Below are 57,671 nucleotides of genomic sequence, written 5' to 3'. Positions count from 1 at the left end.
CATTTCGCTTAACAGTAATTTGTTACCGCGTAACTTAATGTGGTCAAAATGGATATAGCCCCATCATTTGTGATTACTCGTGATGGGGCTTATATAAATTTGAGTGAGCGTCGAAAGGTTGATCTATCAACAAACGGTTATGGTTTACTTAATCAAACGAACGATCAGGGAGCCTGGTGCTCGAATAGATTCAACATTGTGGCTAAGTACTGTGCCGCTTGTTGGGGCGGTGTAGCGTTTAATCTCAGCGCCAAAGCTGTCGTATTGAATCGCAAGAAGTTGGCCTTGCTCGACAAAATTCATCAAACTGACATGAGGCAGTACAAAGCCGCCGTGTGTCGCTTTCACACTGACGATTTCGTTTCCTTCCAAGCATGACCTAATAGGGCCCATATCACCTTCAACAATGTTATGCTTTTTCAGCACATTAAAAATGCCTGTTACAGTTCGACTGATGAGTTCTTGCTCGGTGTATCGCCCCATACCTACTTCAACAGTAATGCTTGGGACACCATGGTTATTCCAAACCGTTTCAAGGACGCCAGCATCTCCAGGATCATTTAAAATCGCATCAGGATTAATGAGGCGAGCCATTTCTAATGATTGCTCGATTCGGTAATCTGCAAACACGTAAAGTGGATAGGCCGCACCACTGGTTTGAGTGTGAAGGTCAATGGCTAAATCAGCATTTGGCTTGAGCAAATCATTCCACAATGCATATAAATAACGTTGGGCCTCATTGCCGTTTTGGTCACCAGGAAAAAAGCGGTTTAAGTTTGCAGGAGACGCGTCAGGGTCTGCGGAATAGAAATCGCGGCTGTGGTTTAGCATACCTGGCATGTTAATGGTTGGAACAATAGTGACAGTACCAGCGACTTCAGTGCCGATGAGCTCTCGAGCAGTTTTCTGCGCTGCTAACACACCATTGTACTCATCACCATGAACCCCTGCGGTAATCATGATCTTCTTGCCAGGTTTTTCACCTTTGAACACTAGCACAGGTAGGTGTTGCCACTGAGAGAGAGCATTCGTTGCGATGCGAAACCAAAACTTATGCTCGCCCGAATTTAGGTCTGCTACATTGAGAGATTGAATCACTTGATGACCCTGAATCATGTCATCGAGAAATTGTGTTGCCATTAAAGTTACCACTCCAAAACCATAAGCTAATCTAAAACCTTAGCGTCGTCATACGATGAATATTAATAAGGCGAGAACATGTCTCGCCTTAATTACCAATTGGTTTCGTTTTACGCAAAACCCATAATATGAGCTGCGATAACGACGATACTTGATAGGGTAAAGAGTAATAGAATAAATCGCCAGCAGAATTTTGCCCAGTCACCCCAGTCGATACGGCAGACACCAAGCGTTGCCATCAGAGATGCCGAAGTAGGGACGATAACGTTAGTAAAGCCATCGCCAAGTTGGAATGACAAAACTGCCACTTGGCGTGTAACGCCTGCAATGTCTGCCAGAGGGGCCAGTAGAGGCATCGTTAGTGCCGCTTGTCCAGAGCCCGAAGTGACGAAGAAGTTGAAGATAGATTGGAATACATACATTAACCATGCCGCAGCCACGTCAGGAAGCCCGCTAATCACGCCGCCAGCACTGTTTAGAATTGAATTCAGTACACTCGCTTCATCAGTTGTACCACCACCAAGGATCAACAATACACCTTTTGCACAACCCACTAATAGGGCAGGTGCAAGCATAATAGCTGCACCTTCTTTAAATGCATCAGCTGCGCAGTTTAGCGTCATACCGTTCAGGCGGAAAATCGTACCGATGATCGCGACAACAAAGCCCATAGTGAAAAATTGAGAAGCGATTTCTGGGATGTACCATGCGTTAGCGACTACGCCCCAAACGACCCACACCGTGGTCGCAATAACCGTAAGGATAACGAGTGTGTCACCTAGGTTCCAACGAGAATCTTGATTGCCAAGCTCTTGCTGACGGAAATACTGGTCTGTGCGGTGGCTGTAAGAAAGTTTAGGATTTGACTTCACACGAGCGGCGTAGATCATTGTGAAAGCGATACCGATTAACGTAAAGCCAGCCCATAACCCCATGCGCACTGTCATGCCGGATAAAACAGGTACACCCGCAATGCCTTGCGCAATAGCGACGGAGAAAGGGTTCATCCAAGAAGTAGCAAAGCCAATTTGAGTCGCAACATAGGTAACCATTACCGTAGTGATACCATCATAACCAAGGCGAACCATAAGCGGCGCGATAATAATCGCAAACGCTACGGCTTCTTCACCCATACCAAATACCGCACCGCCTAGCGAGAACAGCAAAAATAGCACTGGAATGAATAGCGCTTCGTTACCTTTGGTCTTATCGATAAGGCGCAGGATACCGTTATCGATTGTGCCTGTGCGCATTACAACGCCGAAAGCACCGCCGATAACCAACATGAACATAATCACGCCGATTGCGCTGCCCCATTTAGAGCCAGAAACTAGCCCTTCGAAAGGGAAGTTCATCAGACCAATGCCACCACCAGAAGCAAACAGGCCAACCTTGTTGTAAACCAATTCACCGTTTTCGTCGGTTGCATAAGAGAAAGAAGAAGGATCGATAACTGTGCGAGTTTTTTCTGCACCGTCGACCATGTAGGTCACCTGTTGGCTATCAAAATGACCAGCAGGAATTAAGTAGGTAAGAATCGCAGCAAGAATACCAACAATGAAGATCAAAATGAGGGTATCTGGCATCTGCCACGACTTAGGGGTAGCAACCGAGTCTGCTGGTTGCGCATGTGTGTGAGACATAACTTACTTCACGTCAAATTCAATAAAGCATGAAATATCGATAAAATAGAATAAAAAGTCAATATTAATGCTTATGTTGAACTATAAATTCATCAAATATTTGAAGTGAAGTTAATTTGATTGTTTTGTGGTCAAATGTTGGGTTAATGTTTCAATATGCGTTGAGTTTGGATGATTCACGAGCTTTCATAGTCATCTACAGGTGATCTAATTACTTGATTTCTGTCTGTTCTGCATAAAAAGCAGCGACATCACGAAGGTCTTCATCATTTAACATTTTTAACTGTGCTGCCATCATTTCTGCAAGCGGCCCTTTACGCTCACCGGCTTGATAAGATTTCATTGCATTGTAAAGGTACTGAGAATTTTGACCAGCAAGGCTTGGATAGGTGTTGTTCGTTGCGATGCCTTTAACACCGTGACAATAGACACAGCTAGGTGATTTGATTTTACCTTTATCAGCATCACCAAACGGCTCGGCATGGATAGCGGAAGAGAAAATAAAAGAGATTAGAAGTACAAACCTGAGCATGGAGGTTATCTATTCGCTAAAAATCATGGCGATACAATAAAGCTTCCCCTTAGGGGAAGCTCAATGATCAAAATCAAATTAAAGTAGAGATTTTATACTTGATAAGAAAGTGTCGATGTCTTTCGCTGAAATATCTTTATGAGTTACAAAACGAATTGGATTTCCAGGGGTTATCGTGATGTTTTGTTCCTTTAGTTTCGCAGCGATACTTACTATGTCCACTTGAGGATCAAGCTTCGCGAACACGATGTTCGTTTGAACAAATTCAGGGTTGACTGAAAAACCAGGCAGTTCTGCTAAACCTTCCGCTAAGGTTTTTGCGTTGATGTGGTCTTGTTTTAGCTGTTCCACTTGTTCGGTAAGGGCAAGTTTGCCTGCTGCGGCAAGAATACCCGCTTGACGCATACCACCGCCGACCATCTTTCTTAAGCGACGTGCTTTTGCGATGTAGTCTTTGCTACCAAGTAGTAGCGAGCCAACAGGGGCAGCCAGACCTTTCGACAGACAGATCGTCATTGAATCAAAGTACTGACCGATCTCTTTTACCGGAACATCAAGTGCAACGGCTGCGTTAAAAACGCGAGCGCCATCTAGATGCATCTGCAAGTTATGTTTATTCACGAAGTCACGTGCTTCTGCTAAGTAAGACAGAGGTAGTACTTTACCATTAATTGTGTTTTCTAAGCTGAGAAGCTTAGTGCGAGCAAAGTGACAATCATCTGGTTTAATCGCAGCAGCCAGTTTATCAAATGGTAGCGTGCCATCTGGGTTATTTTCGACTGGTTGAGGTTGAATTGATCCCAAAACCGCCGCGCCACCAGCTTCGTATTTGTAGTTATGTGCTTGTTGCCCACATAGATATTCATCTCCCCGCTCGCAATGCGCCATTAAACCGAGCAGATTGGCTTGAGTGCCTGAAGTGGTAAACAAAGCTGCTTCGAAACCAGCAAGCTGCGCAGCAAATTTTTCAAGCTCATTGACCGTAGGGTCATCACCATAAACATCATCCCCAACGGGGGCCTTAAACATGGCTTCTCGCATGGCTTGGGTGGGCTGTGTAACGGTATCTGATCGAAAATCCATGAATGTCTCCTTGGTCAAAGTCCTAAATATATCCGCAAAGGCGCGCTTTGCTTAAGCAAGCGATCGTTTTGGCATCGGTGATCGTGCCATCGACTATCTTTTCTTCGAGTTGCTTGATTGACAAGGTGACGACCTCAATCACTTCGTCTTCATCGCACTCGTAACGGTTTGTTTTGTTGAGCTTTTCGGCAACAAATAGATACTGTATCTCATCACAAAATCCGGCAAGAGGGGTGACTTGGCCGAGAGACGTGAATTTCTCTGCACTAAACCCAGTTTCTTCCTCTAACTCTCTTTTGGCGCAGCAGAGTGGCTCTTCGTTGCCTTCTCTGGTACCAGCAGGAAGTTCCAATAGCCATTTATTAAGTGAAGGCCGAAATTGGTGGACAAGGACAATGTGACCCTCCGCTGTAATAGGGAGAATCACCGCAGCACCCGGATGATGGATTGTGGTGTGCGTAATTGCCTGTCCTGTAGGAAGCACAACGTCTTCTTCAATCAGAGAAATTTGCTTCCATTTATGAATTATCTTGCTCATGCAGTTATAAACCCTAGCTGTTACCGCATTTTTGACGTTTTTCGACATTAACCACAAATGGTGGGAAACAAAAGCAAAAAATACTGCAACACGACGAAAGCGTTTGCACTTTAAGTGAGCAATGTCTCATAAATGGAAACTTTGATTGCTTCGTCAAGAAGGGGAAAAGCATCTGCTATAAGGGGAATTCGACAAAATACATTTGTAACAAAGTTATAACAAGTGTATAAAAATGTTAACGCAATACCACTTCAGCAGCCGGAGAACGTATGACACAAACCTTATTTACCTCAAATGCCGAAAAAGCGCTTCTCTCAGAACGCATCAATAAATTGGCGAAAGCGTTAACGGATGGCGTTTATGAGCGTGAACATACGATCAAGCTCTGCCTTCTTGCTGCACTTGCTGGTGAAAGTGTTTTTCTTTTAGGTCCCCCTGGTATTGCAAAAAGCTTAATTGCCAAACGACTCATCCAAGCGTTCGATAACAGCAGTTACTTCGAATACCTGATGACGCGCTTCTCAACCCCTGAAGAGGTGTTTGGGCCACTGAGTATCCAAGAGCTAAAAGACAACGGCCGTTATGTTCGCTTAACTAAAGGGTATTTGCCAACTGCACAAGTCGTATTTTTGGATGAAATCTGGAAGGCGGGCCCTGCAATTCTTAATACATTGCTGACAGTGGTTAATGAGAAAACATTCAAAAATGGCAGCGATATCGAGCGTGTGCCAATGCGCTTGTTGGTATCGGCTTCCAATGAATTACCCGATGAAGATAGTGGATTGGATGCGCTCTACGACCGCATGTTGGTGCGTGTGTTTGTGAATCGAATTCAGAATAAACAAAACTTTAAGTCGATGTTGACTGTGGGCACATCGCAAGAGGCACAAGTACCAGAAGGCCTAGCGATAACTGATGAAGAATATCATCAATGGCAACAACAGCTCGACAAATTGACGTTAACCGACAATGCATTCGAAAAGCTTTTCCAGCTTAAAACGATGTTAGAAAGCAAAGTTGAAGCTCAGTTTGGTGATGTGGCCAATACCGATATGTATGTCTCTGACCGCCGCTGGAAGAAAGCCGTGAAGTTGTTAAAAGCGAGCGCGTTTTTTAATGGTCGCGATGAAATAAATCCGCTTGACCTTTTACTGCTGCAAGATTGTTTATGGAACAGTCCTGAATCGCGAGATGTGGTACGTGAAGTGGTTCAAGAGTTCGCCTTAAAACATGCATTTGATCAACAAGACGCGGAGCAGGAAATCGAGTACTGCCGTGAGTCTTTGGTTGATGTCCAACATGAACTAGAAGATGCCTACCGCATGACGTTAACGTCTGAAGCGGCCACGGGTATTTTGCGTAAAGAAACCATGCGCTTTGATACCTCTAAAGCCAAGATGTACAAAGTTGGCGCAGCCGTTAACTTAGTTAAATTGGTTGTCTTGCAAAGCAACATGTCGGTTTCAGAATCAGAAAAAGGTGATAGCCGCTGGGTTTATGTACCCAAAGATGAGTTAGATCGAGTCATTAAAGAGGGAAGCGGTGATGTGTATGGTTACGTCAATCAAAACACCAACATGTGCCGTTTACGATTTGATGTTGACGCGGCGAATAACCTAGTTATCCGTGATATCGCGAACCGAGGCATTTTGGTTAGCCTAGTGACTCAAGAAGGCTTGGATGTAGAGCTTTACCAAAAGTGGTTAACGCAGAGCGAAAAAGCCGTAAATCAGCTTAGTGAGGCAGAACACCATATGCGCAAGGTGAAAGCGAACTTTCATGATGCGCTTCCGCATAGCTTTGTTGATCCTGAACTACCCCGCCTTATGGAGTCGAGTCTACAACAGGTCAGTCAGAGACTTGAATCAATCCAAGCAGAAAGTGAAAAAGTTATCCAACGCTTTAAAAACTTAAATCAGTTTTTCTCATAAGGAGACGACATGCTAGGTGCAGACGGACTTAACCTCGCGCTGATGGTGGCCGACTCCGGCATCATCGATAGCGCAGTTAATGATTTGATGGCTCGTTCACAAGTCATGATGATGGCAGAAAACCGAGGTGTTAAATCTTCGGTCAAAGGTCACTTGTTAAAGTGGCGAGGCAGCGTCAAAAAACGGATCACCAAGGTATGTGAGACAGAGCGTTTCCAACAAGAGCTGTCTTTATATCAAGAGGTTATTCATTGGGATGAAGAGGCGTTTTTTGAAAACATCGAAGATGTGATTAAAAAGCTGGAATGGCACTCTGCGTTTTACATGCAAGCTCGCCGAATGATGGAAAAGAACAAAGGGATGAATAACCCTATGTTCCCTCATTACTTTTGTGATCAATGGTACAAAAGCCTCACCGATGCTATAAAACAAGCGCAAGTAAGCGAGCTTGAAGCCAATAAAGAAAAGGTGCTGAATGACCTGTATCAACGTATGGAAACCATGCGTAATATGGATAAAGTCACGGAGTCGGGTGACGCTGAAAGTGTAGGGCGCCTGTGGGATATGGCATCTGCCAAGTTGAGTAAAACAGACTTAACGGTGATGAAACGCCATGCTGAGTTTCTGAAGAAGCACCAAGGCTTGCAAGAAATTGCGGAGCAACTCGGTCGTATGGCGGGGCAAGTAAATGATCCTGAACTAAATCGTGCGCCCACTGAAGAACTTCAATTGGTCGAAGAGAAAAGTGATGAGGCGACGGATGATATTGTCGGTATTCACGAAAGCGATGATCTAAATAAGCTACTTCCCAACGAAACGATGTTTTTGGCGTATCCTGAACTTGAAGTTGTGTTCTATAAACACTTAGTTGATAAACGGCTCATGAACTATCGTACACAAGGCAAATCGCGCACGTTACGTAAAGTTAAAGCTCACCGACCTGACCATAAAGCGGTAGATATCGAAAAAGGCCCCTTCATTGTTTGTGTGGACGCGTCCGGTTCCATGAGTGGCTTTCCTGAGCAATGCGCCAAAGCCATGGCTTATGCTCTGATGCAAATCGCACTAGCGGAGCAACGTGATTGCTATGTCATTATTTTTTCTACGGAACACATTACCTACGAACTAACCAAACAAGATGGTCTGCGCGAGGCGGCGGACTTTCTAACTTATAGCTTCCATGGTGGTACAGACTTAGAGCCAACTTTGATTAAATCTATCGACTTGATGAGCGGTGATAAATATAAAAACGCAGACATGGTAGTCATTTCCGACTTTATCGCGCCAAAACAACAAGACGAGTTACTGGCCAAAGTGGATGCGCTCAAAGCGAAGAAAAACCGTTTTCACGCGATTAGCTTATCGAAATACGGAAATCCTGCATTAATGTCGATGTTTGATCACACTTGGTCTTATCACCCTAATGTTGTGGGAAGATTGCTAAAAAGGGTCAGCAACTATTAAACGCCTTAATGTTTCATGGGACAAAACGAACTGAAAGCGAGATTTATATTGCTTCGTTTTAAGCCAATAAGATCGAACTTTGGTCGAATTGACTTAAAAGAAATCAAACGAACAGAAAATGAAATGTTTTTGTTTGACTATCTTCTCTCAATCCGTAAAGTAGCCACCAACGCAACGGGGTAGAGCCCTGAAGCGTAATAAAAAGGCGCCTTGGCAGAGTGGCTATGCAGCGGATTGCAAATCCGTGGACCTCGGTTCGACTCCGGGAGGCGCCTCCATTATTCTTTTGAGAGCGAATGGCTTTCGAGAATAAATGCGACACTAGCTCAGTTGGTAGAGCGCAACCTTGCCAAGGTTGAGGTCACGAGTTCGAACCTCGTGTGTCGCTCCAAATTATTCAGATATGGCCATGGCGGTATCTCGATGCCAAGTGCATCAACTTAAAACCAGCGAAAGCTGGTTTTTTTGTATCTGAAGACTGATAAATTCACACCATCTCTTTTTCATTACCTGTGAGCTTAGCAACCCCATCTCTGTCACGAGTTTCTGATATTAAGTGTGACCCGATGTTTCGCACCTCAGCCAATTTCAGTTTACAATACGGGCTTCCAAAGGATTTGACGAAGACGCATGAGAAATACCGACGATTACATCATTTTTTATCACTTGATCGAGCAAGGTTCATTCAGTGCTGCCGCGAGACATATGTCACTGACCAAATCGGTCGTCAGTAAACGGATTGCCAAGCTTGAACAAGAGCTTGGTGTACAGCTTCTCTACCGAACAACGCGAACGCTAACGTTGACTGAAGCAGGACGAGCGTTTTTTACTCATGCAAAAGCGGTTTATCAAGCGGTGGCAACGGCGGAAGAATCCATTGTGGGTTTAGGTAAAAACTTATCTGGAAACATTAAAATTTCGGTGCCTACTATCTCTGGTGAATTAATTCTTCCTCAAGTGATTAATGAATTTAATCAGAAATACCCAGACATCAATATCGATATGGATCTAGATAATCGTTTCGTCGATATCGTGAATGAACGTTTTGATTTGGCAATTAGAACGGGTGTGTTGCCAGATTCTAGTCTGATTGCAAGAAAGCTGGTGGATGCAAATTGGATCATTTGCGCGTCACCCCAATACCTAGCTAAACATGGCATACCTAAACAACCTCAAGCCTTGGCTAAACACAATTGTTTAGTCTATTCCTACCAAGAAACCGGAGCGCATGAGTGGGCGTTTAAAGATGGAGACGAGGTATATCAAATCACCGTCGACGGTAACCTCTGTACTAACAATTCTTCTGTATTGAGAAATGTGGCGCTGTTAGGGCAGGGAATCATCTATGTGCCGCGTGTATTGGTTTATGAAGACTTAAAGCAAGGCAGTCTGATTCAGTTATTTAAAGACGAAACAGCCAAATGTTTGGGTATTTATGCGGTGTACCCTTACACTCGTCAGCAACCAGAAAAAATTAAGATCTTTATCGATCATCTATACACAAGCTTTCAAAGTCAAAACCATCGATTTTAAGCCAATAACTCAACACCGATCGTTATGTTGGTGTTGAGCTTATGTTTCCATCTTCATTTCTAAGAGTCCTCTTAAATTTAGGAGCTTACGCTTCTCCTCGTTTTCTTCACTAATATTGATAACAAGATACCCCGCACAACTGTTAACAAATGGTTTTGCTATTGTTTCTTTTAAGAAACGGTCTGTTTCTTACGTTAAATTTCTCAAATGTGAAAGATAAGTGACAGAAAAATAAAGAATTATTTTGTTTGTTGTTTATTGATTACGTATTGTTCGTCCGCCTGACATAGACGCAGAGAAATGGACTGCTTATAGTGGCTCAAACGCCATGCCTGCCGCTAAGCGGTGTTGTGAGCGAAGTACAATAACTAGAGATACGGATATGAAACAAAAGCAGCTGATTGAAGAATTTAAAACCATCGTGGGGGAAGAAAATGTTCTAACCGACGAGGTTAAAACGAAATATTACCGCTCGGGGTTTCGTTCGGGTAGTGGTAATGCGCTTGCTATCGTGTTTCCTAACACTCTTCTAGAACAATGGAAGATTATTAAACAGTGTGTTGAAGCAAACTGCATCATTATCATGCAGGCGGCTAAAACAGGTTTAACAGAGGGCTCAGCTCCGAGTGGTAATGATTATGATCGCGATGTGGTTGTGATCAATATTACCAAAATCAAGAAGATTCACTTATTAGATGGTGGTAAGCAGGCGGTTTGCTTGCCTGGTGCGAGCTTACACTCTTTGGAGAAAGAGTTGAAGGCAGTGAACCGAGCACCGCATTCTATCATCGGCTCTTCATCGCTAGGTGCCACTGTGGTCGGTGGTATCGCCAATAACTCAGGCGGTGCGCTAGTTAAGCGTGGTCCTGCTTATACGGAACTGGCGCTCTACGCGCAGGTCGATAAGCAAGGCCAGTTACATTTGGTGAACCACCTTGGTATTGAAGGGTTAGGTGAAACGCCAGAAGAAATTCTAACAAACCTGCAAGAAGGGAACTTTGACCCAGCGAAGATCATTCATGATGAGCGAATGGCATCAGACAAAGAATACGATGAACGTGTTCGAGACGTGACTTCTGACATTCCTTCTCGCTTTAATGCCGATGAACGCCGATTATTTGAAGCCAGTGGCTGCGCTGGTAAGTTGGGGGTTTTTGCCGTTCGGGTTGACAGCTACCCAGTACCCGAAAAAGAGCAGGTTTTTTACCTTGGCACCAATGACCCTGCGAAACTAACGAAGTTGCGAAAAGACTTCTTATCTACGTTTGATAACTTGCCTGAGATGGGAGAATACTTGCATCGAGATATCTTCAACATGGCAGAGAAGTACGGCAAGGATGTGTTCTTATCCATCGACTTGTTAGGCACAGATAAGCTGCCAAAAATGTTCGCACTTAAAGCTAAGGTAGAAAACTTCTTAGAGCGCATCCCGTTTGTCAGTAAATATCTGCCAGACACCATTTTGTACTACGCGAGCAAGTTGTTCCCACAACATTTACCAGAGCGAATGCTGGATTTCCGTGACAAGTATGAGCATCACCTGGTATTGAAAATGAGTGATGGTGGTATTGCTGAAGCACAAAAATACCTCAAAGAAGTTTGGGCTGTTGAAGACGACTGTGATTTCTTCGAGTGTACGCCGGAAGAAGGTAAAAAAGCTTATTTACATCGCTTTGCAGCCGCTGGTGCAGCAATTCGGTACGAGACGATTCATCGAAAAGACGTAGAAGACATCGTTGCACTTGATATCGCATTGCGACGCAATGATGAAGAGTGGCTAGAAACTTTGCCTGAAGAGGTGAGTAAGAACCTTGTTCAAGCGCTCTATTATGGTCACTTTATGTGTTACGTCTTCCATCAAGATTACATTTTCAAAAAAGGGACTGACACGAAGTTGATGAAAAAGCTGATGCTAGAGCACCTCAATAGCCGTGGTGCCAAATACCCAGCAGAACATAATGTGGGTCACTTGTATGAAGCCGAAAACTCGTTGCAGAAGTTTTACCACGAATTAGACCCAACCAATACCTTTAACCCTGGTATTGGTAAAATGGACAAATATAAGCGCAATTGTAACTGCTGTGCGTAATGTGCTGTCTCACTATGATTAATAATCGTTGTTCATCGTTCAAATGATGAGCATAAGATAAGCCCTGATGACACTTGTGACATCAGGGCTTTGTGTTTTGGGTCTTTTATTGATGACTGGTATCGGCGTTGAAACAGCGACTAAAGAGCACGTACCGCGGCGGCGGCGATGATGCCTGCTGCAATTGCTGGTAGAGGCTTTTTCACGATGAACATGACAACAGCAGTAGAAAACAGTGCTGCTCTAGCACCATTATCACCCTCTACTGCTAGCGGAGCTAAAAGGGCAACCAGTACGGAGCCTGACATCGCAGTAATGAAACGTTGAACCCGTTCGCTAATTGGAATGAATGACATAACATACACTCCGCCCCAGCGGGTTATGAGCGTGACTAACGCCATAGCGATGATGATAAGCAGTGTGCCACCTATGGTTGTTTCGATGTTCATGCTTTCTTCTCCTTCCAACAAGCACCCAATACTCCGCCAGTAATGGCGCCAACCACTACGTGGCTATTCTCTGGCAAATACCAATACGCCAACATAGAAGAGGCTGCTGCTATGGCCCAAATCGCAAAGATTCTTAAGTCTTTCGGCCCGGCCACCACCATAGACAGCAGGAAGCATCCCATAACCATATCGAGCCCGAGGCCCACCGGATCTTTGATTGCGCTACCAAAATAAATGCCGATCCAGGTGCCCACAATCCAAAAAGACCACATCGCTAAGCCGCCACCAACAAGCAAGCCAAAGCCTGGTTCTTTTCTACCAAATGCATTGAGTGCCATTGCCCAGTTAGCGTCTGATGCTACCAGCATTACACCGTAACGTTTTGTTGGTGGGAGTTGTCGTAACCATGGATAAAGTGTGGCTCCCATCAAGAGGTGACGAGCATTAATCGCAAATACAGTAATAAGTACTGGAATGAAAGGGACTTCCGCTCCCCACATTTCTAACGTGGCAAATTGTGAAGCACCGGCGAAGACCAGTGTGCTCATCAACATAGTGGGAAATACATCTAGTCCAGTCTGTACCGCAGCAACACCGAAAGCGAGGCCAAATATGACCACGAACATAGAGAGGGGTAAAAGTTGGGTGAAGCCGTTCCAGACGTCAAGCCGATTAAATTCGTGCAACTCAGTGGAGGAGCGTTGAAGATGTTGAGTATTTTCTGTCATAGAGATACCTAGCTAGCAGGCAAAGGGGCAGTGCCATACGAGTGTGTTTGTTATTCTTTTGTAAACTTCATGTTTAACATCAATTGGAGGGGCTTTCAAACTCTAAGTGCTATATAAAATTGAGCCATCCAAGCGGCTTTAAGAAACAGAGTGTAGAGAGTCGCGCTTGGTAGTGCTAAAGGAGAATAAAACAACAGAAATAGTAAGCTCTGTTTAATTGATAACATCACGAGCTAGTACAGATTAGTAAATAAGAAAGAAAGCGAACACGAGGCTCGCTTTTTCGCTCTGTTACGAATAACTGAATAGGTTTATTTTACGTAGACACGAGGGTTCGCGCTTCCCCAAACCGTGTATAGTTCAGGGAAGATGACTTCTGCGTGTTTTTCCATCTCAGCAGCTGAAATCGTTTTGCCTTGTTGGGAGCCAAACAAAACAACTTCAGAACCAGGCTCAACATCTTTGATACCTGTAACATCTACCATTGTGGTGTTCATTGAAGCAACGCCCGCAACTTTTGCACGTTGGCCATTGATCAGAACTTCTGCCGTATTCCCCATTTTTCGTGGATAACCATCAGAGTAACCAACAGGAATGTTCGCCATTAAGCTTTCTTTGCTTGTTGTGTAGCTGCTGTCGTAACCGACTGTGCTATTTTTTGGCAGGTGGTGAACGGATGCCACGCGTGTTTTGAAAGACACGATAGAAGGGTACTCAGGGTTAGTTGGTAAGTCTCCGTATAAAACGCCACCAGGACGAACCATATCAAGCTGCGCCTCAGGAACATTAAGCGCGGTGTAAGAGTTTGCTACGTGCAGTAAAATGTTGTCGCGTTTTAGATTCGCTTCTTTAATCAGCCATGCAGAACTGTCTTTGAATGAAGCTAACTTTTGGCGCACGTCGTCTGCATTGTAGTTAGGGAAATGAGTCATGATACCAACAATATTAACGCCAGCTTGTTGAGCGATTTCTAGCGCTTCTTTCTTGCCCGCTTCTGTCGTCATATCAACACCATTACGTCCCATACCACCGTCGTTCAGAGCAAGGTGAACTTTGATTTCTTTACCAGCTTTCTCGGCTAGTTTAGACAGTGCTTTAGCTTGCTCTGCTGTGCCTATCAACTCTTCGACATTTAGGTCGATTACGGCTTCAATCTCGCCAATATCCGCTGAGCGTACACGCATAAGTTGGCCTTTAAAGCCACTGTCGCGAACAGTTTGTGCTTCGGCGTTACTTGCAACGGCAACGCAAGGAATTTGTTGCTCGATAATAGTCGGCATCAGGCCTGCGATACCATTGCCGTATGCGTCGGCTTTCATCACGGCGCAGATTTTCGTTTTGCCATCCATGTGCGATTTAAACTGCTCAATATTATCGCGGAACTGACCTAAGTTTATTTCTAGCCAAGCGTTAGCACCTTGAACTTGCTCTGCTTTTGCTGCTGTATTGCTAATTTGAAGAGGAGCGGCAGTGGCTTGCATTACAGGAACCGCGACTGCAGCAGCGATAGTCAGTGATAGTAAGGTTTTATTTAAGCGCATAAAGTCTCCGTACGCGTTTTTTGTATTGGTTATGTTATTGAGTACTTGGGGAAAGTACCTGACGAAGTAAAACGCTCCAAGTGGTGCTTTGGAGCGTTTATTAAGATAGTGATTTAATATATACCTAAATATACCTCAGTGATGACATTCAATTTAAGCAAATCGGGATTGATTTGATATCTACTAAGGTATCCACTGAGTTTAACTCAGTTTAAAGCGGCTCATTACATCTTTAAGAGAAATGGATAGCTGGCTTAGTTCGCGGCACGCCTGTGCGGTTTGCTCCGAACCTTGCGAGACCTCTTGAGATGCCAAATGTATGTTTTCAATGCTGCGGTTAAGCTCTTCCGCAACAGAGTCTTGCTGGTTACAAGCCGTGGCGATTTGGGTACCCATGTCTGAGATGTCCGAAATCGAATGCTCAATGTCGCTCATCAGCTGTTTTGATTGAATGCCTTGTTCAGCACATTCTGAAATACTGGTTCTAGAAAGTTCAGTGGCTGATTTTGCGTCTTTTGCAAGTGATTGTAGCTGCTCAATGATCGAAGTGATTTCACTCGTTGAATCTTGCGTACGGCCGGCAAGAGTTCGAACTTCGTCTGCAACGACGGCAAAGCCACGACCAGACTCACCAGCACGCGCCGCTTCAATGGCTGCATTAAGTGCAAGTAGGTTGGTTTGATCGGCGATGTCGCGGATAACATCCACGATCACGTTAATTTTATTCGATTGCTGTTCAAGCTCAGCTACGGTATCGCCTGCAGCGCCAATTACGTTTGAAACTTCTTGAATCGCGTCAACCATACCTTGGGTTTCACGAACACCGTGTTGTGTGCGGCGGTTTGCTTCGTTAGCTTGGTTCGCTGAGTCTTCAGTGTTACGAGCAACATCGGCTACGGCCGCTTTCATTTCTGTCATTGCTGTTGCGATGTGCGTAATTTGCAGCTGTTGATCTTTCATACCAGACGCAGAAATATCGGAGATTTGGTTCATCTCTTCGACAGCGCTGCTTAACTGAGTAACTGCAGCAATCACGTTATCGATAACTTGGCGTAAGTCATCTTGCATCTTAGTGGTCGCGTCTGCCAGTTCACCAAGCTCATCATTGCCGATTGCTTTACGGTCAATGTCACTTGATAGATCACCTGTTGCGATGGCATTTGCTTGCTCAACAACAAGTTTAAGTGGGCCACAAATTAGGCGAGTCAGCACGTATGTCATGCCTACCATGATCAGTAGAATAATCACGTTACTTGCAATTGAAGAATTACTCAATCCATTTACAGAGGACAGGATGTGAGTTTTGTTGCTGTCCATAGCTTCTTTAAGGAGACGGATTAGTTCGCCTAACTCTGAGTCAACCGCTTCGAAAGCAGACAAAGAGTTCGCCAAAATAGGGTGGGCCTTGCTTTTGTCGTTAGCTAGCATCGCTTCATTGTACTGGTCCATAGTAACCAAGTACTTTTTCCATTGACGCATAAGACGCTGGTAAGTTTGCTGCTCTTCGCCAGGCCAGATAGTTTCACCGTAAGCGTTGAGCTCTCTAGTGATCTTTTCGCGTTCTCTAATATTGTTAGAAATTTTAGTTTTGACTTGGTCTGCGTCTTCATAAGTGTACGCAGCAAATTGAGCTCGGCGCCAGCGAGACAAATGATCTCGAATCGAATCGACCCTTTCCATTGCAGGAAGCGTATCATCGGTATAGTTTAAAAGCTCAGATTTGATGCTTTTGAGCTCTGTAGATAAAAACACGCCAAATGCAATGTTGACGATGGCAATGAGTAAAAACGATAGCGATATCTTTTTCGCTATAGAAAGATTCTTGATAGACATTAGTGATATACCTTGTTTTTCTTATGTTGTGTCGCCAAAGTAAACCACATCCTTATATGTGATATATGTCCATTAAATTACTGCAACTCGTGTAACGTACCATTATTTATTGATATTTTCGATAATGAATTGAGCTTTGTTTGAAAATAAAAAAAGTCAATGATTTTATAAAGGTACGACCACATTCGATATAAAGTTATCAGTAACAAAATATGATGTTCTGTACGCAATCGTGCCAAGAGTAGGGAATTAAATTGTTACAGATGTTACAGCGGTGAAAAGATCAGCGTTCATAACGTGATAGTCGCGTGTTTACCTCGAAGCAGTTACGGACACTAGTATGCGTATGACTTCAGGGCTAATGAAAGGGAACGGGTGCTTATTGGTCTAATTGAATGCCAAATGTACTAGTCAGATCGCTTTTTAAGCACTTAAATAAAAAAGATAAAATTTATTGTTGACCAGATAAATTAATCCGTTAAAGTACGCCTCGTTCTCACGGCAAAGGTCGATGAGACAGATGGTGTCTAACCCATCGCATGATTGCGTTGCCCTGGTGGTGGAATTGGTAGACACAAGGGATTTAAAATCCCTCGGCGTTCGCGCTGTGCCGGTTCAAGTCCGGCCCGGGGCACCATCAAAATCTTTGGTGACAGAGATACAATATCAGAAAGGCGCCTTGGCAGAGTGGCTATGCAGCGGATTGCAAATCCGTGGACCTCGGTTCGACTCCGGGAGGCGCCTCCACTATTTCGAAAGCCAGTCTTAAATGACTGGCTTTTTTCGTTTTTAATCCGCCTTTTCGTAACCCTTCGCGCTTTCCTAAAGTCTCCCATGTTTTGATCACCATTCAATATTTTTAACGCGCTAATTATTGATTTTATAAATGTTAGACAACTCAATAATTGTATAGTGTGATTGGTGATAGTTTCTCTTCGATTGTAATCCGAACTTTTTGTATTACAGGCAGCAACCTAGCTAGCGTCATAGTTAGTATCGCTTGGTGCGTATATGCAGAAAGGAGGATTCTAGTCCTTAACGTGAGAGAAAAATAATGAAAACATTCAACCTTAAACCTACACTTTTACCCTTAACTTTGCTGCTCAGTTCGCCTGTAATGGCGGCACAAAATGGCACCATGATGCAGTATTTCCATTGGTATGTGCCAAATGACGGTGCACTCTGGACACAAGTTGAAAACAACGCGTCGGCACTATCTGATAACGGCTTTACTGCGTTATGGTTACCACCCGCCTATAAAGGTGCTGGTGGTAGCAACGACGTCGGTTATGGCGTTTATGATATGTACGATTTGGGAGAGTTTGATCAAAAAGGTTCGGTGCGCACCAAGTATGGCACCAAAGATCAGTACCTAAGCGCCATCAATGCTGCCCATAAAAACAATATCCAGATTTATGGCGATGTGGTGTTCAACCATCGCGGTGGTGCGGATGGAAAGTCTTGGGTTGATACCAAGCGAGTAGATTGGAACAACCGAAATATTGAACTTGGTGATAAATGGATTGAAGCGTGGGTAGAGTTTGATTTCCCTGGGCGCAACGACAAGTACTCAAACTTTCATTGGACGTGGTACCACTTTGATGGCGTGGATTGGGACGATGCTGGCGAAGAAAAAGCTATCTTCAAATTCAAAGGTGAGGGTAAGGCATGGGATTGGGAAGTTAGCTCGGAAAAAGGCAACTACGATTACCTTATGTACGCTGATCTAGACATGGATCACCCTGAAGTGAAGCAAGAGCTGAAAGACTGGGGTGAGTGGTATATCAACATGACGGGTGTTGATGGGTTTAGAATGGACGCGGTGAAGCACATCAAATATCAATACCTGCAAGAATGGATTGATCACCTACGTTGGAAAACAGGGAAAGAACTTTTCACGGTCGGAGAGTACTGGAACTACGATGTGAATCAGCTGCATAACTTTATCACCAAAACTTCTGGCAGCATGTCTCTATTCGACGCACCGTTACATATGAACTTCTACAATGCGTCTAAATCGGGTGGTAGCTACGATATGCGTCAAATCATGGATGGTACGCTGATGAAGGACAATCCAGTCAAAGCGGTAACCTTAGTAGAAAACCATGATACTCAACCTTTGCAGGCTTTGGAGTCGACGGTTGATTGGTGGTTTAAGCCGCTCGCTTACGCATTTATCTTATTGCGTGAAGAAGGTTATCCATCCGTGTTTTATGCAGATTACTACGGCGCGCAGTACAGTGATAAAGGGCATGACATCAATATGGTCAAAGTGCCTTACATTAAAGAGCTAGTAACACTGCGTAAAGATTATGCGTATGGCAAACAACATTCTTATCTCGACCACTGGGACGTAATTGGTTGGACTCGAGAAGGTGATGCAAAGCATCGACATTCAATGGCCGTGATCATGAGTGATGGACCTGGCGGCTCGAAGTGGATGTATACGGGTAAACCAAGTGCTCGCTACGTAGACAAGTTGGGTATCCGAACTGAAGAAGTTTGGACTGATGCGAATGGTTGGGCTGAGTTCCCAGTAAACGGCGGATCTGTCTCGGTTTGGGTTGGCGTTGAATAATCCATTCCTGTGATTTTGATACAGAGTAGGCAATTCTTGATAAAACTTTTCAATGAATCAATGTGTTATTTGATATTCATTCAACAAATGAGTAACTTATATTTGAGCATAATCTAGAGGAAGATAAAGAATGGAATCTATTGCTGATGTATTGGTTGTGGCTATTGTGTTCGGTGCCATATTTGGGGGCGGGATAATAAAGTTAATCTTGAACCATCGTAAAGAAGTAAGAGCGTTGGAGATATCTGAACGTAATACGATGAGCCGAGAAGAACAAGATAACCTTAACAAGCAAATTGGTGACTTGAAGCGACGTGTTGAAGTGTTAGAGCGAATTGTCACAGATAACAAATATCAACTTGAAAAAGAAATTGCCTCTCTGTAGATCACCACTTAATCGTAAAGCCGGCGAAGTCCGGCTTTTTCGTGTCTATACTTCATACCTTTCGGATGTTTAACTCAGCGTTCATCAAAAAAGTCTTTGTCGCGAATGTATTTACTCATAAAGTGATAAGAGAACGGTCGCATTAACCAACTAAATAAGGAGCGCCCAAGCCGTATGAGCGTTGGGGTGTTCTCGTATATTCTCCCGTTATATAACCATAGCATTTTGCCTACATGCCAATACAAAAAAGGTACGGGCGGCATAAAGGTCACGATGTCGATGTCGCAACAAATCCTGTATGTTTTGTGCCCCAAACGGTAGCGTTTCTTAAACGTCCAATCCCCGACAGCGGGCTGTCCGAAAGTGACCACGCGTTTAATGCTTTTTGGGTATTTTTTCTCAATATAGTCAGCAAAAACACTGCCAATCGCGCCACCTGAAGAGTGGCCAGTAATAGTGATTCTTTTTCCCCTAAGAATGAGCGGTACAACGATACCTTCGAGGCGTTCGATCACGGTCAACCCTAACCGATCTTCATTCCGGCTCGGTAAACTTTCTTGGAACAACAGATGATAGAAACCCGCGTGAATGCGATAGTTTAGTCCCAACCTTCGACAGCTTCTCGTCCACATCGCGAAGTTCAACAACCAATCACTGATACTGTGTGAGCCTTTAATCACTACGACCACTTCACTCTGTTTTTTACTCCAGAGCACGCGAATCATAATCTTACCGTGTTCATTTCTAATGACTCGTTGCCCATTAGGATCGAACCCGTATTGAGTTTGCCTGAAGACGCGAGGGTAGGCGAGATTACAAAGCACCGCATAGCGCTCGTATTGGTATCGTTTTAATGGTTTCACGTTATCTTTCTTAGTGGAGCCTAACGATTGACTGTAATTAATGAATATTAAAAATACGTGAACCTTGATTTAGAGCCGATAGAGATTCTGTGTATTGGTATCGCGAATGAAAGACTCAAACTGCCTTAAATGCGTCAAGATGGTTTGGCGAGAGAGTGCATGATGTTCGCTAAGCACGTTAATTAGCTTTTTCAAAGCCTTACGATCTTGTTTATCAAGATTTGCTGTTTCTTTGAGTTGTGCGAAAAATTCAATTTGACTTGAAGTGTCGTTAAAGTCACCGAGCTTGTCTTGCAATAGTTTTAGTTGTTTCACGTTGTTTTTGTGCTGTTGGGAAGGGTAGAGCGTGGAAAACCCTTCCAACAAATAACGCAGCGCTTTGCACTTTATCCGCATCGAATGAATCACGCTGTCACGACTTTTGTCCGAGATCTTGCGTCGTGCTTTATCAACTTTTTTAAATTGATCGGAGATTTTTTGGCTTGCGAAGAGTAACGCAGGTAGGTTGCTATCCACTCGTTCGTGTTGCGTACTTCGCAGCAGACTATTCCTGACCAAAGTGCAGTGCGTTGTGTATTCTTCTGTAGCTAGCCAACGCGTAACTTTTGCCTGTTCGTAAGCACGTTCGGCTTCGATAAAGCCAAAAAGCTGCTCAAGAGACGATTTGTGATTTGGGAGCATTTCAATGTATTGGTTTTTGTCCAAGATAAATACGTCCAAATCACGCAGCTTATTTGTTTTCTTCATCATTATTTTTAAATGAGGTTTCAAAATACGCTGTTCAAAAGGAGGGATCAGTTCGCGAAGTAGTAAGCATAGTGAGCGTATGCGCCTCAGTGTGACGCGATATTGATGTGTATATTCAGGATCTAAGTCTTGGATGACTCCCAGCTCCAGAGAGCGTGCATAATCAAATTCAGTAAGGAAGAAGTGGGGCACTACGAAGTCGAGTTCGGAATCAGTGTGTAGCGGTAATTGAAATGATGACTTTCGAAACATGATGAGCGCTTATTTATCCCCTGCGGTACGAGTTAAGTTTATACCCATACTGTCAATTTGTGCGACTTGTCGATTCCTCATTGACATGAAGTGATGAAGCAAAGTAAACGAGAGCAAAGCATGCTGATGTTCTTGTGAGCAAAATGATCGCCCTTTGTTCGTTTGAGTTGGCTTTTTAACCATTTGAATAAAAAAGACTAATTTTTTGTTGACCAGATAAATTAATCCGTTAAAGTACGCCTCGTTCTCACGGCAAAGGCCGCTGAGACAGATGGTGTCTAAGCCATCGCATGATTGCGTTGCCCTGGTGGTGGAATTGGTAGACACAAGGGATTTAAAATCCCTCGGCGTTCGCGCTGTGCCGGTTCAAGTCCGGCCCGGGGCACCATCAAAATCTTTGGTGACAGAGATACAATATCAGAAAGGCGCCTTGGCAGAGTGGCTATGCAGCGGATTGCAAATCCGTGGACCTCGGTTCGACTCCGGGAGGCGCCTCCATTCTTTTACTTGTCCATGAGTTCCGATAGTAACCTGTAGGATCTCAACTTCTCAGATTGTTCAAACACCATCGTGTTTACCATAATTTCATCCGCCCCAGTGCGTTCCAAAAGTTTCTCAATTTTCTGTCTTACATATGTTTGATCACCATGGATAGATTCACGTAATTGAGTTTCAACGTGAAGCTTTTCCTGTGCTGACCATAGTGGTGCCATACTTTTCACTGGTGCGCGAAGTTTTTCGCGATTGCCGCGAATCATTTTTAAGAATTTTTGCTTCTCTGTTGTCGCGAGAAAATCTGCATGTGACTGAGTATCCGCTACGATAACGTTGGCACAAATCATCACATAGGGTTGAGCTAAATGCTCGGATGGGACAAACTCATCTCGATAAAAGTTTAGAGCACGAGACATTGCATCTGGAGCAAAGTGTGCAGCGAATGCGAAAGGTAAGCCTCTCTTAGCTGCTAAACGTGCACTGTATGTACTCGACCCCAGAAGCCAAATCGGCAGAGATGTGTTGTTACCTGGATAAGCCGCGACTGGTTGATTTCGAGATACGGGACCAAGAAAGAAATTAAGTTCCTCCAACAGCTCTTCAAAGTCAGGATCCATATGCTCTGGTTCCCGCCTTAATGCATGCATTGTTTGGTAGTCGGTGCCTGGTGCGCGTCCTAACCCGAGGTCAATGCGACCAGGGTATAATGCCTCTAACGTTCCGAATTGCTCTGCAATTACTAGTGGTGCATGGTTAGGTAACATGATTCCACCTGAACCTAAACGGATCGAGTTCGTGTGCGCTCCAATATGACTGAGTAATACACTGGTTGCGGCACTGGCGATATCGGGCATGTTATGGTGTTCAGCCATCCAAAACCGATGATAGCCCCAGGACTCGATTGATTGAGCTAATTCAACGGAGCGTTCGAACGTTTCGGTGAAGTTTGTTCCGTCGGACACGGGTGCCAAATCCAGAACAGATAAACGAGGAAAAGACATAGGATAGTTATAGCCTGTTAATGAATCTTAACTATCATATGGTGGTGAAAGTTGACGTTTAAAAGGGGAGGATTAACCATTCACAATGGATTATTTTTCTTCAATGCCTGGAGAGCGTTTAGCTTACGAGTTTAGCTTTTGCTATGTGATAAAAGCGGCTTTATTACTGTAAGTGGCCACAGTGGTCGATGTCGTTGAATATTCGCATGTAGAACGTTTCCACAGCTACTTTAGATTAAAACATAGGCCTCTTTAACAGCGAACTGCTGTTGTCGACAATAGTGAACGAGCTAGCTTTAGAACGTTTTGACTGATACATAGACTTGTCTGCCGCTGTTAATAATTCATGTACATTCGACCCATGCTCAGGATAGAGTGCAATACCAATGCTAGCTCCGACGCATAACTCTTTACCTTTAAAATGAATTACTTTTTCTATTTCTTGGATATAGCGTAGTGCACATGCAGACAGAGACGTACCTGTTGTGTGTGAACGATGAATAATAATAAATTCATCTCCACCAAAGCGGCCTACCATGTCTGATTCGTCGATAATACTTGATAATCTACTAGCTACAGATTTTAACACTGCATCACCTGCCTCATGGCCATGGCTATCGTTAATATCCTTAAATAAATTTAAATCTATAAAAAACAAACTAAACCTATTCTCACTGCCTCTGAAATTACGCGTAAGCTGGATCAAATGTTTTTCTATTGCTCGACGATTGTAGATATTAGTTAAGGAGTCGTGCTCAGACAAAAATACCAAACTTTCTTTTTGACGATTTAGAACTGAAGTTTGATTCTCTACTTCTTCTTTAAGTTTTGATTTTGATATTGTTGTGTGGTTTAACAATGCCGCCATTTTATTGAAGTAACAAGACAGATTTTCAAATTCCGTGAATTGATTTTCTGAAGGGATTTTATAGTCAAAATTTGACCTGCTTAATTGTTTTATTCCATTTATAAACCTTTGAAAGCTTCTCTTGAACTTTATTTTTATATAAAAGCATAATAGCATAACAACCAGAGAGATAAAAATAATACCTGCTTGAGTGTAATAATTTAAATTTTGTAGTTTTGTAGACTTATTATTAAGTATTTTTTTATAAATATATATTATTTCATTATTCATATCCTGGGATACAATGTTTATTCTGGATTGTATGACAGGATTTGATTTATTATAATTTACGACTGAATCATAATGGCGATCTTTGTCTAGTAAATGATTATTTTCGTATTGAACTAAAAAATACAGTTCGAGATTCATTTTTTTTAGGTCTTTAGTAAGGTATAAAACATCTTCATTTTGAGATAATAATTCGTTTAATTTGTTATGAGAAATCATGAATTGTGTGAAATTGTTTTTTCCTCTATTTTGAGTGTAAGCCCAAAGATAACTACTTAATGACTCTAATGATATTTGTATGTCCATTATTTGGTTTAATTGTTTCTTGGCTTTATAATCTTCTATTTTTATGAAGCTTATGTATACTATAACGCTGATACATAGTATTACGCTTAGACTGAATAGTGATGCTAAATAGTGGTTTAACGAACGATGCATTTTAATCTAGACCATCAAAATATGAATTGATATAGTTTTCTTTAAATATTTTTCTGTAATTTGGAATCTGTCCTTCTACATAGTTTTGTTTTAATGCCCAATTAGCTTCTGATTGTAATGTAAATAATAAAGAATTCGTTAAATTTAATCGAAAGTTATAATCATCCCAACTCCAAGATATTTCTTCAACTGTTATGTTAAGTTTTTGTGATAGTATTTTCATTGTTAAATGAGGGTTTTTATCCATCCAGTTAATTGAGTGATGAAGTGACTTTATTATTTTCATTACTTCTTGATCTGATTTTTCAATGTGTATTTCTTTTGATACAAGCAAAAAGTAAAGTTTATACACGCCAATAATTCCTATGTTCTTTACTTCTTCATTTATTCTATTCTTGGCCATAAATCCGTATGGCTCCCAAGTAGATATTGCATCGACGTTTCCTTGCATTAAATGATTTATAATAACCTGCGTTGTTGATGATATTTTTTCTACTTTTTCTAAATCAATGTCATTTACCTGTAGCAACAAGTCTAAGTAATATTCGCTAGCGCTCTTTTTTATTACACCAACCTTTTTTCCTGGTAATTTATCTATACTTTCTATGCCAGACCGCTTTTTAGTTAGCAGCTTAATATCATTCGTAGAAGATGCAAAAGAAGTGATTAATGCTAAATCTTTGTATTCAAAGCTTTTAAACATCAGTACGCTTTCAGAAAAAGTGGCGTAATTAACATGGTTTTCTAGAAGTAGGTTTGAACATTCGACCCCTCCAAAGCACATGATAAGTTCGACGTTTAAATCGTTTTCTTCAAACGCACCTATGTGCTCTGCAATGATAAAAGGGGCTGACAGAGGCGTCTTAGATATACCGATTGTTGTAGGTTTGTGGATAGCATTTGATACCGTTGTTAACTTTAAATAAGCAACTACTAATGCAGAAAGAACTAAAATTATGATAACTGTAGAAATCTGTTTTGTATCCATCAAAAACAACTCCCTTCATAATAGTAGTAATTAATCTATCAGTTAAATGAGTGTAGTTGCTTATTGGGTTGATGCTAGGAGAGGAGGGGATTTATTTGTATCGTGCCAAATTTATGAGTACCTAGGGGTAATTTCGGTAACTGGCTTAGATATAAAGAATTTATCTTTAGTTAGTTCAAGTTGTAGCAAATGACTGATTTCATAACATGATGATTTATGGAGAGATATCAACTTTTTAAGTTGAAAAATTGTACTCCATTTTTGCCATTTTTCTTTATCTCATACATTGCGTGATCGGCTTTTTGATACACTTCATTAAACGGTTGCTTTCCTTTGTTAAAGAGACAAACACCGATACTCATTCCTATCGTTACTTTATGTAAGTCTTGATTTATCGCTGGAATGATTGAATCTAAGAGTTGATTGCAAAGTTGGGATATTTCCTCTCGACTTGAATGCCAGTTTAAGATAACAAATTCATCGCCTCCTATGCGTCCAACTTGAGACTTGCTTGACGCAAGCTCTGTTAAGCTATTGGCGATATTGATGAGGAGGGTGTCGCCAGTATGATGGCCTAGCTGGTCGTTAACTGCTTTAAAATTATCTATATCAACAAACACTAAAGCAGACTGCTGAGACGGTTCGGTTTGAGGTTGATGATTAAAGTTTTCCTCAATTGCTTTTCTATTTAACAATCCAGTCAATGGATCACTCGAAGCCAACTTGGCCAGTTGCTGCTCATAACGCTTTTCTTTTGTAATATCGATATGAGTACCCATCATCCGTAGTGGTTCGCCATCAGAACCATACTCGACGATGCGCCCTCGATCGTAGACCCAGCTATCACTGCCGTCTTTATGAATCATGCGATGCACTACCTCATAAAGGTCGGTCTTGCCTGCTAGGTGATCTTCAAATGCACCCACCGCAAGATCATAATCTTCAGGGTGGAGATTGTTTTTCCACGTTTCAACCGTCGCGGTTAACTCATGGGGCTGATAACCTAGCATTTTTCCCCACTGCATATTGAATATCGTCAAAGTACCTGAAGGAATATGCTGCTCCCACAAACACAGTCCATTACTGTCGAGTGCAGCATTCAACTTTTCTTGTAGTCGCGCATTCTTCCGCTTCAGCTCTTCATTTTCTTTTTCTAAGCAGGCAATTCGAGTTAGATATTCTTCCATTTTGCGCATAATTTACGTCGTTTTCGGAGCGACAATATACGAAAAATACTTTGCAATTTCTATGATTGAGCTTGGAGATATAAATATTGAATATGCGGTAAATAATAAAGAATCGGTGATGTTACTTAAGAGCAGTAAAGTAAATGCTTGGAAAACAAAGAAGGAAATAGGGGGTAAGCGAGGGGCTCTCCTGGTGCAAAGTCTTAAATGGAGGCCTTTGCACCGGGACTACTGAGGGTTAGCGGTTTAGTGCACCACAACGCTCAGGTTGGTATGTGATATCGACAATTTCAATTGTCTTCACTTGATTATTTGGCATTGGCCAGTCAAGTTTTTGGCCGACAGACAAACCGATCAGTGCGCTGCCTACGGGTGCAAAAATAGAGATATCATCACTGCTTTTCAGTTCAGAAGGGTAAACCAGTGTCTTTGTCATGGTTCTATCTTCACCTGAAAATTTAAACTCTACAGTCGAGTTCATCGTGACCACGTTATCTGGCATTTGTTCTGGCTCAAGAACTGTTGCTCGGTCGAGCTCTGCTTCTAATTCCACAAGCTCCGCTGCGATGTTTGGCATTTTATCCAACAAAGCCGTGATTCGGTTCATATCTAAGCTTGAGATGTAGATAGAATTGTTTTCTGACATTTTATGACTCCCAAATAAAAGGCCGCCTCACAAAAATGGGACGGCACTCTATATGTCAATTACGGTATCAATCATATGGACGCTATTCCATATGAACTAAACCCGATTTTAGTCTTTATAGTGCGACTTAGCTAGTAAAAAATTTTTGTTGTGAAGCTTGATTTTTCTAAATCTTTCAATCACTTCAGATATTGTTCTCTGATCACCTTGAAACGGTGAAGTCAAGTGAGTGCGTCGTTTAGAAGCAAAACAGGATTTATCGTAGGTGTGCTCGGTTTCGATGGTCAACCTAACTTCATAAAAGCAAAACGGTATAGTCCGTTGCTAGCATGGCTTCGGTTATCTCAGTTTGTTAAAACTACCAATATCCGTTAATAAATTACTTTTTATTTCGCAATAGTCAGATAAATACGTTCATCTACCCCTTTAGGGTAGTTTGAAATTGTAATTGATTTACATCATGTATTAATTTTCTTTCACAATTAACAATGAGCTCAGTGATAAGAACCTAACCCTTAGGAATTATAATGAGCAAGTTGAAGCTAGTAGTCATCGGTAACGGTATGGTAGGGCACCGTTATATTGAAGACTTAGTCGAGAAAGCTGATATGTCTAATATAGACATTACGGTTTTCTGTGAAGAACCTCGTGTCGCATACGACCGTGTGCACCTTTCCTCTTACTTTTCTCACCATACTGCAGATGAACTTTCTTTAGTAAAAGAAGGCTTCTACGAGAAACACGGTATTAACATGCTGATCGGCGAACGCGCGATTAACATCAACCGTGAAAACCGCATTGTTTACTCAAGCACTGGCCGTGAAGTTCAATACGACAAGCTTATTCTTGCTACTGGCTCATTCCCATTTGTTCCACCTATCAAAGGTCACGAAAGCAAAGACTGTTTTGTTTACCGTACTATCGAAGATCTTAAAGCGATCGAAGCGTGTGCGAAGAAGAGCAAATCAGGCGTTGTTGTCGGTGGTGGTCTGCTAGGTCTTGAAGCAGCAGGCGCATTGAAAGCACTGGGTGTAGAAACGCATGTTGTTGAGTTCGCACCGAAGCTAATGGCTGAGCAACTTGACCTGGCTGGTGGTAACCAACTTCGTCAAAAGATCGAGCGTATGGGCGTGAACGTTCACACCAGCAAAAATACGCTTGAGATTGCGCCAGAAGGCACAAACGCACGCAACGTTATGCGTTTTGCTGACTGTTCAGAACTAGAAACAGACTTCATCGTATTCTCTGCAGGTATTCGTCCACAAGACAAACTAGCACGCCAAATGGAGCTAGAAGTGGCACCTCGTGGCGGTGTTGCTATCAACGATCATTGTCAGACTTCTGATGAGAACATCTACGCGATTGGTGAGTGTGCGTCTTGGAACGAAATGTTCTACGGCCTTGTTGCTCCTGGCTACAAGATGGCGACAGTTGCCGTTGATCACCTACTAGGTAACACAGAAAGCAAATTCGAAGGCGCTGACATGTCTGCGAAGCTGAAACTTCTTGGCGTTAAAGTAGGCTCTATCGGTGACGCGAACGGTCGTACTGAAGGCTGTAAGAGTTACGTTTACCAGAACGAAGAACAAGAAGTTTACAAACGTCTTATCGTTTCTAAAGACAACAAGAAACTGCTTGGCGCGGTTATGGTTGGTGACACCTCTGACTACGGCGACCTGCTTCAACTTATGTTGAACGAAATCGACCTACCAGAACACCCAGATGCGTTGATCCTTCCTGCACACGCAGGCGCTGAGAAACCAGCATTAGGTGCAGACGCTCTACCAGAAAGCGCAGTGATCTGTTCATGTTTCGACGTAACCAAAGGCAAGATCGCACAAGCGGTGGCTAATGGTCACCACACATTGGGCGACATCAAAGCAGTGACGGGCGCGGGTACAGGCTGTGGTGGTTGTATTCCTCTAGTGACCTCTGTTCTAAATGCTGAGCTTGCTAAATCTGGTATCGAAGTGAAGAACGACGTATGTGAGCACTTTGCATACTCACGCCAAGAGCTGTTCCACCTAATCCGCATTGAAGAGATCAAAACGTTTGATGAGCTTCTAGAGAAATACGGTAAAGGTTACGGTTGTGAAGTTTGTAAACCACTGGCTGGTTCTATCTTGGCTTCTTGCTGGGGTGAGCACATTCTTAAGCCACAACTGGTTAAGCTGCACGACACGAACGATAACTTCCTAGGTAACATCCAAAAAGACGGTACTTACTCTGTTATCCCACGTATGGCGGGTGGTGAAGTAACACCTCAAGCACTGGGTGCGTTAGCGAACGTTGCAGCAGAATACAACCTATACACCAAAGTAACCGGTGCTCAACGTATTGGTCTGTTTGGTGCTCAAAAAGACGATCTTCCAGAGATCTGGCGCAAGCTTATCGACGCTGGTTTCGAAACAGGTCAAGCGTACGCAAAAGCACTTCGTATGGCGAAGACATGTGTTGGCTCAACGTGGTGTCGTTACGGCGTTCAAGACTCTGTTGGTCTGGGTTCTTACATCGAGAACCGTTACAAAGGCATTCGTACACCTCATAAGATGAAGTTCGGTGTTTCTGGTTGTACTCGTGAGTGTGCGGAAGCACAAGGTAAAGACCTTGGCATCATCGCGACTGACGCAGGTTGGAACATGTACGTATGTGGTAACGGCGGCATGAAACCTCGTCACGCAGACCTACTTGCAAGTGACCTAGATAAAGAAACACTAATCAAGTACATCGACCGCTTCATGATGTTCTACATCCGTACTGCTGCGCCACTACAACGCACATCAGTTTGGATGGAAAACATGGAAGGTGGCGTTGACTACCTACGCGAAGTGATTGTTAACGACAAGCTTGGTATCAACGCTCAACTAGAGGCAGACGTAGCGAAGCTTGTAGACGAGTACGAGTGTGAGTGGACTGCGACCATCAACGACGAATCACAACTGACTCGTTTCGCGCACTTCATCAACTCTGACAAGCGCGATGAAAACGTCGTGTTTGTACAAGAGCGTGAACAGCACCGCCCAGCAACCTTCACGGAAAAACACCCTGAAGCGAAAGGCGACATCCTACACGTAGCGATCACTGAAGCATAAGGGAAGGTTGATTATGTCATTTGAAAAGATTTGCCAAATCAGCGACATCGTACCGGGCACGGGTGTTTGTGCACTGGTTGATGGTCAGCAAGTTGCGGTATTCCGCCCAACACAAGCAGAAGAAGTGCTGGCGATCAGCAACACAGACCCGTTCTTCCAATCAAACGTGCTTTCTCGCGGTTTGATCTGTGAGCACCAAGGCGAGCTTTGGGTGGCTAGCCCACTTAAGAAGCAACGCTTTAACCTGACAACAGGTGCGTGCATGGAAGACGAGCGTTTTAGCGTGAAAGCGTACAAAACCCGCGTAACCAACGGTGAAGTAGAAATCTCTGCGTAAGCTTGGTTTTCATTCCCTCCTCTTAGGGGAGGGAATGAACTGAAACCTAGATTTAATAGACAAAGGCTTTCCAAGCATCAACTCAGGGGAACAGGGAAGCGAGGTGTTGTAGACAGCGTTCAGGTGTCAACGGGAAGCCTTTCTCTATTAAATCTTTAACTTTTTAACTTTCAATTTTGGATAAGGACACATTCATGTCTACTGATTTTAAGCCTGCAGAATTCGTGCAAACCATGATCAATGTTGGTGAAGCGAAAACCAATACAAGCACGCGAGATCTTCTGCTTCGCGGTACGATGGCTGGCGTTATTCTTTCGCTTGCGGTGGTGGTTGCTATTACCGCGATTGTACAAACGGGTATCGGCCTTGTAGGTGCACTTGTTTTCCCCGTTGGTTTCGTAATTCTAAGTGTGATGGGTTATGACCTAGTAACCGGTGTTTTTGGTCTAGCGCCTCTGGCTAAGTTTGCGAACCGTCCGGGCATCACTTGGGGTCGTATCTTCCGTTGTTGGGGTCTTGTAGGCTTGGGTAACCTTATCGGTTCTCTGATCGTTGCTTACCTAGTGGCTATCTCTCTAACAGGTAACTTCTCTCTAGAACTGAACGCAGTAGCGAAGAAATTTGTCGCTGTTTCTACCGCGCGTAGCCTTGGTTTTGAAAACATGGGTATGGACGGATGGATCACGTGTTTCGTACGCGGCATCTTCTGTAACCTAATGGTGTGTCTTGGCGTTATCGGCAACATGACAGCACGTTCAGTGTCTGGTCGTGTAGCAATGATGTGGTTCCCAATCTTCATCTTCTTTGCGCTAGTATTTGAACACACCGTAGTAAACATGTTCCTATTCCCACTAGGTATGATTCTAGGTGCGGATTTTGGTATCGCGACTTGGTTGAACTTCAACCTTATTCCAACCATTCTAGGTAATATTGTCGGTGGTCTCGTAATGACTTGTATTCCACTGTACCTAACTCACGCAAAAACAGCGCCTTCTATCAACGTAGTTGAAGAAGAAGTAAAAACAGAGCCTGCAATCGCAAAATAAACCGCTTTTATCTGGCCCTACCTATGGTAGGTGGGGCTGTTCAACTCATTTAACTTTCGATAAGTATTGTATTGATTTAGCTATAAAAAGTAATAACTCCTTGGGGTGATTTTAACCTTGAGTTAATGACTTGAGTGTTACTTTTTATGTCCAAATTTTCGATAGGCGTTGATATGACAACTGTTAACTCATCTTTAAACAGCGGCTTTGTTTCTCTTGTTGGTGCAGGTCCAGGTGATCCTGATTTGCTCACAGTAAAAGGCTTAAAAGCCATTCAAGCGGCTGAAGTTGTGGTGTACGACCGATTAGTGTCGAAAGACATTCTTGAATTGGCTCACGCATCAGCAGAGATGATTTACGTAGGAAAAAAATTGGACTTTCACTGTGTGCCTCAAGATCAAATCAACCAAATCTTGGTGCAAAAAGCACAAGAAGGTAAACGCGTTGTGCGCCTAAAAGGTGGGGACTCATTTATCTTTGGCCGTGGTGGTGAGGAGCTAGAAGAACTAGCGGAATTTGGTATTAAATACGAAGTGGTTCCGGGGATCACAGCAGCAGCGGGTGCAACGGCTTACGCTGGTATTCCATTAACACACCGCGACCATGCGCAAAGCGTTCAATTCATCACTGGTCACGTACAAAAAGATGGTCGTGAGATTGAATGGCATTCTCTAGCACAATCCAACAACACACTTGTTTTCTACATGGGTTTGAAGCAAAGCGGCCATATTATGGATAAGCTGATCACTCATGGGTTAGATCCTGAGATGTCATGCGCCATTATTGAAAACGGTACGCGCCCAGAGCAGCGCGTGTTCCAAGGAAAGTTGAACGAGCTATCGATCATGGCAGAGCAAGCCGTGAGCCCAGCATTGATTGTGGTTGGCAGCGTGACTCAGTTGCACAACAAATTGGATTGGTTCGCAAAGTAATACTGCCCAGAAGTGACTATATTTTACAGGGACTTTGCTGCCTCTGCATTTCTTGCTTACGCATTGGCATTTGATCAATCAAGTTGTTGATAAATGGCCAATCCGTTTCTGCGCCCCAGCGGTGCTTTTCTAGACCATCTTTACCAAGCAAAATAGCGGTATGAGAACCTTTTTCGACCGCATAAAGACGAGCTAGCATTTTTAGGTCGAACTCTTCGTTAAGCCAAGCAGGAAAAGTATAACCTTGTTCTGTAATGACCAGTGTGACGACATCTCTGTCTTCCAACTCACACTCATTCATAAGTGTTTCTAGCAAGAATTGTTTGACGTATTCATCATTTTCCGGCGCAAAGTAGAGCACACTTCTATGTGGCCAGTATTTGGAGTGCGCTGGATAACCAAATGCTGTCGATGACAAGATACAAGAAAGTAGTATCACTAGTAACTTTCCGCCCATGACAGTCCCCCTAGAAACCCAAATAACTTTTTATACGTTAAGTTTAGTGGAATTGGCTCATTGTGCTTTTTCCAAAACTGGCATAGGGTAGGCAGCAAATAAATTGAGCGTAGAAATAGATGAGTTCGGAAAGCAAACAAAAAATCGCCATTTTGGTTGATGTACAGAATGTGTATTACACCTGTCGCGAAGCGTATCGAAGCAATTTTGATTACAACCAGTTTTGGTATGTTGCCACACAAGGGAAAGAGGTGGTAAGTGCTCGTGCTTATGCTATTGCGAGCAATGATCCCAAGCAACGTCAGTTCCACCATATTCTTCGTGGTGTTGGATTTGAGGTGATGCTTAAACCCTACATCCAGCGTCGTGATGGCAGCTCGAAAGGCGATTGGGATGTGGGTATTACTCTCGATGCAATTGAAATTGCTCCCGAAGTTGAGGAAGTGATTCTAGTTTCGGGAGATGGAGACTTTAGTCTGCTAGTAGAGAGAATTCAGCAGCGCTTCAATAAAACGGTGACCGTTTATGGTGTACCTAAACTTACATCTCAAACTCTGATTGATTGTGCCGACAATTTTGTAGCGATTGATGACGATTTCTTGCTGTAGTTAATAGTGCAATAAAGAAAGGCGAGTCACTCAGGCTGTACGAAAATGTACAATGACTCGCCTCTAATTTATCGTTGATTTGGCTAGTTACGAAGGAATGATCATTTGCCCTAGCAAGTAACCCAAGCAACACGCACCAATCACGCCGATTAAGCCCACAGACATGAATGAGTGGTTGAAGTACCACTTACCAATCTTAGTTGTGCCCGAGGTATCGAAGTTCACAGTCGCGATATCTGAAGGGTAGTTGGGAATAAAGAAGTAGCCGTATACCGCTGGCATCAAGCCGATAAGCAGCGCAGGTTCCAAACCTAAGCCGAGACCAACAGGTAGCATCATGCGAGCCGTTGCAGCTTGAGAGTTCACCACAACCGACACAATGAATAACGCAAGCGCGAATGTCCAAGGGTAGTTGGTTACCATCTCTACGATGCCGGATTTAAATTGAGGCATAGCGTACTGGAAGTAGGTATCTGACATCCATGCAATACCGAAGATAGCAATCGCCGCCACCATACCAGATTTAAATACCACGCCATTTGGTACGTCGCGCGGGTCAGTTTTGGTCGCAAGCAAAATGATACCGCCGAAGCAGAGCATCATCATTTGAATCACAACGGCCATGCTGATTGGCTTCGAGCCATCTACGATGGTACGAATGTCTGGCCACATCGCGATAACGACGATAACCAAGATCGATGCAATGAACAGCAATACAGAGTTACGAGCACTTGTTGGTAGTACTTCATCAAGAGACGTTGCAGTTGTGTTGAGGATTTTTTCTCTCCACACAGGATCTTTCAAACGCTCTTGGTATTCTTCATCGTCGTCTAGCTCTTTACCACGCTTTAGGCTGTAAAGTGACATCAACAACGTACCGAATAAGGTTGCAGGCACAGTAACGAGCAAAATTGAGAGCAGAGTGATCTCGTGTTGAATATCAGAGAGTTGCGCCAAGTAGTAAACTACGGCCGCTGAAATTGGCGAGGCTGTGATTGCGATTTGAGACGCGACAGAAGCGGCAGCCATAGGACGCTCTGGACGAATGCCGTTTTTAAGCGCAACGTCGCCAATGATTGGCATGATAGAGTAAACCGCGTGACCTGTACCAAGTAGGAAGGTCATAAAGTAAGTCACGAACGGAGCAATAAGGGTGACGCGTTTTGGGTTCTTACGAAGCACACGCTCGGCAACTTGCAGCATGTATTTCAAACCGCCGGCGGCTTCAAGAATGGAAGCACATGTTACCACCGCTAAAATGATCAACATAACGGTGACAGGAGGAGAGGTTGGCGGCATCTTAAAGATGAAGACTTCAATCACCAAGCCAATTCCGGATACGACCCCAAGGCCGATACCACCATAACGTGAGCCGATATACAGCATCACGAGCAAAAATAGAAACTCAAGATACAACATGTGGATTTCCTTATTCAAAACAGAGGGCTACATAGCCAAATTACCTCTTTGTATTGTCTCGATATTCAGAAAGAAAATACTTCATGTTGTTCACAATCCGCTGGATAAGAAACAGCAATATTCAATTATTGGCAATAACTCACGCTACACAGGGAAACTGTTAACACAGTTTTATCAGGGTGTTTTTATGCTGTGTATTTTTGCGATCATGTGAGCGTTAAATGCGAAGAGGTTTAAGAGTTTGTTGCTATTCATCGCATACGTAACCAGACCTTACAGCTTCACAGAACTCGGAAATACATTCATAACTAACCCTAAGAGTGCTTCTTTGTTATGAAAACGCAAAGGATAATAGTTTGCATTGCGATTGGTGCTTGGGTATAAAGGTGTCAGAATGACTACACCAACAATAAGCCATCATGTCTGAGCAATTTTTCCCGCAACTGTTTCAAACTTCGAGTGAGATTACACCTTACCTACACGGTGATATCGGCGAGATAGGGCAAGAAGCTATCCATATCGAGAATGATATCAACCCGATCATCCAAGGCCTTTACCAGCAAATCTCGGAGGCTCATCCGGAAGCGGGAAAAGCATATTGGTTGACAAGAACGTGGGATTTACTTTGTTGGCAGCCAGTTTATGTCGCATTCATCTCTATTTACGGTTACCACACGTTGCCAAACATTCGCGAGATAGCGCAGCACCTCAAACCTTGTTTTGTTTCTGGGTACCGATTCGCCGACGAAGCGCATATACATGGCGAGCCAGAAGCGTTGATAAAAGAGGCGGGGCGTCAAATCCGAGAACTGTTCGACTTCTATCAACAAGAGATGAGTCAATGGACACGCATTCGTCCTGGCTTCACCCATCAATTGATGTCGGACGGAATCATGGCTTGTTTAATTCGTCTCCAACAGCGCTTTCCGCAAATGACTAACTCGACACTTCAGGAGCATGCGGTCTTGTGGCTAAGCGCAATGGGTTTGGATGTTGATAATAGCCGCTCACTTCATGAGACGGGATCTGATCAGCCGCTAAAGTTAGTAAGAAAAAGTTGTTGTTTAGTCTATAAGTGTGAAGGCAGAAAGCTTTGTGCAGATTGTCCTCGTTTAGAGGAAAATCGACAGCTTATGAGCAAGAAGGTTCTTAATTAACATTTATTTAACTTGTGTAACAGTGCTCGATTTGAGAGTGAGAATAAGTATCATTGCATGCTCTTGTTGACAACAAAAAGATAAATACAATGATGAAAAGGACGTTTTCTTTCAATCTCATCGTACTTGCGATGAGCAGTGGATACGCAGTTAGCTCAATAGCAGCAGAAGATCTTCAACAAACATCGACTCCGAGCGATGAGCAATTGGTTGTTGTAGGCAGTGTGATGCCGAAATCGATCTCCGATATTCCAGGAACGGTTTGGTTTGTTGGCCAAGAAGAGATTGCTCAGCAATATCGTGCGGGCAAGACACTGGGTGATATTCTTTCTGCAACCATCCCTTCTTTAGACGTCGGCACCGGTGGTCGAACTAATTATGGTCAGAACCTTCGCGGTAGAGCAATGTTGGTAATGATTGATGGTGTCTCGTTACAGTCTTCTCGCCCGATTAGTCGTCAGTTAGACGCAATAGACCCATTCAACATCGAGCGAATTGAAGTACTATCTGGTGCAACCTCCATTTATGGTGCAGGCGCTACTGGTGGTGTTATTAACATTATCACCAAGAAAGCGTACTCGGATGACTTGTCGTTTGAATCCTACGTGAGTGGCACTACAGGCTTTAATAGCAGCGATGACTTTGATTACAAACTCGCTCAGTCTATCTCGGGTGGTAATGAGCGAATTACCGCTAGAGGTTCGGTTGTGTACACCGAGACACAAGGTGCATTTGACGCAAATGGCGACATTGTCACCCCAGACATTTCACAGGGCTCCTTGCAGTATAATTCAACGCTCGATGTTATGGGATCGACCGAGATTCAAATCTCCGATGCCAGCAAGTTAAACCTTGTCGCACAATACTATGACAGCCAGCAAGATTCGCCATACGGTTTGTACATTGTTAACAATAAATTTGTTGATGTACGAGAGGGGTTCGATTCCGACCGTGAACATGGTACAGAGCGAGTTCTCTTAAGTGCGAACTACGCTCACGACAGCGTATTCGGTCATCAACTGATAGGCGAGTTATCTTACCGTAGTGAAGACCAAACCTTTACTCCTTATTACCAAAGTGCCTCTCAACAAAAAACAGAAGTTTTTGCTGGGCGCTTAGCGTTAGCTAAAAGCTGGGAGTCATTCAAACTTGTTTATGGTGTCGATGCGTACTTAGACCGTTTTGAAAGTAACCAGGCTCTGTTCGATCCAACCATTGCGAACAGCTCTGGGAACTTAATTAATCGAACCTATGCCGAAGTGGGGCGTTACCCAGATGTTGATGTGGCGTCTTACGCAATGTTTGTCCAAGGGGATTACCAAATCAATCAAGATTGGTCAGTACAAGCAGGCTACCGCTACCAATACATGGACAATAAGATTGATGATTTTGTTGCCTATAGTATACAAAAGAAGATCGCATCGGGTAATGGTGTATCAGCGGATGCGGTACCAGGTGGCAGCACTGACTACTCTGTGAGCTTATTTAATTTGGGCACCATTTATCAGCTTAACGATGAATCTCAGCTTTGGGCGAACTTCTCTCAAGGTTTCGAACTCGCTGATCCTGCAAAGTACTACGGCCAAGGTAGCTACGATGCCGCGGATGCAAATGGTCACTACGCGTTGAACAATAGCATTAACGTATCTGACTCAAAAATGTCGGGCATCAAAACGGACAGCTATGAAATCGGTTACCGATTAGATACCGATACTGTCGCACTGCAAGCGGCGGGTTACTACTCGGTGTCGGATAACTCAATCAAGTATGACAAGAAGACGCTCCTAATCACCAATGTTGATGACGAGCAACGTGTATACGGTGCCGAAGCAAACATTAACTACTGGGTAAACCGTGATATTTTGTTAGGTGCATCAGGTCACTATGTGGTTTCTGAGCTGAAAACCAACGGTAAGTGGGAAGATCTAAGCGCGGGTAAAGCAAGTACATCAAAAGCGAACGCGTGGGCGGCTTACTATCAGGATGGCTATTCAGTACGTTTACAAAGCCAGACGATGTTTGATTACGAAGATGACGCAAACAATAAACTAGATGGATACACTACGTTTGATCTTCTTGGTAACGTAACACTACCTATCGGGCAGTTAGGTTTTGGTATTCAAAACCTATTTGACGAAGACTACACAACCGCTTGGGGACAACGTGCGCAGATTCTTTATGCAGCACACTACGATGCAGCAGCGTACGACTACAAAGGAAGAGGTCGCACATTCACACTGAACTACAGTGTCGAATACTAAAGCTAACTCTCTCCGAATATCAAAAAAGCCGCTGAAAGCGGCTTTTCTTTTAGGCTTGATCTGTCTGCGCTGTGTCTACAACGTTTTCCGTGTGTTCTGAAGCTTGGTTTTGTTCTTCAGCTTCCATTTTCGCGCGTTCAGCTTTGGAGATATAACGCGGCTTATTGCTCTTATGTAGCTTAGCGTTATGCTTCTTCTGCTTCGCTTTCAAGATCTGATTGATTTTCTTCTTGCGGTTCATGGTGGTGGTCCTTTAATTTAGCGAGGCAGGATAGTTACTTTTTTATCAAGTTACAACTAAATAAGCGCCGGTATCGGTCGCAAAATTCAAGTACGTTCCTATGTCCAATCATCTATCGCGTTTTAATGGAGCCCAAATGAAAACACTGTACACCGAACGTTTGATACTGCGTCTTGTGAGTGTAGATGATGCACCATTTATACTAGAACTTTATAACCACCCAGACTTCTACCGTTTTGTCGGAGACAAACAAATTCGTACCGAATATGAAGCGGCGCGTTACATAAAAGAAAACATGCTACGCATGCAACAAATTAAAGGCGTGAGTTTACTCGTTGTAGAGAAGAAAGAAGATGGGCAACCCATCGGGATTTGTGGGTTGGTTAAACGTGACACATTACAATACTATGATCTCGGATATGGATTTTTACCTTCCGCTTATGGCTTCGGCTACGGAACGGAGTCTGCAACCGCAGTGCTGGAATACGCTAGAGAGGAAATGAAACTCGATAATTTGGTTGCCATCACCAATAATGACAATATTCGTAGTATAAGTTTGCTCAAAAAACTGGGCTTTGAGTTTGAACGAGTTGAGCAGCAATATGATAATGGCCGCACGTTAGAACTTTACACAATGATGTTGTGATTTTTGGATAGCGCATGAGCGATATTTTACTTGGCAAACTCGCCACTGAATTTAAGACAGTAAAAGCCATGGTAGAGGTTTACTGTCATGACCATCATGGAACAAAACGTGACTTATGCTCAGAATGTCGTGAGCTGCTTGAATACGCAGAAGTGCGCCTCGACCGCTGTCCTTATGGAGAGAATAAACCGACGTGTAACAAATGTCCGATTCACTGCTACAAACCAGAGCCGAAAGAACAAATGCGTTTGGTCATGCGTTACTCTGGCCCCAGAATGTTACTGAAACATCCCATCTTGGCGGTTCGTCATTTGCTTCATGAAAAGCGCATGGTACCGGAAAAGCCTGCAGCGAACGCGTCAAACCGTCACAAGCGTTTATCTAAACAAAAATTCGAAGAATAAAAAAACGAGGGCGACATGCCCTCGTTTTCGTTGAGTAGAAGCGGCGTGGTTAGAGGCCAGCGGCCATACGCTGCTTGGTTTTGCTCGCAGCAAGTAGCATGTATACGCCAGTCGCAACCAAAGCGGCAAACAAGTAGCCTAGCAAGCCGTGTTCTTGGCCCATGAATTTATCAGCGACAACAGGACCAGCAACAGAGCCGATGCTGTAGCTAAACAGCATGACTTGTGTCGCAGAGACAATAAAGCGTTCATCAAGACCTTCGCAACCTAAGTTGATTGCAATCGGGTACAAAGCAAAAGTAGCTGCACCTAAAAAGAATAATGCAGCAGCCAATACCACGGCTGACGAGGAAATAAACGTCATACCGATCGAAAAAATACCCAAAATACAGAAAAACGCCATTAGCACTGTGCGGCTCATGTATTTGTTTAACGCGGTCACCATTGGTTGAACTAGCATGCCACCTAGAATCACTAGCGCCATCAATGTACCAATGTCTTGATGGCTAATTTTACGGTTAGTTAACTCAACTGGCATTAATCCGTAGATCGCGCCTAAGGTCAAACCTGAAACAACACAACCAATAATTGCTGCATGGTTTAGTTTGGCAATTTGCTTAAATGATAAAGCGGTTGATTCATGGCTGTTTGGCTGCTCACACTCAATGAACATTAGCACCAGCATCGCCATTAGGATCAACGTCGTGATCGCAATAAACGGAACGCCGCCACTTACGCCAAGCACGCCAATACCAAACTGGCCTAATGCTGAACCACCATAAAGCGATAGCATGTACAAGCTCAAACGTTTCGCACGCGATGCTTCGTCTCCAGACATTAGCCAAGACTCAACAATGACAAAAACACCAGCAACCGCGATACCCGCAATAAAGCGAGCGGCAAGCCACATCAATCCGTTAGCAAACACGGGTAGTGTGACTATAGTTAGCGAAAATACGGCCAAGCAACCAATAAACGCGTTACGGTGACCAACTTGACGTACGATACGTTCAATAAAAATAGCACCGGTTAATAAGCCGCCATAAAACACACTCGCCAACCAACTCGCGTAATCTGCTGAGATGTTGTATTCACCGAGCATGAGAGGGATCAAGCTCATTAAATAGCCCGAAGCCACCGCATAAAGAGACAGTGCGACGACTGGAACTGTAACTCGTGGTGATGCTGCAGGAACGACTGTGTTTTCCACTGTTTTGCGCCTATAAGTTAAATGAAATCTAAGGGTTATTCGGCGCGAATATGAGGCTAATAGTTAGGCAAGTAAAATGATAAATTTAAGTCGTTTCGATAAATAATATTTGTTAACTAGATAGGTTGATAAGTTGCATAAAAACGCCAACCTACAAACAAGGTTGGCGTGGAAGATTATTTAGTAAGTGCTTGATTTAACCATTGATCGAATTGAGTTTTAGGTAACGCACCATTGATCATATCAACGCGTTGACCATTCTTGAAAACCATAATGGTAGGAATACTGCGAATACCAAATTGCGTCGCAAGTTGTTGTTGAGCTTCGGTATCAATCTTAACAAAACGAGCCGTTCCGGCTTGCTCATGAGCAACATCAGAGAAAACAGGAGCAAAACCAACGCACGGGTTGCACCATGGGGCCCAAAAATCTACTACAACAGGCATATCACTTTGTAATAGAGCAGAAAAGTTATCTTGTGTACCTTCGATAGGCGAGCCGTCTAAAAGTGCACTTTTACATTTACCGCAAGTTGCAGATTCGGCAACGCGCTCATTAGGGACACGATTTAGACCGCCGCACGAAGGGCAGCGAGTTTTAAACGATGACATGACTTCTTCCTTTATTACGTATTGATGAAAACATGACTTACCAGTCAGCCTCATTATTTGTATACTTATTTTTTAACCTGCCGAAATAACGCAGCGCAGGTTTATATTTGAGCCTAAGGTTCTAAGAAATTTTATTAAAATACAACAATAAATAGGTCTGCGATGACAAATTATTACGCTGAAATTACAGGTTGGGGGAAATGTGTTCCGCCAGCCGTGCTCTCTAACGATGATCTTAGCACTTTCCTCGATACTTCCGATGAGTGGATTCGTACCCGCACTGGTATCGAAAACCGCCGTATTAGTCATGTAAACACGTCAGACATGGCGACCGTTGCTGCTAAACATGCATTAGCTCGAGCAGGCGTCGATGCAACAGACGTGGATTTAATCATTGTGGCGACTTGTTCACCAGATTCATTGATTCCAAATATCGCGTCTAAGGTACAGCAGAACCTAGGTATTCGTGCAGCCGCTGCCTTTGACTTAAATGCCGCATGTACGGGATTTGTCTATGGCCTAGAAACGGGCACACGTTTGATTCAATCAGGTAACTATCGTAACGCGATCATTATTGGTGCGGAAAGATTGTCTTTCTACATCGATTGGGCAATGCGAGATACCGCTGTTCTATTTGGTGATGGTGCGGGCGCCGTTGTGTTATCAAGAACGGAAAAAGAAAAGGGTTTACTACAGTCTCAAATCGGTTGTGACGCAAAAGGCCGCGATATTCTGTCCGTACCAAAGTTTGGTACTTGTATGGATCGCTTTGCGGAAGACAACGGTTACTGGGATTTCAACTTTGTAGGACAAGAAATTTTCAAACGTGCGGTAAAAGGTATGGGGCTAGCTGCGAAAACCGTACTGAAAGCATCACAGTTAACGACGGAACAAATCGATGTTGTGATTCCGCATCAAGCGAATATTCGTATTATTCAAACCTTGTGCGACCTGTCTGGAATTCCACACGACAAAGCGTTTGTTAACATTCAAAACTATGGCAATACTTCCGCTGCGACGGTGCCAATTGCATTGTGTGAAGCGGTAGAGCAAGGTCGAGTTAACCCAGGTGATAACATGCTTCTTGCTGCGTTTGGTGCAGGTTTGACATGGGGTGCGGCAGTATTGAAATGGGGTGACCGCGTAACGCCAATTGGTGAAAGTGATGCGGTTCTGCCTGAATGTGAGCAATCCGCGCTAGAATTACTTGAGCGTGCCATTAAGCTGTGTAACGAACGCCGTCGCGACGAGGTGTAACGGACACTTTGCAAACATAAGATGAGTAAGGGAGCGCGAGGCTCCCTTATTTGATGATGTGTTCTACAGCTACCTGTAAAATATCTTACGACATAAAACCCAGGTTTGAATGGGTAAAATTACGGATGTTCGGGAACACGTATTCCAGTGCAGCGTTATCACTCACGCCCATCCACTGTGCTAGTGTTGAACCAACTTGATCAGCGGCAATTTTGGGTATGAGTCGGCCTTGAGAGTAATCATCGTTTCCGCCCAGTATTAGTTCCGGCCATGTACCGATAGGTTGTTTCCCATTTACCGCGCCTCCAATTAATAGTTGATGGCCACCCCAGCCATGATCGGTACCATTTCCGTTGCTCATCATCCGTCGACCGAAGTCAGACATAGTGAAAGAGGTGACTTGCTTGTTTAGCCCTAACCGTTCGACTACACGATACATTGCTAAAAGGTTTGTCGCGAGATCCTCAAGTAGCACTGGATGACGTGCCAGTTGCGAATCGTGTAGGTCATACCCAGAGTGTTTAACGAAAAAGACTTGTCGTTGCTGCTTCAGGACATCTTGGCTTGCTATCAATTTGTACACGGTTTGCATCTGCTTGCCGAGCGTCGATGACGTAAACAGCGGCTCGTCAGCAATGTGGTTGAGTTGCTCGCTCAGTACACTGCTCATTACCATCGACTCATCAACCATCAAATTAAAATGACCATTAAATGGATTGTCAGTTTGATGAGAGAGAAGGCGATCATAGATACCTTTGTATAAAGGGCTATCAATCGCGGTAAGCTGAACTGCGCGATCTTTTTTCAGGACGGTTTGGCGGTGTTCCATTGCCCGTAACCAAAGCGAGTTGCCATGCACACTGTATAGCGGTGTTATTTCTGATTCAGAGTTTAATACATCCAACATTCTGCCAGCCCAACCAAGATTTTTAGACTCGCTCATTCCACCAAGTAACCAAGCGTCTGTTTGAGAATTATGAGAAAACAGTTGCTCGGGAAGTGATGCTTCACCTTGCTCAATAGCTTGTTTGGTGACGGGATGGTTGAGAATGCCACTATTGAGCACGATGCTGGCATCGCCTTGTTCGAAAACGGAAGTTAACGCATTTAACTTTGGGTGTAAGCCGAGCTTCACTGGGTGATTTGAGCTATCGACAGCACTTAAATTGATAGGGAGTATGTCTTCTTTGGCGACAGAGAGTGGCCCTCTGACTTTGGAATATTGACGATAGTGCGCCTCCGATAATGGCAGTATGGTGTTGAATGCATCGTTTCCGCCTGCTAAATACACACATATTAATGCTCGAAAGTCATTGGATGGCGCTGCGAGAGAGTAACCTGGCAGACTAAGAGAGGCTAGTGCGCCCATCGATAGCGTGCTTTGTATAAAATGTCGTCGTGAAATATCCATAATTCACTCCTAATCCTGAATATAGAATTCGTCGCCAGAAATGGCGGTAAATATCACTAGAGCGAGTTTTGTTGTTGGCACATAGTCCCCACGATAATCATTCAGGGCGGTGAGCATGAGCTCTTTCAATTCAGCAGAAGCCGTTCCAGCAAAGAAACGCTCGTTAACCAATTCGACTAAGGCACGGTGATCGTCCAGAAGAAGATAAAACTCGTTAAGATCGAAGTGGTAGGAATCACCACCTCCTCTACGAGTGCTGGTTAACATATAGTTGACCAAATCGGTATAAACAGACCAATTGAGAAGTTCATACTCTGGAGAGTTAATACCAGACTCCGTAAACTCGTTAGACGGCTGATAGTCTGGAGAGTAAAAATTAAACACGGAAGGAGAACGAAGCGGCCCTTGATTAGCGATGTTCATCATCGTTGTTGCGTCTTCGTAACGTGATCCTTTAATCGTAAAACCTGATGCTCGATGAAAATTAGTCAGGACCAGTATCGGTTCTTTCACTTTTATAGGCGGGGTATCCGTCATCCCTAATGCTTCAGGGTCGAGCAATATGGCTCGAACAACGGCGGTTAGATCGCCTTTTTCTCCTTCCCCATTGTTGTTAAATATCGTAGCAACACGCGCGACGTACTCTAGGCTTGGATTTGAACTGACCAAACGTTGGATAAGTAACTTTGAAACAAATGGAGCAACATTTGGGTGAGACATCAACATATCAATCACTTTTGAAAGCTCTTCTTGTGCGGTTAGACCCGATGGGATCACGTTCCCTAGAAATCGCTTCTCGCCGGTGTCGTGTCTTTGACTGATAACTCGCATCGGTTTCACGAATGCGATGTCGGAATTTTTCCATCCAGTTAATGCTCGCGCGAGCTCTTGAATATCAGTTTGATTGTACGTGGGGATAGGTTTGCCTGTTGCGTGGTTTAGCTTTTTACTGCCATCTAAATTGAGTTCATACAAACCGATAGTGAATAACTGCATTAACTCTCGAGCAAAGTTCTCATCGGGAAGCGTTCCTGTCGCACTATTTTCTTTTGCACTACCGAGCATAGACAAATAGCTCCCCATGACTGGATGGATGGAAACGTCATACAACAGGTCTCGGTAGTTGCCAAACGCATGCTCAACCAACAGATCGTAGTAATTCACTAACCCTGTAGGTTTGCTGGAAAGAACGCCGCCATAACGAGAAACGACTACGATCTGACTCAATGCATAAGCCGTTCGCTGTCTGAGCTGATCTTCAGCAGTAACAACAATCTGATACCAAGCATTTTCTCGGTTTGACTGTAGGCCTTTAGAAAAAGGCGTTTGATAAAGTGGTTGATGGTAGGTTGCTGGCAGGTTGATTTGTTTCTGTATCCAGTCCTCTAACCCGTTTTCCCTAACCTCATTAATTAACGCAGGAGTTGGTCCAAAAGAGGTTTGATAGAGAAAACGCGCAACGGTTTGATCGGATGGGGATTGCTGTATTTGTGCTGATACATTAGGCACATGGCTCAGCAATAAGATAGCCAATCCTAGTACCCAAGCAGAGATTTTATTTAGCTTCTGACGTCTCATAGTTAACTCGCTTACCCGAAGTAACGATTTAAGTCCATTTAACGGGAGTTATTAAGCTCTTTTGAGCTGTTTAGTAAATTTATGAAAATCAAGCAGCTGCATAGGCGAGTATAGTAGCTATAAGTGGTGAACAAAAAACTCAAACGATGAATTTGGTACTATAGTGCTAGAAGTTTTTGATGCTATTTTTTCTAAGATACTGATATTTAATATGGCCAATGAAGAGTAACAAGCAGAGATATCGCAATGGATATAGAAGGGGGACAGCTAAAGTACTGTTAACAAGAGATTGGTATGTTTGTTAAGGCTTAAGTTAGTTTCAAGAAATTATTGAGCCAATAAATAAAGTCCATTGGTTTGCACAAGAGAAAACCACACGGATGTTCTCTTGTACAAAGCAACAAAGGTTATTTTCGGGCAAGCTTATGGTGAGCACGAGAAAAGTGATCGGCACAAAATGCGCCCACGATCGAGAGTTCGCCAGCCAGACAAAGCGCAGCTGCGACTTCGGCTAACGCTTTCGCATTGCCGTTGCCGTGCAAACCCAAAATATCCAAACATGCTTTTTGTGTTGGAAGGCCAGTACCACCACCAACCGTCCCCACCATGATGTTTGGCAAGGTCACGCACGCGTACAAGTTGCCTTGAGCGTCCACATCCATACGAGTGATTCCAATGGCAGACTCTGCAACGCAAGCGGCATCTTGACCACAAGCAATGTACAGCGCGGCAAGCGCGTTTGCGTAATGCGCGTTGACGCCAATTGTCCCGCTGAGTAAACCGCCCACTGTAGTCATTTTGCCAAATTGAACCATAGACTCCGGCGTCGTATGCAGATATTTTTCCACCAACTCAGCAGGAATGGTCACTTCGGCGGATACTTTCTTACCGCGTACCGAGCGCAGTGTGTGCGCGTTTGGTTTTTTGTCGCCTGATAAGTTGCCATCCAAGAATGCTTGAGTTGGTTTGATTGGGCTGGTCGCCAAAATATGATGGAACACTTCGTTTGTTGCGATGGTCACCATGTTTTGTCCGGAAGCGTCACCAGTCACGTATTCAAAGACCAAATAAACGTGGTTTCCTTCGATATTTACATTGATGTCTTTGAGTTTGCCATGTGAGGTGGTGGATTCCGCAATTTGACGAAATGCGTCAAACTGGGTCACAACCCAACTGACGAACTGGCCAGCGTCGGCAAGGTTATTAAAGGCGAACACTGGCGTTCGGCTCACCCCTTCACTCAGCAACAATGCGCTCGCGCCACCAGCGGCGGTAATAAGATTTGCGCCACGGTTGTAGGAAGCGACTAACGCGGCTTCTGTCGTTGCGAGCGGAACCAAAAAGTCATCGTTCGCATACAAGCCGTTGACGCGCAAAGGGCCTGCAATGCCGACCGGCACATTAACAGTACCAATGAAGTGCTCGATGTTGTTGGAGTAAGCATCGCAATGTGACTGCGTGAAAGGATCAAGGAGATGATCTTTATTGGTCACGTGTTCCAATACTTGCCAACGGCGCGCCAAATGCTTATCCGACAGGCCAGGGCTTAAGCAGAGACGTTTCTCTGGCTTGTGAAACTTCGGTTCTAATGCCGATTGAATCTTACTGCTGGTTTCGATATCGGAAAGGGCGGAGCTTTGAACAGGGTTATCTTGGTTTAACTTCGGCATACAAACGTTAACTGAAAAATCGAACCAGAGATTGTAGTGATTGAGGCTTTGATTACAACGTTGATTATACGTTTTGCAACAAATACCACTGTGCAAGCGCCTTTATTATCCAAGTGATTTGATATTGGAGCGACGAATTTACCGGACATAAATGGGTTTTGACAATGAATGTTGAGTAAATGGTAGATCCGGGAGGTTATGGTTTTTAGAGAAACTGGCCTGTAGGTGTTTGGATTCGACAAGGTGTAAGCATGAGTGCCTTAAGAGCGGAATGGTTCAATCTATGAAAGGAATAAATTGTCTAACCCAGTCCCTTGGGTCAGACGCTAGCTTGAATCTGTTATTCAGAAGTTAGTTAAATGCGCGAGCCACACGTCCCGCACTTTTAATACGGTAATGGCCAACGTAAGCAGGAACAAATACCGATTGTCCTTTCGCGGCGGTTAACGTCTCACCGTTATCACTGATGAGTGTCAGGTCGGCATCAATCGCCATCAAAATCTCTGCGCTGTTTGCCTCAACCACTTCATTGTTCGGTTGGTTAAGAATGCTGAAACTAAAGTCTGCCACTGGAACGGGATAAAGGCTCTGGCAACCATTTGCATTGGGTTTTAGGACAAGGCTGTGAAACGGCTTAGGCACAAAGTCTGTGCATTTAACCAGTTCTTCAACATCCATATGTTTCGGCGTGAGTCCTGCACGCAAAACGTTATCTGAGTTCGCCATGATCTCTAATCCCGTACCTTTAATGTAAGCGTGTGGCGTTCTTGCGCTCAGGAACATCGCTTCGCCAGGTTGCAGCGTGATGACATTCAACAGTAATGGCGCAAACAAGCCGACATCGCCAGGGTATTGAGTGGATAGATCCAAGATGAGCTGGAAAACGTCGCTGTCAGTGCCTTGCTCCGATTGACGTGAAGCGTGGGCAAGAAGCTGTTTCAGTGCTCGCTCTTTTGTTTCTCCTTCCATGGTAAGAATGTGCACAAAGAAATCGCGTAAACCTTGTGAGTTGATTTCGCGTTTGAATGTGTCAAGAGGCGCGCGTAGCTCATCGATATCGCAAAGGCTAAATGCCTCAATAATCTCGGCATACGAGCGAAAACCGTTCATGGCTTGGTAACTTGTCAGCGCGTACACCAACTCAGGTTTGTGGTTTGGATCCTTGTAGTTACGATGGCTTGCGTTTAGTGGGATCCCGGCACTTTGTTCTTTTTCGAAGCCTATTTCGGCATCTTGTTTGCTTGGGTGAACTTGAATCGACAGTGCATGTTCGGCCGCTAAGATCTTAAACAGAAAGGGTAGGTCGCCAAATTTCGCTGCGGTTTCTGCTGATAAGTAAGCGGGTTGGTTTTGTTTGATCAGTTCAGACAAAGGCAGCGTGTTTTGCTCAATCTGAACTTCAGAGCAGCCGTTTGGGTGAGTACCCATCCATACTTCTGCTTGAGGCTCATTCGTTTCGTTAGAAAAGCCAAACAAATCGTGAATAGAAGAGGTGCTTCCCCAAGCGTAGTTTTGGATTTTGTTGTTCATTTGAAAGAAGCTATGCGATGAAATAGTGTTCAAATTCATGAATTTTTCCCATAGTTAACCCTCCGAACTGAATCGGAAGAAAAATTGAGCAGAGATACGTTAAATAAGGAGGGCGAGCGCGGTTAGGTCACTCGCCAATTTGCCCGAAGGGCGATAAGTCGATTTACAACCGAGGCTTTGGTTCGAGTGGTTTTCGTGATGGTTGCGCTTGCAAAAATGGCAGCAACAAAAGGCCAATGACGGCTGCACAAACTGAAATGGTGATGAAGAAACCCGTCCAATGATATTCTTCAAGAATTAACGCCAGTGGATAACCAGACAATGCTGCGCCCATGTAGGCGAACAAGCCCACGAATCCTGTTGCCGCGCCGGCAGAGTCTTTGTGAGAGCACTCAGCCGCTGCCATACCGATCAGCATTTGTGGCCCAAAGACAAAGAAGCCGATGGAGAACAATCCCGCCGCTTGGAATGCAAAGTTGGTCAGAGGCATTAGCCAAAGCGCAGAGACAGATAAGAAAATCCCAATCGCGAACAGCAAGTTCATTGGCCCACGGTTACCGCCAAAGAGTTTGTCTGAGCCCCAACCCGCAACCAATGAACCAACAAAACCGCCGATTTCAAACATAGACAGAGCAGCGTTGGCATTAATCAGGCTATAGTGATGCTGCTCGGTCAAGTACAGGTTTCCCCAGTCATTGATTGCGGTTCGGACGATGTAAACCAACACATAACTGAACGCGAGCAGCCAGATGTATTTGTTGTTAAATACGTACGATTTCAGAATTTCGCGGTAGGTGAGGCCACGTCCGTAATTTTCTTGCGCAAGTTCTAGTGCGTCGTTGCGCCATTGGCCGACACTTGGTAAACCCATTGTTGTGGGTTTGTCGCGCAATCGCCAACAAACGAATAGACCGAGAAATACCCCGATGATGCCGGGTAGAATAAAACCTTCACGCCAGCTGTAGTGCAACGTTAAATAGCCCACCAAAATAGGGATCAGCGCGCCACCAACGTTGTGTGCGGTGTTCCAAATCGCCCATAAGAAGCCACGCTCGGAACGTGAATACCAAGTGGTTAACAGTTTGGAGCATGAAGGCCAGCCCCAGCCTTGGAACCACGCGTTTAAGATCCACAGAGTAATGAAAGCCGCGAGTGAGCTAGAAAAACCGAACGCGATATTGACCAGACCTGTCGCAATCAATCCTAATCCCATGAAATAACGAGGGTTAGAGCGATCCGAAATCGTGCCAGAAATAAACTTCGAGCAGCCGTAGCTGATGTAGAAAAGTGTACCGATAAGACCCAAATCGCCTTTATCTAAGCCAAGGTCGGTGATCATCGCTGGTGCGGCGTAGTTAAAGGTCTTACGGGTAAAATAGAAACCTGCGTAGCCGATGTACATCCCCAACATAATGTGCAAACGCCAATGGCGGTAACGCTGGTCGATTTGCTCGTTGCTCAGACTCGGTTGAGTAAATTTAGGTGAACGTAAAAATCCAAACATCTTGAGTTACACCTTAGGTAAAGTAATGCTGATTTGTGTGCCGATCACTTGATCGCTGGTGGAGTAGATAACCATTTTTCCACCTAACGCGTGCACACGCTCTTGCATGCCGCGAACGCCCATGCCTTTCATACTGTCCTGAACTTTGAAACCGACACCATCATCGTGAATCATTAGTGACACCGCCGCTTCTCCGATCGTCAGTTCAATACTGATCAACTGCGCTTCTGCATATTTGGCGGCGTTATTCAATGACTCTTGGCATAAACGGAATAGGGTGACTTTGAGCGTGTCACTCAAGTTGGTGTAATCGCCTTGCCAGTTCAGTTGAACAGTCGTTCCGTGATTGGCAAATTCCATCTCTCGCGTCAGTTGCTCGACGGATTCTTTCAAGTCCAAATCATCCAGCATTTTTGGTCTTAGCTTGCTTAACAGTCGCTTAGTGGTGTCGTACACGTTGAGGGAAAGCCCTTCGATCATGTCGGCGCAACCCACGCTTGTTTCGGCGTTATTTACCCGCTTAATGATGTTGGCTTGTGTGCGGATCGCCGTGATGTTCTGTCCAATTTCGTCATGTAGCTCGCGCGCAATATCGCGTCTTACCGATTCTTCCGCTTTGATAAGCTGGCGAGACAAATTCTGATTGCGTGCAAGTTCGCCGCGCAGTTTGTGATTGAGGTCTTTTTGTTTCTGAACCCCTAAGCCGAGCATAATGCCGGTGATGGTTTGCGCCGAGAGAGATAATAACAAATCGGTGATTTCTAGATTTGATACGCCGCTGCGAGCCGCAATCAGCGCAATGCTGTTGAGCATGGTGGCGAGTAGAGCACCTTGCCAGCCGTAACGCAGAGCAAGCACGATGATTGGAATCGCCATACAAAACGGCGCAAATCGTTTTAGCTCTTCAGGCAAACTGGTTTGCACCAAAATACTGCCGATCAAAAGCAGCGCATAAAGCACGATATGACGCACCTGAAATACAACGGCATTACTAAGTAGGAGAGAGCTAAGCGGAGACCAACGACTTTGGAACAAATAACTCCATAACAAGTAGCACATAGGCACCACGAGCAAGCCTCCAGAAATGCTAGCCAGCCATACCATGTAAACCGAAGGAACGTGAAAACCAACGGCCATCACATTAATAAACGCACTAATGATAATGACTGCGCTCATCACGGCTAAATGGCGGTTTTGGTCTCCGTAGTAGTATTTTTTCGCAATCAGAGTGACCGGGATACTGGCAATGCTCGCAATCAGCACGGTAAGCCACTGCGGTTGACCCAGTAACATCGCAAGTGCGATGGAAAGCCCCCACTCCGAAAGGTAAATCGTCGGCCAATAAGCGGTGCGAGTGTGTAGGGCGACACCTAATCGTAAAGCGAAAGGAAACAATAAGATCGCCAGCTCGGGATCATTGACAAAGTAATAGGCAATCACCCACAAGCAAAACCAGGCGCAAGCCATAACAAAAAGTCCGCAAATGGTGGTAACAGCATAAGCTCGCATTAAAAGGACTCTTTAGAAAATAGTTTGGCGAGCTCAACGTTGTTTTTCACGCCGAGTTTGTCGATGGCATTCGCACGATGAACATGCACGGTCTTGTGGCTCAAGCCAAGCTCTGCCGCGACAGACTTCACATCCAACCCATTGGCAAGTAGCTGACATACCTCGTTTTCACGTTTTGTCAGTTGGCATAGAGAGGTGGTGTTGTCGCTAGGCGTTGCAAGTTTAAGTGCAATATCTGATGTGAGGTAACAGCCGCCAGAAGCACTGGTTCTCACGGCTTGAATAAGTTCGTCTGGGCTACAGCGTTTACTAAGATAGCCTTTTGCACCTAGCTTTAGTGATTTTTCCACCATCGCAGGGGAGTCATGCACGCTAAGCATCACGCAGGCAATGCCAGTTGGTATTTCGCTGAGAAAGTTTAAGCCGCTTTCATCTGGCATGGAGATATCTAGGATGACGACGTGTGGGTGTACCGCAGGCAACCCTTTTCGCGCTTCGGCGACAGAGCCGAATTCACCAACAACGGTAATATCACTTTCTAAATTTAATAATTGTGCGAAACCCGAACGCACGATGACGTGATCATCAACTAGAGCAACATGAATCATTATTACAACCAAATAGAGCAGACGACTAACAACAATAAGCTCCAACGCGAGCCAATAGAAAAACCTTTAATGATACTGAATTGATCAACTCATTTTAATGATCTTGCGCGCTTTACCGAAGTAAAGCGCGCAGAGAAGTTAGGCTTGGTTTTGTGCAAGTTGAAGCTTCTTCGCGTGTCGAATCTTCCTCTCTTCCGCGATAGCGACGAAAGCAAGCAAAACAATACAAATCATGGCGGAGGTATCTAGAGCTGCGAAGGTACCTTTCCAACCTGTTAAGCCGAAGATAGGTGTACCGTCTGCAATCATACCGAGACCAAGTTTCGCGAAGCTGTCACCGATTAGGTAAGCGAATGTACCTTTTACGCCGTCAGCCACACTGATTGCTTTTTTAGGGACAAAACCAACCGCGGCAACACCGATAAGAAGTTGAGGACCAAACACCAAGAAGCCCAATACAAATAGAGAGGCTAAGTACATGAACTCGCTAGTGGCGTGTTGGTAGAACTCAAGCGATACGATGATCAAACCAAGAGACACACAAGCAACCAATGCGCGGCGACCGTTTGCTAAGTCAGATAAGTAACCCCACATCAAAGTACCCACAAGCGCACCGACTTCGAATAGAGTAAAGCCTGAGATTGCCGTTTCTTTTGACAGACCAAGCTCTTGGTACGCGTATACCGTTGACCATTGGTCGATACCAATACGCACGATGTAAAGGAAGATGTTTGCAAAGCAAAGTAGCCAGATAACTTTGTTTTTAAGAACGTATTCAACAAAGATTTCTTTCTTGGTCATCTGGTTTTCTTCAGCAGCGGTGTCTTCTTCACTCACTGCTTCATCGAAAAGTTCTTCTACTTTACCTAGACCGTAAGCTTCTGGAGAGTCGCTACCAAAGCGCATACCGATAAAGCCGACGATGATCGCGATGATAGAAGGGAACACGAACATGCCGATTACGTGGCCGTCGAATAGGTAGTTAGCACCGAAAAGAGCAACACCCGCTGCGCCCGCACCACCAACGTTGTGTGACATGTTCCACAAACCTAGGTAAGAGCCGCGTTTGTTACGAGGTGTCCATTTTGTAATGGTTGAGTAACTAGAAGGGCCACCAGTACTTTGGAAGAAACCACTTAGAGCGTAGAAAGCCACCATCAAGAACAGGCTTGCACTACCGCCGCCCATGCTGAAGCTGAAACCAAGCATTGCAAGACCAGAAAGGATCAGCATAAAAGGGAGGAATTGCTTGGTGTTCTTACCGTCAGCGTAGTAAGACACAACGGTTTTACCGATGCCGTATGTGATGGAGAAGCCAAGGCCAATAAGACCTAGGTCTGTCATGCTCAAACCGTAAGTTGAGATCATGTCGTTTTGCGCGACATTGAAGTTCTTACGAATCAAGTACATGGTTAGGTAGCCGATGAATACGACCAAGTAAGATTGGATGAACGGTTTAAACCACATCTTTCTTCTAACTTCGACAGGAAGATCGAGGGTCGGCTTCCGCACCTGTTCGAGGAATTTTAACATGATGAACTCTCTTGTAATTGTTTTAGAAACACAACGGCGACCGTTATGCGCTCTTGTTACCTTTGACTGAGCGGAATTCTAGAGAGTGGTTTTGTGAGGCACATGAGATGGTTGCCTAGATCGGATAGGAAAAATTCCTAGAAATGCCTAGGAAGGCGGAAAAGCGTGAAAAGAGTCACACAAAACCCTTACTAATTTATGGTTTTTTGACAGCGTTCTTATCGGATTGGAAAGCGTTCAAATGCAAGCAGGTTAATATACGCAAGCTTAGTGCTGACAAGGGGTGAGCTCGTTTGGTTGGAGAGAATAGTGTCTTGTCGCTAAGTATCAATTGGGAACGAGAAGCAAACAACAGAGACCCAGAGGTCTCTGTTAGAAATATTAGGAATTCGGCTAGGTTGACGTGTTAAGGTGCAGGGCTGTATAGACGCGGCGAGCTGTGTTTTGGCAAGTGAATTAGGTTCAAATGGTTTCTTCTTGCCCATTCGACAGTTAACGCTGTAGGTGCAGATAAGCAAACCAGAGTGGGGATACGCGCGCGAACGGCTTTGTGGATCAACTCTAAGCTGCAACGGCTTGTCATGATTGCGAAGCCACTTTGAGGTTCGATGTGATTGTTGGCCAATGCGCCAATCAACTTATCTAGCGCGTTGTGACGGCCGATGTCCTCTCGGCACAACTTGATGTTGCCTTGTAAATCTGCAAATAAGGCGGCGTGTAACGCGCCAGATTCACGTGCGGCTTCTTGATGCAGTGCGACTTTGTCTCGCAGCCCTTCAAATACATCGGAGCGCGGAGGAAGAGACGGTGTTAGCGGTGCTAAATCAGGCAAAGCTTGTTCCAGAGCCTCGACACCACAAATGCCGCATCCGGTTGTGCCGGCAAGATTTCGGCGCTGTGTTTTTAACGCCCAGAAAGCGCGGTTGCTGATTTCCACTTCCGCATAGTGAGATTCGTGATCGCCACCAATTTCAATGTCTTTGATCTCTTTGAAGTCGTGGACGATGCCTGTGCTTAGGCTAAATCCTTTCACGAAGTCTTCCAGATGGCCTGGCGTCACCATCATGACCGCTTGGCTAATGCCGTTGTAGCTGATAGCTAAGGCGGATTCACTCGCCAGCGACATTTGTTGCACTGGGCGGCCATCAATCAATTCTCGGTAATTGAACGCACTTGGTTGAGGTGGTGCTTGATTGAAATCGGACAGTTCAAAATAAGATTGAGTAGTACATCTCATGAAATCACCTCATAAGCCGTTATGTATGCCAAAAATTGACGTGTGGATTCTTGTTATCGATTAAATATGTTTTTTGCTTCTGCGAAGCACTGATCGGTTAGCGCGGAGAAGGGTTCTTGTTTTCGCTTTAACAAACCTAGCGGGGCGTGAACGGCGGCTTCTTCGATAGGGATAATGCGAAGCGTATCGTTCAACTCTTCCAATCCACAGTTCAGCGGCATAATGGCGCAACAAAGGCCACTGGTTACTGCTTGGATCAAGTGAAAGGTGGAGTTACTTTCAATGACGGTTTGCGGAACCAGCCCTTTACTCACAAAGCTAAGATCAATTGAGTGGCGATAGTGCATGCCCTTCGAAAGCAGCCCTAGCGGAATGTTATTGAGTGACTCCCACAACACTTCAGATTCGGCAAAATCAAAATGACGCTCATCGAATAAAACGCCAAGTTTGGTTGAATCTAGTTCGATAACATCGAAGTAAGCGGTGTTGACTTGATCGACATAACACATCCCCAAATCAAGTTGATTGCGATTGAGTTGGTCTATGATCTGTTCGGTCGTCATGGAGAGTATTTGAAAGCGTAACTCAGGGAACTGGTGAGCTAATGGTTTGAGCAATTCCATCGGGTTTTGGCTGGCGAGTGGCACCATTCCAAGCCGAAGAGAGCCGACCAACTGACCACGGCAGTTAGCAGCCTCGGCTTGCAATCCATCATGAGCGGCTAAGACGGTTTTTGCCCAAGCTAAAATGCGTTCTCCGGCTTCAGTAAACCCTTCAAATCGTTGACTTCTTTGGATTAATTCGAGGTCGAGTTCTTCCTCTAAGCTTCGGATTCTCATGGACAAGGTAGGCTGCGTAATGTGGCACAATGCGGCGGCTTGACCAAAGTGTTTGGTCTGTTCAAGTGCGATGAGATATTTAAGTTGTTTGATATCCATAATGGCTTGTTAACCTTGCGTTGTGAGTCACATGTACGGGGGGAACTCCCTAAAAAGGGCACGGCACTACCGTACTTTTTAAGCGCTGGAGCGTTTTAACTGGGAAATGGAAAACCAAAACCAAGTCAAGAATAAAACCACACTCAAAATTGATCTGAATCAAGGCTATTCCTGATATTAATTAGGGTCAAATTTAAAGTATCTATAGTGTGATAGATATTATCTATTATCAAGAGTACCGATTTTATTGAGCTCGTTAAGCGAACTAGGTGGAATCGGATGGGAAAACGATTAACCTCATAAATTGTATTGATTAAAAATGTTATGACCGTCAGTGGAAAAATTCGTCATAGATTTTGTTTATCACTCGGTCAGGATTATCAATTGGACGCATATTGAATAACGACTTAATCTTTGATTTAGATCAAGACGCAACAATGCGAATTGAATCTACCAGTCTTAGAAACAGTAGGCGGGTATCCGATATCAAGAATCTAGATAAGTAAACGCTCGGACAAGCGAGAGCATGTTGAGTGGTTACTTATTTGGATTAAAAAATACATGGATTAGAAACTAAGCCCTTCAATACTTCCGCATTATCTCAATAAATAACGCGCTTGTTTTCACGGGCACCCTGCTTGCTGGTATATCTGCGAGGAGTAAAGTCGTGAGCCAAAAAGAACAAATAAAAACATACAAAGGTCCAGCTGGTGGTTGGGGTGCACTGAAAGCCGTAACCAGAAGTTGGTGGGGCAGTGAAAATGCAGTTAAAAACATTCGCACTATGCTCAAAACCAACCAAAATGGCGGTTTCGACTGCCCGGGATGTGCATGGGGTGAGTCGCCAGATAGCGGTAAAGTCAATTTCTGTGAGAATGGCGCGAAAGCGGTAAACTGGGAGGCGACCAATCGTCTGGTTGATCCTGAGTTTTTTGCCAATCACAACGTTTCATCTCTCTCAACGCAAACCGATTACTGGTTGGAATACCAAGGCCGTATCACGCACCCAATGCGATACGATGCCGAGTCCGACCACTATGTACCTGTCTCTTGGGATGAGGCTTTTTCTCTTGTCGCGAAACATCTCAATCAATTGGATTCACCGCACCAAGCGGAGTTTTATACCTCTGGTCGTGCAAGCAACGAAGCGGCGTTTTTATATCAGCTATTTGTGCGCGCATTCGGTACCAACAACTTCCCAGATTGTTCCAACATGTGTCACGAAGCCAGTGCAATCGGGATGAAAGACACTATTG

Annotated in this window: 48 protein-coding genes and 6 tRNA genes (1 of these 54 only partly in view); 23 read left to right on the top strand and 31 right to left on the bottom strand. The window is 44.2% G+C overall.

Annotation, left to right across the window (positions count from 1 at the left end):
• Window positions 1-144: 144 nt before the first annotated feature.
• The 5 genes from R7R24_RS03250 to R7R24_RS03230 all read right to left on the bottom strand — a co-directional run bounded on the left by R7R24_RS03250 (window position 145) and on the right by R7R24_RS03230 (window position 4,936).
• Window positions 145-1,140, bottom strand: a complete 996-nt coding sequence (locus R7R24_RS03250) for a succinylglutamate desuccinylase/aspartoacylase family protein (protein ID WP_025767721.1) — start codon at window positions 1,138-1,140, stop codon at window positions 145-147.
• A gap of 110 nt (window positions 1,141-1,250) precedes the next feature.
• Window positions 1,251-2,783 carry a putative basic amino acid antiporter YfcC gene (yfcC, locus tag R7R24_RS03245; protein WP_005387492.1) on the bottom strand — a complete coding sequence of 511 codons (1,533 nt, stop codon included), beginning with the start codon at window positions 2,781-2,783 and terminating at the stop codon, window positions 1,251-1,253.
• A 211-nt stretch (window positions 2,784-2,994) separates the two neighbouring features.
• A complete protein-coding gene (locus R7R24_RS03240) occupies window positions 2,995-3,315 on the bottom strand; it encodes a c-type cytochrome (RefSeq protein ID WP_005375977.1) in 321 nt (106 codons plus the stop codon).
• Between the two features lie 78 nt (window positions 3,316-3,393).
• Complete coding sequence (ltaE, locus tag R7R24_RS03235; protein ID WP_005375978.1) at window positions 3,394-4,398, bottom strand: low-specificity L-threonine aldolase; 1,005 nt, start codon at window positions 4,396-4,398, stop codon at window positions 3,394-3,396.
• 22 nt (window positions 4,399-4,420) lie between these two features.
• On the bottom strand, window positions 4,421-4,936 hold the full coding sequence (locus tag R7R24_RS03230) for an NUDIX hydrolase (RefSeq protein WP_005375979.1): 516 nt from the start codon (window positions 4,934-4,936) through the stop codon (window positions 4,421-4,423).
• Between the two features lie 269 nt (window positions 4,937-5,205).
• On the opposite strand from R7R24_RS03230, the gene R7R24_RS03225 reads away from it, so the two are divergent.
• The 6 genes from R7R24_RS03225 (at window position 5,206) to dld (ending at window position 11,953) form a co-directional block, all read left to right on the top strand.
• A complete protein-coding gene (locus R7R24_RS03225; protein WP_005375980.1) occupies window positions 5,206-6,867 on the top strand; it encodes an ATPase RavA domain-containing protein in 1,662 nt (553 codons plus the stop codon).
• 9 nt (window positions 6,868-6,876) lie between these two features.
• Window positions 6,877-8,331 carry an ATPase RavA stimulator ViaA gene (gene viaA, locus R7R24_RS03220; protein ID WP_005375981.1) on the top strand — a complete coding sequence of 485 codons (1,455 nt, stop codon included), beginning with the start codon at window positions 6,877-6,879 and terminating at the stop codon, window positions 8,329-8,331.
• 204 nt (window positions 8,332-8,535) lie between these two features.
• Window positions 8,536-8,609 (top strand) — tRNA-Cys (locus R7R24_RS03215).
• A 37-nt stretch (window positions 8,610-8,646) separates the two neighbouring features.
• Window positions 8,647-8,722 (top strand) — tRNA-Gly (locus R7R24_RS03210).
• Window positions 8,723-8,961: 239 nt separating this feature from the next.
• Window positions 8,962-9,864, top strand: coding sequence for a LysR family transcriptional regulator (locus tag R7R24_RS03205; protein WP_017633645.1), 903 nt, complete (start codon window positions 8,962-8,964; stop codon window positions 9,862-9,864).
• 382 nt (window positions 9,865-10,246) lie between these two features.
• The gene (gene dld / locus R7R24_RS03200) at window positions 10,247-11,953 is read left to right on the top strand and encodes a D-lactate dehydrogenase (protein ID WP_005375984.1); all 1,707 of its coding nucleotides are present in this window, start codon (window positions 10,247-10,249) and stop codon (window positions 11,951-11,953) included.
• Window positions 11,954-12,093: 140 nt separating this feature from the next.
• Here dld and R7R24_RS03195 read toward each other — a convergent pair whose 3' ends face one another.
• From R7R24_RS03195 to R7R24_RS03180, 4 genes are all read right to left on the bottom strand, one after another.
• Window positions 12,094-12,402, bottom strand: coding sequence for an AzlD family protein (locus R7R24_RS03195; protein ID WP_005375985.1), 309 nt, complete (start codon window positions 12,400-12,402; stop codon window positions 12,094-12,096).
• On the bottom strand, window positions 12,399-13,130 hold the full coding sequence (locus R7R24_RS03190) for an AzlC family ABC transporter permease (RefSeq protein ID WP_005375986.1): 732 nt from the start codon (window positions 13,128-13,130) through the stop codon (window positions 12,399-12,401). Before R7R24_RS03190 ends, R7R24_RS03195 begins: the two co-directional genes overlap by 4 nt.
• A gap of 311 nt (window positions 13,131-13,441) precedes the next feature.
• Entirely contained in the window at window positions 13,442-14,671 is a 1,230-nt protein-coding gene (gene alr, locus R7R24_RS03185; RefSeq protein ID WP_005375987.1) for an alanine racemase, read from the bottom strand.
• A gap of 201 nt (window positions 14,672-14,872) precedes the next feature.
• On the bottom strand, window positions 14,873-16,504 hold the full coding sequence (locus R7R24_RS03180; protein ID WP_005375988.1) for a methyl-accepting chemotaxis protein: 1,632 nt from the start codon (window positions 16,502-16,504) through the stop codon (window positions 14,873-14,875).
• 550 nt (window positions 16,505-17,054) lie between these two features.
• On the opposite strand from R7R24_RS03180, the gene R7R24_RS03175 reads away from it, so the two are divergent.
• From R7R24_RS03175 to R7R24_RS03160, 4 genes are all read left to right on the top strand, one after another.
• Window positions 17,055-17,141, top strand: a tRNA-Leu gene (locus tag R7R24_RS03175).
• A 36-nt stretch (window positions 17,142-17,177) separates the two neighbouring features.
• Window positions 17,178-17,251: transfer RNA gene (locus R7R24_RS03170), tRNA-Cys, on the top strand.
• Between the two features lie 307 nt (window positions 17,252-17,558).
• Entirely contained in the window at window positions 17,559-19,082 is a 1,524-nt protein-coding gene (gene amyS, locus R7R24_RS03165; protein ID WP_017820194.1) for an alpha-amylase, read from the top strand.
• Between the two features lie 130 nt (window positions 19,083-19,212).
• Window positions 19,213-19,467, top strand: a complete 255-nt coding sequence (locus R7R24_RS03160; RefSeq protein WP_005375990.1) for a hypothetical protein — start codon at window positions 19,213-19,215, stop codon at window positions 19,465-19,467.
• 74 nt (window positions 19,468-19,541) lie between these two features.
• Here R7R24_RS03160 and R7R24_RS03155 read toward each other — a convergent pair whose 3' ends face one another.
• Together R7R24_RS03155 and R7R24_RS03150 are read right to left on the bottom strand one after the other, a co-directional pair.
• Window positions 19,542-20,330 (bottom strand): lipase family protein, encoded by a 789-nt coding sequence (locus tag R7R24_RS03155; RefSeq protein ID WP_005375991.1) that lies wholly within the window; start codon window positions 20,328-20,330, stop codon window positions 19,542-19,544.
• Between the two features lie 69 nt (window positions 20,331-20,399).
• Entirely contained in the window at window positions 20,400-21,329 is a 930-nt protein-coding gene (locus R7R24_RS03150) for a CHAD domain-containing protein (RefSeq protein ID WP_054578960.1), read from the bottom strand.
• 301 nt (window positions 21,330-21,630) lie between these two features.
• Between R7R24_RS03150 and R7R24_RS03145 the strand changes: the two genes are divergently transcribed.
• Together R7R24_RS03145 and R7R24_RS03140 are read left to right on the top strand one after the other, a co-directional pair.
• A tRNA-Leu gene (locus R7R24_RS03145) sits at window positions 21,631-21,717 on the top strand.
• 36 nt (window positions 21,718-21,753) lie between these two features.
• Window positions 21,754-21,827, top strand: a tRNA-Cys gene (locus R7R24_RS03140).
• A gap of 5 nt (window positions 21,828-21,832) precedes the next feature.
• On the opposite strand, the gene R7R24_RS03135 is transcribed toward R7R24_RS03140, so the two are convergent.
• From R7R24_RS03135 to rnk, 5 genes are all read right to left on the bottom strand, one after another.
• On the bottom strand, window positions 21,833-22,825 hold the full coding sequence (locus tag R7R24_RS03135; protein ID WP_005376038.1) for an LLM class flavin-dependent oxidoreductase: 993 nt from the start codon (window positions 22,823-22,825) through the stop codon (window positions 21,833-21,835).
• Between the two features lie 235 nt (window positions 22,826-23,060).
• The gene (locus R7R24_RS03130; protein WP_224721242.1) at window positions 23,061-24,266 is read right to left on the bottom strand and encodes a GGDEF domain-containing protein; all 1,206 of its coding nucleotides are present in this window, start codon (window positions 24,264-24,266) and stop codon (window positions 23,061-23,063) included.
• Between the two features lie 133 nt (window positions 24,267-24,399).
• Window positions 24,400-25,386 carry an ABC transporter substrate-binding protein gene (locus R7R24_RS03125; protein ID WP_054579963.1) on the bottom strand — a complete coding sequence of 329 codons (987 nt, stop codon included), beginning with the start codon at window positions 25,384-25,386 and terminating at the stop codon, window positions 24,400-24,402.
• Window positions 25,387-25,613: 227 nt separating this feature from the next.
• Window positions 25,614-26,573, bottom strand: coding sequence for a GGDEF domain-containing protein (locus R7R24_RS03120; protein ID WP_025767735.1), 960 nt, complete (start codon window positions 26,571-26,573; stop codon window positions 25,614-25,616).
• Between the two features lie 238 nt (window positions 26,574-26,811).
• Window positions 26,812-27,219 carry a nucleoside diphosphate kinase regulator gene (gene rnk / locus R7R24_RS03115; RefSeq protein WP_005390213.1) on the bottom strand — a complete coding sequence of 136 codons (408 nt, stop codon included), beginning with the start codon at window positions 27,217-27,219 and terminating at the stop codon, window positions 26,812-26,814.
• A 527-nt stretch (window positions 27,220-27,746) separates the two neighbouring features.
• Between rnk and nirB the strand changes: the two genes are divergently transcribed.
• The 4 genes from nirB (at window position 27,747) to cobA (ending at window position 32,626) form a co-directional block, all read left to right on the top strand.
• The gene (gene nirB / locus R7R24_RS03110; RefSeq protein ID WP_318119415.1) at window positions 27,747-30,311 is read left to right on the top strand and encodes a nitrite reductase large subunit NirB; all 2,565 of its coding nucleotides are present in this window, start codon (window positions 27,747-27,749) and stop codon (window positions 30,309-30,311) included.
• Window positions 30,312-30,324: 13 nt separating this feature from the next.
• Window positions 30,325-30,648, top strand: a complete 324-nt coding sequence (gene nirD / locus R7R24_RS03105) for a nitrite reductase small subunit NirD (protein WP_005387969.1) — start codon at window positions 30,325-30,327, stop codon at window positions 30,646-30,648.
• 194 nt (window positions 30,649-30,842) lie between these two features.
• Window positions 30,843-31,694: a formate/nitrite transporter family protein gene (locus tag R7R24_RS03100; RefSeq protein ID WP_033907034.1), complete on the top strand. Its 852-nt coding sequence runs from the start codon at window positions 30,843-30,845 to the stop codon at window positions 31,692-31,694.
• A gap of 173 nt (window positions 31,695-31,867) precedes the next feature.
• Window positions 31,868-32,626 carry a uroporphyrinogen-III C-methyltransferase gene (gene cobA, locus R7R24_RS03095; protein WP_033907035.1) on the top strand — a complete coding sequence of 253 codons (759 nt, stop codon included), beginning with the start codon at window positions 31,868-31,870 and terminating at the stop codon, window positions 32,624-32,626.
• 16 nt (window positions 32,627-32,642) lie between these two features.
• Here cobA and R7R24_RS03090 read toward each other — a convergent pair whose 3' ends face one another.
• On the bottom strand, window positions 32,643-33,083 hold the full coding sequence (locus R7R24_RS03090; protein WP_054579611.1) for a DUF4174 domain-containing protein: 441 nt from the start codon (window positions 33,081-33,083) through the stop codon (window positions 32,643-32,645).
• A 119-nt stretch (window positions 33,084-33,202) separates the two neighbouring features.
• Here R7R24_RS03090 and R7R24_RS03085 point away from each other — a divergent pair, with 119 nt between their 5' ends.
• Window positions 33,203-33,691: an NYN domain-containing protein gene (locus R7R24_RS03085; RefSeq protein WP_005387978.1), complete on the top strand. Its 489-nt coding sequence runs from the start codon at window positions 33,203-33,205 to the stop codon at window positions 33,689-33,691.
• Between the two features lie 87 nt (window positions 33,692-33,778).
• Here R7R24_RS03085 and R7R24_RS03080 read toward each other — a convergent pair whose 3' ends face one another.
• Window positions 33,779-35,110, bottom strand: coding sequence for an anaerobic C4-dicarboxylate transporter (locus R7R24_RS03080; protein ID WP_005376060.1), 1,332 nt, complete (start codon window positions 35,108-35,110; stop codon window positions 33,779-33,781).
• A 419-nt stretch (window positions 35,111-35,529) separates the two neighbouring features.
• Between R7R24_RS03080 and R7R24_RS03075 the strand changes: the two genes are divergently transcribed.
• Both R7R24_RS03075 and R7R24_RS03070 read left to right on the top strand, forming a co-directional pair.
• Window positions 35,530-36,267: a siderophore ferric iron reductase gene (locus R7R24_RS03075; protein WP_017820185.1), complete on the top strand. Its 738-nt coding sequence runs from the start codon at window positions 35,530-35,532 to the stop codon at window positions 36,265-36,267.
• Window positions 36,268-36,356: 89 nt separating this feature from the next.
• Window positions 36,357-38,528, top strand: coding sequence for a TonB-dependent receptor (locus R7R24_RS03070; RefSeq protein ID WP_005376064.1), 2,172 nt, complete (start codon window positions 36,357-36,359; stop codon window positions 38,526-38,528).
• 49 nt (window positions 38,529-38,577) lie between these two features.
• On the opposite strand, the gene R7R24_RS03065 is transcribed toward R7R24_RS03070, so the two are convergent.
• Entirely contained in the window at window positions 38,578-38,769 is a 192-nt protein-coding gene (locus tag R7R24_RS03065) for a DUF2986 domain-containing protein (RefSeq protein ID WP_005376066.1), read from the bottom strand.
• Between the two features lie 136 nt (window positions 38,770-38,905).
• Here R7R24_RS03065 and R7R24_RS03060 point away from each other — a divergent pair, with 136 nt between their 5' ends.
• Window positions 38,906-39,415, top strand: coding sequence for a GNAT family N-acetyltransferase (locus R7R24_RS03060; RefSeq protein ID WP_054579612.1), 510 nt, complete (start codon window positions 38,906-38,908; stop codon window positions 39,413-39,415).
• A gap of 14 nt (window positions 39,416-39,429) precedes the next feature.
• Window positions 39,430-39,819, top strand: coding sequence for a nitrous oxide-stimulated promoter family protein (locus tag R7R24_RS03055; RefSeq protein WP_054575964.1), 390 nt, complete (start codon window positions 39,430-39,432; stop codon window positions 39,817-39,819).
• Window positions 39,820-39,868: 49 nt separating this feature from the next.
• Here the strand turns inward: R7R24_RS03055 and R7R24_RS03050 are convergent, their stop codons facing one another.
• Window positions 39,869-41,029, bottom strand: a complete 1,161-nt coding sequence (locus R7R24_RS03050; protein WP_033907039.1) for an MFS transporter — start codon at window positions 41,027-41,029, stop codon at window positions 39,869-39,871.
• 176 nt (window positions 41,030-41,205) lie between these two features.
• Window positions 41,206-41,640, bottom strand: coding sequence for a thioredoxin TrxC (gene trxC / locus R7R24_RS03045; protein ID WP_005387991.1), 435 nt, complete (start codon window positions 41,638-41,640; stop codon window positions 41,206-41,208).
• Window positions 41,641-41,802: 162 nt separating this feature from the next.
• Between trxC and R7R24_RS03040 the strand changes: the two genes are divergently transcribed.
• Window positions 41,803-42,897, top strand: coding sequence for a ketoacyl-ACP synthase III (locus R7R24_RS03040; protein ID WP_054579613.1), 1,095 nt, complete (start codon window positions 41,803-41,805; stop codon window positions 42,895-42,897).
• A gap of 85 nt (window positions 42,898-42,982) precedes the next feature.
• Here the strand turns inward: R7R24_RS03040 and R7R24_RS03035 are convergent, their stop codons facing one another.
• From R7R24_RS03035 to R7R24_RS02990, 10 genes are all read right to left on the bottom strand, one after another.
• Window positions 42,983-44,308: a DUF1501 domain-containing protein gene (locus tag R7R24_RS03035; protein ID WP_064369238.1), complete on the bottom strand. Its 1,326-nt coding sequence runs from the start codon at window positions 44,306-44,308 to the stop codon at window positions 42,983-42,985.
• Window positions 44,309-44,317: 9 nt separating this feature from the next.
• A complete protein-coding gene (locus R7R24_RS03030; RefSeq protein ID WP_191115817.1) occupies window positions 44,318-45,886 on the bottom strand; it encodes a DUF1800 family protein in 1,569 nt (522 codons plus the stop codon).
• Window positions 45,887-46,293: 407 nt separating this feature from the next.
• Window positions 46,294-47,556, bottom strand: coding sequence for a hydroxymethylglutaryl-CoA reductase (locus R7R24_RS03025; RefSeq protein WP_047101062.1), 1,263 nt, complete (start codon window positions 47,554-47,556; stop codon window positions 46,294-46,296).
• Between the two features lie 351 nt (window positions 47,557-47,907).
• Complete coding sequence (gene manA / locus R7R24_RS03020; RefSeq protein ID WP_191115816.1) at window positions 47,908-49,125, bottom strand: mannose-6-phosphate isomerase, class I; 1,218 nt, start codon at window positions 49,123-49,125, stop codon at window positions 47,908-47,910.
• Between the two features lie 124 nt (window positions 49,126-49,249).
• Complete coding sequence (locus R7R24_RS03015) at window positions 49,250-50,590, bottom strand: MFS transporter (RefSeq protein ID WP_191115815.1); 1,341 nt, start codon at window positions 50,588-50,590, stop codon at window positions 49,250-49,252.
• Window positions 50,591-50,596: 6 nt separating this feature from the next.
• Entirely contained in the window at window positions 50,597-52,099 is a 1,503-nt protein-coding gene (gene uhpB, locus R7R24_RS03010; protein ID WP_191115814.1) for a signal transduction histidine-protein kinase/phosphatase UhpB, read from the bottom strand.
• Window positions 52,099-52,707, bottom strand: coding sequence for a transcriptional regulator UhpA (gene uhpA / locus R7R24_RS03005; RefSeq protein ID WP_172563821.1), 609 nt, complete (start codon window positions 52,705-52,707; stop codon window positions 52,099-52,101). The genes uhpB and uhpA overlap by 1 nt, the downstream gene beginning before the upstream one ends.
• 138 nt (window positions 52,708-52,845) lie before the next feature.
• Entirely contained in the window at window positions 52,846-54,240 is a 1,395-nt protein-coding gene (gene uhpT, locus R7R24_RS03000; RefSeq protein ID WP_047101071.1) for a hexose-6-phosphate:phosphate antiporter, read from the bottom strand.
• Window positions 54,241-54,646: 406 nt separating this feature from the next.
• On the bottom strand, window positions 54,647-55,477 hold the full coding sequence (gene fdhD, locus R7R24_RS02995; RefSeq protein WP_191115813.1) for a formate dehydrogenase accessory sulfurtransferase FdhD: 831 nt from the start codon (window positions 55,475-55,477) through the stop codon (window positions 54,647-54,649).
• A gap of 53 nt (window positions 55,478-55,530) precedes the next feature.
• Window positions 55,531-56,415, bottom strand: coding sequence for a LysR family transcriptional regulator (locus R7R24_RS02990; RefSeq protein ID WP_005388011.1), 885 nt, complete (start codon window positions 56,413-56,415; stop codon window positions 55,531-55,533).
• Window positions 56,416-57,082: 667 nt separating this feature from the next.
• Between R7R24_RS02990 and R7R24_RS02985 the strand changes: the two genes are divergently transcribed.
• Window positions 57,083-57,671 carry the 5' end (the start) of an FdhF/YdeP family oxidoreductase gene (locus tag R7R24_RS02985; protein WP_042520945.1) on the top strand. The gene runs 1,736 nt beyond the window's last position, so the window shows 589 of its 2,325 coding nt (coding positions 1-589); it begins with the start codon at window positions 57,083-57,085; the stop codon falls past the right edge of the window.

Source organism: Vibrio sp. 704 (assembly GCF_033339295.1).
Note: the sequence above shows the minus strand (reverse complement) of the source record. Positions and strands in the feature narration are given on the sequence as shown.

Coding starts and splice junctions, on each gene's coding strand:
- R7R24_RS03250 (WP_025767721.1), bottom strand. CDS start 1,140: ATGGCAACACAATTTCTCGATGACATGATTCAGGGTCATCAAGTGATT.
- yfcC (WP_005387492.1), bottom strand. CDS start 2,783: ATGTCTCACACACATGCGCAACCAGCAGACTCGGTTGCTACCCCTAAG.
- R7R24_RS03240 (WP_005375977.1), bottom strand. CDS start 3,315: ATGCTCAGGTTTGTACTTCTAATCTCTTTTATTTTCTCTTCCGCTATC.
- ltaE (WP_005375978.1), bottom strand. CDS start 4,398: ATGGATTTTCGATCAGATACCGTTACACAGCCCACCCAAGCCATGCGA.
- R7R24_RS03230 (WP_005375979.1), bottom strand. CDS start 4,936: ATGAGCAAGATAATTCATAAATGGAAGCAAATTTCTCTGATTGAAGAA.
- R7R24_RS03225 (WP_005375980.1), top strand. CDS start 5,206: ATGACACAAACCTTATTTACCTCAAATGCCGAAAAAGCGCTTCTCTCA.
- viaA (WP_005375981.1), top strand. CDS start 6,877: ATGCTAGGTGCAGACGGACTTAACCTCGCGCTGATGGTGGCCGACTCC.
- R7R24_RS03205 (WP_017633645.1), top strand. CDS start 8,962: ATGAGAAATACCGACGATTACATCATTTTTTATCACTTGATCGAGCAA.
- dld (WP_005375984.1), top strand. CDS start 10,247: ATGAAACAAAAGCAGCTGATTGAAGAATTTAAAACCATCGTGGGGGAA.
- R7R24_RS03195 (WP_005375985.1), bottom strand. CDS start 12,402: ATGAACATCGAAACAACCATAGGTGGCACACTGCTTATCATCATCGCT.
- R7R24_RS03190 (WP_005375986.1), bottom strand. CDS start 13,130: ATGACAGAAAATACTCAACATCTTCAACGCTCCTCCACTGAGTTGCAC.
- alr (WP_005375987.1), bottom strand. CDS start 14,671: ATGCGCTTAAATAAAACCTTACTATCACTGACTATCGCTGCTGCAGTC.
- R7R24_RS03180 (WP_005375988.1), bottom strand. CDS start 16,504: ATGTCTATCAAGAATCTTTCTATAGCGAAAAAGATATCGCTATCGTTT.
- amyS (WP_017820194.1), top strand. CDS start 17,559: ATGAAAACATTCAACCTTAAACCTACACTTTTACCCTTAACTTTGCTG.
- R7R24_RS03160 (WP_005375990.1), top strand. CDS start 19,213: ATGGAATCTATTGCTGATGTATTGGTTGTGGCTATTGTGTTCGGTGCC.
- R7R24_RS03150 (WP_054578960.1), bottom strand. CDS start 21,329: ATGTTTCGAAAGTCATCATTTCAATTACCGCTACACACTGATTCCGAA.
- R7R24_RS03135 (WP_005376038.1), bottom strand. CDS start 22,825: ATGTCTTTTCCTCGTTTATCTGTTCTGGATTTGGCACCCGTGTCCGAC.
- R7R24_RS03130 (WP_224721242.1), bottom strand. CDS start 24,266: ATGGACATACAAATATCATTAGAGTCATTAAGTAGTTATCTTTGGGCT.
- R7R24_RS03125 (WP_054579963.1), bottom strand. CDS start 25,386: ATGGATACAAAACAGATTTCTACAGTTATCATAATTTTAGTTCTTTCT.
- R7R24_RS03120 (WP_025767735.1), bottom strand. CDS start 26,573: ATGGAAGAATATCTAACTCGAATTGCCTGCTTAGAAAAAGAAAATGAA.
- rnk (WP_005390213.1), bottom strand. CDS start 27,219: ATGTCAGAAAACAATTCTATCTACATCTCAAGCTTAGATATGAACCGA.
- nirB (WP_318119415.1), top strand. CDS start 27,747: ATGAGCAAGTTGAAGCTAGTAGTCATCGGTAACGGTATGGTAGGGCAC.
- nirD (WP_005387969.1), top strand. CDS start 30,325: ATGTCATTTGAAAAGATTTGCCAAATCAGCGACATCGTACCGGGCACG.
- R7R24_RS03100 (WP_033907034.1), top strand. CDS start 30,843: ATGTCTACTGATTTTAAGCCTGCAGAATTCGTGCAAACCATGATCAAT.
- cobA (WP_033907035.1), top strand. CDS start 31,868: ATGACAACTGTTAACTCATCTTTAAACAGCGGCTTTGTTTCTCTTGTT.
- R7R24_RS03090 (WP_054579611.1), bottom strand. CDS start 33,083: ATGGGCGGAAAGTTACTAGTGATACTACTTTCTTGTATCTTGTCATCG.
- R7R24_RS03085 (WP_005387978.1), top strand. CDS start 33,203: ATGAGTTCGGAAAGCAAACAAAAAATCGCCATTTTGGTTGATGTACAG.
- R7R24_RS03080 (WP_005376060.1), bottom strand. CDS start 35,110: ATGTTGTATCTTGAGTTTCTATTTTTGCTCGTGATGCTGTATATCGGC.
- R7R24_RS03075 (WP_017820185.1), top strand. CDS start 35,530: ATGTCTGAGCAATTTTTCCCGCAACTGTTTCAAACTTCGAGTGAGATT.
- R7R24_RS03070 (WP_005376064.1), top strand. CDS start 36,357: ATGATGAAAAGGACGTTTTCTTTCAATCTCATCGTACTTGCGATGAGC.
- R7R24_RS03065 (WP_005376066.1), bottom strand. CDS start 38,769: ATGAACCGCAAGAAGAAAATCAATCAGATCTTGAAAGCGAAGCAGAAG.
- R7R24_RS03060 (WP_054579612.1), top strand. CDS start 38,906: ATGAAAACACTGTACACCGAACGTTTGATACTGCGTCTTGTGAGTGTA.
- R7R24_RS03055 (WP_054575964.1), top strand. CDS start 39,430: ATGAGCGATATTTTACTTGGCAAACTCGCCACTGAATTTAAGACAGTA.
- trxC (WP_005387991.1), bottom strand. CDS start 41,640: ATGTCATCGTTTAAAACTCGCTGCCCTTCGTGCGGCGGTCTAAATCGT.
- R7R24_RS03040 (WP_054579613.1), top strand. CDS start 41,803: ATGACAAATTATTACGCTGAAATTACAGGTTGGGGGAAATGTGTTCCG.
- R7R24_RS03035 (WP_064369238.1), bottom strand. CDS start 44,308: ATGGATATTTCACGACGACATTTTATACAAAGCACGCTATCGATGGGC.
- R7R24_RS03030 (WP_191115817.1), bottom strand. CDS start 45,886: ATGAGACGTCAGAAGCTAAATAAAATCTCTGCTTGGGTACTAGGATTG.
- R7R24_RS03025 (WP_047101062.1), bottom strand. CDS start 47,556: ATGCCGAAGTTAAACCAAGATAACCCTGTTCAAAGCTCCGCCCTTTCC.
- manA (WP_191115816.1), bottom strand. CDS start 49,125: ATGAATTTGAACACTATTTCATCGCATAGCTTCTTTCAAATGAACAAC.
- R7R24_RS03015 (WP_191115815.1), bottom strand. CDS start 50,590: ATGTTTGGATTTTTACGTTCACCTAAATTTACTCAACCGAGTCTGAGC.
- uhpB (WP_191115814.1), bottom strand. CDS start 52,099: ATGCGAGCTTATGCTGTTACCACCATTTGCGGACTTTTTGTTATGGCT.
- uhpA (WP_172563821.1), bottom strand. CDS start 52,707: ATGATTCATGTTGCTCTAGTTGATGATCACGTCATCGTGCGTTCGGGT.
- uhpT (WP_047101071.1), bottom strand. CDS start 54,240: ATGTTAAAATTCCTCGAACAGGTGCGGAAGCCGACCCTCGATCTTCCT.
- fdhD (WP_191115813.1), bottom strand. CDS start 55,477: ATGAGATGTACTACTCAATCTTATTTTGAACTGTCCGATTTCAATCAA.
- R7R24_RS02990 (WP_005388011.1), bottom strand. CDS start 56,415: ATGGATATCAAACAACTTAAATATCTCATCGCACTTGAACAGACCAAA.